The organism is Paenibacillus sp. FSL E2-0178, assembly GCF_038593005.1.
Lineage (GTDB): Bacteria > Bacillota > Bacilli > Paenibacillales > Paenibacillaceae > Paenibacillus_AQ > Paenibacillus_AQ phytohabitans.
The window spans coordinates 6,681,517-6,739,187 of record NZ_CP151953.1 but is presented as its reverse complement, the minus strand read 5'-3'; the positions used below and the strand labels follow the sequence as shown (position 1 = coordinate 6,739,187).

The 57,671-nt window shown below is 50.7% G+C and carries 54 protein-coding genes and 1 other annotated feature (1 of these 55 running past the window's edge); of the genes, 5 read left to right on the top strand and 49 right to left on the bottom strand.

The window, feature by feature from the left end:
- Positions 1–59: 59 nt before the first annotated feature.
- The 3 genes from MHI42_RS29235 to lspA all read right to left on the bottom strand — a co-directional run bounded on the left by MHI42_RS29235 (position 60) and on the right by lspA (position 2,885).
- Positions 60–1,313, bottom strand: coding sequence for an LL-diaminopimelate aminotransferase (locus MHI42_RS29235; RefSeq protein WP_340985788.1), 1,254 nt, complete (start codon positions 1,311–1,313; stop codon positions 60–62).
- A gap of 100 nt (positions 1,314–1,413) precedes the next feature.
- Positions 1,414–2,385 carry an RluA family pseudouridine synthase gene (locus MHI42_RS29230; RefSeq protein ID WP_039304352.1) on the bottom strand — a complete coding sequence of 324 codons (972 nt, stop codon included), beginning with the start codon at positions 2,383–2,385 and terminating at the stop codon, positions 1,414–1,416.
- The gene (lspA, locus tag MHI42_RS29225; protein WP_039304467.1) at positions 2,382–2,885 is read right to left on the bottom strand and encodes a signal peptidase II; all 504 of its coding nucleotides are present in this window, start codon (positions 2,883–2,885) and stop codon (positions 2,382–2,384) included. The genes MHI42_RS29230 and lspA overlap by 4 nt, the downstream gene beginning before the upstream one ends.
- Positions 2,886–3,141: 256 nt before the next feature.
- Between lspA and MHI42_RS29220 the strand changes: the two genes are divergently transcribed.
- A complete protein-coding gene (locus tag MHI42_RS29220; RefSeq protein WP_042238479.1) occupies positions 3,142–3,870 on the top strand; it encodes a TraR/DksA C4-type zinc finger protein in 729 nt (242 codons plus the stop codon).
- Between the two features lie 33 nt (positions 3,871–3,903).
- On the opposite strand, the gene MHI42_RS29215 is transcribed toward MHI42_RS29220, so the two are convergent.
- The 14 genes from MHI42_RS29215 to MHI42_RS29150 all read right to left on the bottom strand — a co-directional run bounded on the left by MHI42_RS29215 (position 3,904) and on the right by MHI42_RS29150 (position 21,576).
- On the bottom strand, positions 3,904–4,206 hold the full coding sequence (locus MHI42_RS29215) for a DUF5665 domain-containing protein (protein ID WP_144026082.1): 303 nt from the start codon (positions 4,204–4,206) through the stop codon (positions 3,904–3,906).
- Between the two features lie 393 nt (positions 4,207–4,599).
- A complete protein-coding gene (gene ileS / locus MHI42_RS29210) occupies positions 4,600–7,692 on the bottom strand; it encodes an isoleucine--tRNA ligase (protein ID WP_342421425.1) in 3,093 nt (1,030 codons plus the stop codon).
- Between the two features lie 691 nt (positions 7,693–8,383).
- Positions 8,384–8,662, bottom strand: a binding site (T-box leader).
- Between the two features lie 86 nt (positions 8,663–8,748).
- On the bottom strand, positions 8,749–9,801 hold the full coding sequence (gene pseI / locus MHI42_RS29205) for a pseudaminic acid synthase (RefSeq protein ID WP_342421424.1): 1,053 nt from the start codon (positions 9,799–9,801) through the stop codon (positions 8,749–8,751).
- On the bottom strand, positions 9,779–10,351 hold the full coding sequence (gene pseH / locus MHI42_RS29200) for a UDP-4-amino-4,6-dideoxy-N-acetyl-beta-L-altrosamine N-acetyltransferase (RefSeq protein WP_342421423.1): 573 nt from the start codon (positions 10,349–10,351) through the stop codon (positions 9,779–9,781). Before pseH ends, pseI begins: the two co-directional genes overlap by 23 nt.
- Positions 10,338–11,441, bottom strand: coding sequence for a UDP-2,4-diacetamido-2,4,6-trideoxy-beta-L-altropyranose hydrolase (gene pseG, locus MHI42_RS29195; protein ID WP_342424823.1), 1,104 nt, complete (start codon positions 11,439–11,441; stop codon positions 10,338–10,340). The genes pseH and pseG overlap by 14 nt, the downstream gene beginning before the upstream one ends.
- Entirely contained in the window at positions 11,435–12,232 is a 798-nt protein-coding gene (locus MHI42_RS29190; protein WP_342421422.1) for an SDR family oxidoreductase, read from the bottom strand. The genes pseG and MHI42_RS29190 overlap by 7 nt, the downstream gene beginning before the upstream one ends.
- 1 nt (position 12,233) lies before the next feature.
- Positions 12,234–13,151: an aldo/keto reductase gene (locus tag MHI42_RS29185; RefSeq protein WP_342421421.1), complete on the bottom strand. Its 918-nt coding sequence runs from the start codon at positions 13,149–13,151 to the stop codon at positions 12,234–12,236.
- Positions 13,152–13,168: 17 nt separating this feature from the next.
- On the bottom strand, positions 13,169–14,935 hold the full coding sequence (locus tag MHI42_RS29180) for an N-acetylneuraminate synthase family protein (protein WP_342421420.1): 1,767 nt from the start codon (positions 14,933–14,935) through the stop codon (positions 13,169–13,171).
- A gap of 17 nt (positions 14,936–14,952) precedes the next feature.
- Positions 14,953–16,152 (bottom strand): UDP-4-amino-4,6-dideoxy-N-acetyl-beta-L-altrosamine transaminase, encoded by a 1,200-nt coding sequence (pseC, locus tag MHI42_RS29175; RefSeq protein WP_342421419.1) that lies wholly within the window; start codon positions 16,150–16,152, stop codon positions 14,953–14,955.
- A complete protein-coding gene (locus MHI42_RS29170; RefSeq protein WP_342421418.1) occupies positions 16,149–17,114 on the bottom strand; it encodes an NAD-dependent epimerase/dehydratase family protein in 966 nt (321 codons plus the stop codon). Before MHI42_RS29170 ends, pseC begins: the two co-directional genes overlap by 4 nt.
- Positions 17,115–17,125: 11 nt before the next feature.
- Positions 17,126–18,130, bottom strand: coding sequence for an SDR family NAD(P)-dependent oxidoreductase (locus MHI42_RS29165; protein WP_342421417.1), 1,005 nt, complete (start codon positions 18,128–18,130; stop codon positions 17,126–17,128).
- A gap of 14 nt (positions 18,131–18,144) precedes the next feature.
- Positions 18,145–19,569, bottom strand: coding sequence for a CDP-glycerol glycerophosphotransferase family protein (locus MHI42_RS29160; RefSeq protein ID WP_342421416.1), 1,425 nt, complete (start codon positions 19,567–19,569; stop codon positions 18,145–18,147).
- A 39-nt stretch (positions 19,570–19,608) separates the two neighbouring features.
- Entirely contained in the window at positions 19,609–20,382 is a 774-nt protein-coding gene (locus MHI42_RS29155; RefSeq protein WP_342421415.1) for a glycosyltransferase family 2 protein, read from the bottom strand.
- Positions 20,383–20,598: 216 nt separating this feature from the next.
- Positions 20,599–21,576, bottom strand: coding sequence for a glycosyltransferase (locus tag MHI42_RS29150; protein WP_342421414.1), 978 nt, complete (start codon positions 21,574–21,576; stop codon positions 20,599–20,601).
- Positions 21,577–21,687: 111 nt separating this feature from the next.
- Between MHI42_RS29150 and MHI42_RS29145 the strand changes: the two genes are divergently transcribed.
- A complete protein-coding gene (locus MHI42_RS29145; protein ID WP_171721026.1) occupies positions 21,688–22,125 on the top strand; it encodes a hypothetical protein in 438 nt (145 codons plus the stop codon).
- A 103-nt stretch (positions 22,126–22,228) separates the two neighbouring features.
- Here MHI42_RS29145 and MHI42_RS29140 read toward each other — a convergent pair whose 3' ends face one another.
- The 11 genes from MHI42_RS29140 to ltrA form a co-directional block, all read right to left on the bottom strand.
- Positions 22,229–22,714: a DivIVA domain-containing protein gene (locus tag MHI42_RS29140; RefSeq protein WP_042139375.1), complete on the bottom strand. Its 486-nt coding sequence runs from the start codon at positions 22,712–22,714 to the stop codon at positions 22,229–22,231.
- Positions 22,715–22,879: 165 nt separating this feature from the next.
- Positions 22,880–23,662 carry a YlmH/Sll1252 family protein gene (locus MHI42_RS29135; protein ID WP_076244023.1) on the bottom strand — a complete coding sequence of 261 codons (783 nt, stop codon included), beginning with the start codon at positions 23,660–23,662 and terminating at the stop codon, positions 22,880–22,882.
- A gap of 4 nt (positions 23,663–23,666) precedes the next feature.
- On the bottom strand, positions 23,667–23,936 hold the full coding sequence (locus tag MHI42_RS29130; RefSeq protein WP_039304304.1) for a YggT family protein: 270 nt from the start codon (positions 23,934–23,936) through the stop codon (positions 23,667–23,669).
- A 7-nt stretch (positions 23,937–23,943) separates the two neighbouring features.
- Positions 23,944–24,387: a cell division protein SepF gene (gene sepF / locus MHI42_RS29125; protein WP_039304302.1), complete on the bottom strand. Its 444-nt coding sequence runs from the start codon at positions 24,385–24,387 to the stop codon at positions 23,944–23,946.
- Between the two features lie 11 nt (positions 24,388–24,398).
- The gene (locus tag MHI42_RS29120; protein WP_342421412.1) at positions 24,399–25,082 is read right to left on the bottom strand and encodes a YggS family pyridoxal phosphate-dependent enzyme; all 684 of its coding nucleotides are present in this window, start codon (positions 25,080–25,082) and stop codon (positions 24,399–24,401) included.
- 3 nt (positions 25,083–25,085) lie between these two features.
- A complete protein-coding gene (pgeF, locus tag MHI42_RS29115) occupies positions 25,086–25,943 on the bottom strand; it encodes a peptidoglycan editing factor PgeF (RefSeq protein WP_342421411.1) in 858 nt (285 codons plus the stop codon).
- A 143-nt stretch (positions 25,944–26,086) separates the two neighbouring features.
- Entirely contained in the window at positions 26,087–26,431 is a 345-nt protein-coding gene (locus tag MHI42_RS29110; protein ID WP_039304293.1) for a YlmC/YmxH family sporulation protein, read from the bottom strand.
- 165 nt (positions 26,432–26,596) lie between these two features.
- Positions 26,597–27,379: an RNA polymerase sporulation sigma factor SigG gene (sigG, locus tag MHI42_RS29105; protein WP_039304289.1), complete on the bottom strand. Its 783-nt coding sequence runs from the start codon at positions 27,377–27,379 to the stop codon at positions 26,597–26,599.
- A gap of 78 nt (positions 27,380–27,457) precedes the next feature.
- On the bottom strand, positions 27,458–28,177 hold the full coding sequence (sigE, locus tag MHI42_RS29100) for an RNA polymerase sporulation sigma factor SigE (protein ID WP_039304286.1): 720 nt from the start codon (positions 28,175–28,177) through the stop codon (positions 27,458–27,460).
- Between the two features lie 23 nt (positions 28,178–28,200).
- On the bottom strand, positions 28,201–29,166 hold the full coding sequence (spoIIGA, locus tag MHI42_RS29095) for a sigma-E processing peptidase SpoIIGA (protein WP_342421410.1): 966 nt from the start codon (positions 29,164–29,166) through the stop codon (positions 28,201–28,203).
- A gap of 246 nt (positions 29,167–29,412) precedes the next feature.
- Complete coding sequence (ltrA, locus tag MHI42_RS29090) at positions 29,413–30,741, bottom strand: group II intron reverse transcriptase/maturase (protein ID WP_342421409.1); 1,329 nt, start codon at positions 30,739–30,741, stop codon at positions 29,413–29,415.
- Between the two features lie 237 nt (positions 30,742–30,978).
- On the opposite strand from ltrA, the gene MHI42_RS29085 reads away from it, so the two are divergent.
- From MHI42_RS29085 to MHI42_RS29075, 3 genes are read left to right on the top strand one after another with little or no spacing between them, the layout of a single operon-like run.
- A complete protein-coding gene (locus tag MHI42_RS29085; RefSeq protein WP_342421408.1) occupies positions 30,979–31,383 on the top strand; it encodes a hypothetical protein in 405 nt (134 codons plus the stop codon).
- Entirely contained in the window at positions 31,359–31,946 is a 588-nt protein-coding gene (locus MHI42_RS29080) for a transposase (RefSeq protein ID WP_342421407.1), read from the top strand. Before MHI42_RS29085 ends, MHI42_RS29080 begins: the two co-directional genes overlap by 25 nt.
- Positions 31,947–32,001: 55 nt before the next feature.
- Positions 32,002–32,577 carry a hypothetical protein gene (locus tag MHI42_RS29075; RefSeq protein ID WP_342421406.1) on the top strand — a complete coding sequence of 192 codons (576 nt, stop codon included), beginning with the start codon at positions 32,002–32,004 and terminating at the stop codon, positions 32,575–32,577.
- Between the two features lie 551 nt (positions 32,578–33,128).
- Here MHI42_RS29075 and MHI42_RS29070 read toward each other — a convergent pair.
- From MHI42_RS29070 to MHI42_RS28970, 21 genes are all read right to left on the bottom strand, one after another.
- Positions 33,129–34,049 carry an Rpn family recombination-promoting nuclease/putative transposase gene (locus MHI42_RS29070; protein WP_342421405.1) on the bottom strand — a complete coding sequence of 307 codons (921 nt, stop codon included), beginning with the start codon at positions 34,047–34,049 and terminating at the stop codon, positions 33,129–33,131.
- Between the two features lie 127 nt (positions 34,050–34,176).
- Positions 34,177–35,292 carry a cell division protein FtsZ gene (gene ftsZ, locus MHI42_RS29065; protein ID WP_042139382.1) on the bottom strand — a complete coding sequence of 372 codons (1,116 nt, stop codon included), beginning with the start codon at positions 35,290–35,292 and terminating at the stop codon, positions 34,177–34,179.
- Between the two features lie 64 nt (positions 35,293–35,356).
- Complete coding sequence (ftsA, locus tag MHI42_RS29060) at positions 35,357–36,619, bottom strand: cell division protein FtsA (RefSeq protein WP_039304274.1); 1,263 nt, start codon at positions 36,617–36,619, stop codon at positions 35,357–35,359.
- Positions 36,606–36,809 (bottom strand): hypothetical protein, encoded by a 204-nt coding sequence (locus MHI42_RS29055; protein ID WP_340943289.1) that lies wholly within the window; start codon positions 36,807–36,809, stop codon positions 36,606–36,608. Before MHI42_RS29055 ends, ftsA begins: the two co-directional genes overlap by 14 nt.
- Positions 36,810–36,959: 150 nt before the next feature.
- The gene (locus tag MHI42_RS29050) at positions 36,960–37,724 is read right to left on the bottom strand and encodes an FtsQ-type POTRA domain-containing protein (RefSeq protein ID WP_340985777.1); all 765 of its coding nucleotides are present in this window, start codon (positions 37,722–37,724) and stop codon (positions 36,960–36,962) included.
- Positions 37,725–37,790: 66 nt separating this feature from the next.
- Positions 37,791–39,074: a UDP-N-acetylglucosamine 1-carboxyvinyltransferase gene (murA, locus tag MHI42_RS29045; protein WP_042139384.1), complete on the bottom strand. Its 1,284-nt coding sequence runs from the start codon at positions 39,072–39,074 to the stop codon at positions 37,791–37,793.
- Between the two features lie 288 nt (positions 39,075–39,362).
- Positions 39,363–40,478, bottom strand: coding sequence for an undecaprenyldiphospho-muramoylpentapeptide beta-N-acetylglucosaminyltransferase (murG, locus tag MHI42_RS29040; protein ID WP_076244035.1), 1,116 nt, complete (start codon positions 40,476–40,478; stop codon positions 39,363–39,365).
- A gap of 5 nt (positions 40,479–40,483) precedes the next feature.
- Positions 40,484–41,581, bottom strand: a complete 1,098-nt coding sequence (gene spoVE, locus MHI42_RS29035; protein WP_039304260.1) for a stage V sporulation protein E — start codon at positions 41,579–41,581, stop codon at positions 40,484–40,486.
- 49 nt (positions 41,582–41,630) lie between these two features.
- Positions 41,631–43,052 (bottom strand): UDP-N-acetylmuramoyl-L-alanine--D-glutamate ligase, encoded by a 1,422-nt coding sequence (gene murD, locus MHI42_RS29030; RefSeq protein WP_342421404.1) that lies wholly within the window; start codon positions 43,050–43,052, stop codon positions 41,631–41,633.
- Positions 43,053–43,055: 3 nt separating this feature from the next.
- Positions 43,056–44,021 (bottom strand): phospho-N-acetylmuramoyl-pentapeptide-transferase, encoded by a 966-nt coding sequence (mraY, locus tag MHI42_RS29025; protein WP_039304257.1) that lies wholly within the window; start codon positions 44,019–44,021, stop codon positions 43,056–43,058.
- Positions 44,022–44,037: 16 nt separating this feature from the next.
- Complete coding sequence (gene murF, locus MHI42_RS29020) at positions 44,038–45,450, bottom strand: UDP-N-acetylmuramoyl-tripeptide--D-alanyl-D-alanine ligase (RefSeq protein WP_342421403.1); 1,413 nt, start codon at positions 45,448–45,450, stop codon at positions 44,038–44,040.
- Positions 45,447–46,934 carry a UDP-N-acetylmuramoyl-L-alanyl-D-glutamate--2,6-diaminopimelate ligase gene (locus MHI42_RS29015; RefSeq protein WP_342421402.1) on the bottom strand — a complete coding sequence of 496 codons (1,488 nt, stop codon included), beginning with the start codon at positions 46,932–46,934 and terminating at the stop codon, positions 45,447–45,449. Before MHI42_RS29015 ends, murF begins: the two co-directional genes overlap by 4 nt.
- Before the next feature lie 36 nt (positions 46,935–46,970).
- Complete coding sequence (locus MHI42_RS29010) at positions 46,971–48,896, bottom strand: stage V sporulation protein D (protein ID WP_342424822.1); 1,926 nt, start codon at positions 48,894–48,896, stop codon at positions 46,971–46,973.
- 92 nt (positions 48,897–48,988) lie between these two features.
- Complete coding sequence (locus MHI42_RS29005) at positions 48,989–51,133, bottom strand: penicillin-binding transpeptidase domain-containing protein (RefSeq protein ID WP_342421401.1); 2,145 nt, start codon at positions 51,131–51,133, stop codon at positions 48,989–48,991.
- 142 nt (positions 51,134–51,275) lie between these two features.
- Positions 51,276–51,671: a hypothetical protein gene (locus tag MHI42_RS29000; RefSeq protein WP_342421400.1), complete on the bottom strand. Its 396-nt coding sequence runs from the start codon at positions 51,669–51,671 to the stop codon at positions 51,276–51,278.
- A 23-nt stretch (positions 51,672–51,694) separates the two neighbouring features.
- Entirely contained in the window at positions 51,695–52,648 is a 954-nt protein-coding gene (rsmH, locus tag MHI42_RS28995) for a 16S rRNA (cytosine(1402)-N(4))-methyltransferase RsmH (protein ID WP_342421399.1), read from the bottom strand.
- Positions 52,649–52,686: 38 nt separating this feature from the next.
- Positions 52,687–53,124 carry a division/cell wall cluster transcriptional repressor MraZ gene (mraZ, locus tag MHI42_RS28990; protein WP_039304237.1) on the bottom strand — a complete coding sequence of 146 codons (438 nt, stop codon included), beginning with the start codon at positions 53,122–53,124 and terminating at the stop codon, positions 52,687–52,689.
- 202 nt (positions 53,125–53,326) lie between these two features.
- Positions 53,327–54,598, bottom strand: a complete 1,272-nt coding sequence (locus MHI42_RS28985) for an adenosylhomocysteinase (RefSeq protein ID WP_171721013.1) — start codon at positions 54,596–54,598, stop codon at positions 53,327–53,329.
- Between the two features lie 24 nt (positions 54,599–54,622).
- Positions 54,623–56,254 carry a bacillithiol biosynthesis cysteine-adding enzyme BshC gene (gene bshC / locus MHI42_RS28980; RefSeq protein ID WP_342421398.1) on the bottom strand — a complete coding sequence of 544 codons (1,632 nt, stop codon included), beginning with the start codon at positions 56,252–56,254 and terminating at the stop codon, positions 54,623–54,625.
- A 188-nt stretch (positions 56,255–56,442) separates the two neighbouring features.
- A complete protein-coding gene (locus MHI42_RS28975; RefSeq protein ID WP_039304228.1) occupies positions 56,443–57,363 on the bottom strand; it encodes an ATP-binding cassette domain-containing protein in 921 nt (306 codons plus the stop codon).
- Positions 57,360–57,671 carry the 3' end of an ABC transporter ATP-binding protein gene (locus MHI42_RS28970; RefSeq protein ID WP_042141541.1) on the bottom strand. The gene runs 684 nt beyond the window's last position, so the window shows 312 of its 996 coding nt (coding positions 685–996); the start codon falls outside the window, past its right edge; its stop codon occupies positions 57,360–57,362. The genes MHI42_RS28975 and MHI42_RS28970 overlap by 4 nt, the downstream gene beginning before the upstream one ends.

Below are 57,671 nucleotides of genomic sequence, written 5' to 3'. Positions count from 1 at the left end.
ATCGGCTGCCATAATAAAAGCCGCCGCAGATTTCTCTGCAGCGGCCCCATCAACCAAACTTAAAATTCGAATTCAACGTCGCTCAGGCGTCTTTGAATTTCAGAAATTACACGCTTCTCATCTTCCTCACCCTTGGCAACGAAGGTAACGGAGAAACGCACGAACGCGCCGGCATCATCCCAAGGCACGGTGGAGATCAGCTTCTCGCGGATCAGGAACTGCGAGAAATCTTCGCCGGATTCGAAGCGGCGTCCGCCCTTAACGCCTTTTGGAGCAGCTACATACAGGAAGAAGGAACCCTTCGGTTTCTCTGCCTTGAAGCCCAGGCTATTCAGTGCATCCACCAGCATGTTGTGACGGCGGGAGTATTTGGCAGCAATCGCTTCGGTAATCTCAGGATGAGACAGGCCGTATGCGGCAGCTTTTTGAATCGCGATGAATTGACCGGAGTCATTATTGTCCTTCACATCACTGAACGCCTTAACGATCAGCGGGTTGCCGGCAACGAAACCGATTCTCCAGCCAGTCATGTTGTAGGACTTGGACAGGGAGTGCAGCTCCACGCCGACATCCTTGGCACCAGGTACGGACAGGAAGCTCAGCGGCTTCACGCCATCATACGTCAGTGCTGCATAAGGAGCGTCATGGATAACGACTACATCATATTTCTTCGCCCAGGCTACTACTTCGCTGAAAAATTCAGGAGTTGCGCTTGCGCCTGTAGGATTGTTCGGATAGTTCAGGTAGAGCAGCTTCGCCTTGTGGGCTACGTCTTCCGGAATAGAGTTCAAGTCAGGCAGGAAGTTGTTCTCCTTCTTAAGCTCAACGGAGTAGACTTGTCCACCCAGATATTTGGTGTGAGTGCCCAGCACCGGATAACCCGGAATGGTCATGATCGTGATGTCACCCGGATTAATGAAGACCGATGGCAGCATAGCCAGTGCAGGCTTCGAACCGATGGAATGTACGATTTCATTTACAGGGTCGATGCCGTCTACCTGGAATACTTCCTTCAGATAAACTGCAGCCGCCGCTTTGAATTCAGGAATCCCGTTGTCGGAATATCCGCGGTTTTCTTCTTTGGCAGCTTCAAGTGCAAGTCTTGCCACAATGCCTTCATCCGCCATTTCGTCCGGCTCGCCGACGCCCATGTCGATCAATTCAATGTTAGGAAAATCCTGCTTCGCCGATGCTTTGGCGCGTTTGATTTTCTCGAATTTGTAGATGGAAGTGTCCTTGCCATATCCGGCGCCGCCGATGCGGTCCGCAAAATTAGTCTGAATGAATGTTTCCTGATAGTGTTCAATACTCATAATCTTCGTCTCATCTCCTGGCTATTGTTGTGAATCCATGATCTAAATATGAAGCAAAGCTGCCTTAGAAGCCATGGACTTATAATCTATTCATTTGTACTTATCTGCTGCGCAGTGTGTACAGCACTTCTTCCATATCTGCCGGAAGCGGCGCACTGAACTCCTTGTACTCCCCTGTAGCAGGATGCACAAATCCCAGTACAGCGGCATGCAGAGCCTGTCCAGTCATCGTCGTGCCTTTGCTGCGTCCATAGATTGGATCGCCGACCAGCGGATGGCCGATGAACTTCATATGCACACGGATCTGATGCGTCCGTCCGGTCTCGAGCTGCAGCTCAAGCAGTGTGCAGTCGCCGAAGCGCTCCAGCACCGTAAAATGCGTCACAGAACGTTTGCTGTTCTTCTCAGTGACCATATACAGCTTGCGGTCATGCGGATCACGGCCGATTGGCGCATCTACTGTGCCCTTATCATGAGACAGATTGCCATGCACTACTGCGATGTAGCGGCGGGTTACACTGTGCTCCTTCAGCTGCGCGGCCAGCGAAGCATGACTGGCGTCATTCTTGGCAGCCATAATCAGACCGGAGGTATCCTTGTCGATGCGGTGCACAATGCCCGGACGAATCTCGCCGTTAATGCCTGACAGGTCCTTGCAATGGTACATCAGCGCATTGACCAGGGTGCCTGAGGGATGTCCTACTGCCGGATGCACCACCATACCGCGCGGCTTATTCACCACGATAACATCGCTGTCTTCATATACAACCTCAAGCGGGATATTCTCCGCAATTAAATCCGTAACTTCGGCTTCCGGAACCGTAACAGCCACCTTGTCGCCTTCATACAGCTTGTAGTTAGCTTTGACCGGAGCGCCGTTCACCGTCACATGACCACCGCTGATCCACAGCTGAACCTGCGAGCGGGAAACCTCTTCTTCCCAAGACTCCGTAATGTACTTATCAATCCGTTCCCGGGCATTCTCCGCGGCAACCATCCATTCGGTGACGTCTCTTTCTTCTTCGAGGGCGCCAGAAACCGCCTGCTCATTGACGTCTTTATTCAAAATCATTCATTCCCTTCTTTGACTTCCTGTGATTCCTTAACTTCGGTGACTTCCTGTTCGCCTTTCACATCCAGCAGCGTATCGAGAATAATCAGGGCTACCCCGACCACGATGCAGGAATCGGCTACGTTGAAGATCGGGAAGGTATAGCTGCCGAAATTGAACATCAGGAAATCCACAACTTCACCGTTCAGAATCCGGTCGAGGAAGTTTCCGACGGCTCCTCCAAGCACCAGCGACAATGCCGTAGGCAGCAATTTGCGGGTCTTCCGGGCCTTGTTCAGATACCAGACGATACCGGCAACAACTATAACCGTAATTACAATGAAGAACCACTGTTGTCCTTCAAGAATTCCGAAAGCGGCTCCACGATTGCGGTGGGACGTGATGATGAAGAAATCCTTTATAACCGGAATCTGCTCTGCGATCTCCAGCCGGGTAGCAATCAGATATTTGGTACCCTGGTCAATCAAAAATACAATTAGCGCAATCAGAAAGTACACCACAGAAGTTGTCACTCCGTTCTTATTTTTCCCGCGGTCCGCGGTACGAATACTGTATAAAGACTTGTATATTGTAGCACAGGCCTCAAGATACCGTCCATTGCAAGGCACTCTAAACCCGCCAAAGTCCGGGCACTATTTTCCATCGCTAAAAAAGGGCCCCTGCGGCCAAGCTATACAAGTGGAAACGGCTTTGCCCTCCTTTATAAAGACGGTACCGTTTCAGCGAGGATTAAGCCACCGAAAGGAGCTCACAGCAATGAGCCATCTGACATCAACCCAGCTCTCCGGGCTGCGCGCATTACTGCTACAGCAGCAGGAGGACATCAAGCACAGGCTGCAAAATAATGAGCATTACGGACTGCAGGAAGCTATGCGCGATACTACCGGAGAGCTGTCCGAGATCGACAACCATCCCGGCGATGCCGCCACCGAGCTGTATAACCGTTCCATGGATATTTCCCTGCTGGAGCGGGACGAGCATGAGCTGGACGATATCGAAGCGGCGCTGCGGGCGATGGATGAAGGCACCTATGGCATTTGTATAGCCAGCGGCGAACCGATTCCTTATGAACGTCTGGCCGCGATTCCCTCCACCCGTTACACCAAAGAGCATGCTCCCCGCCAGAGCGCTCCGTTTACCCGCCCGGTGGAGGAGGAACTGCTGTCTCCGCCTTTTGGACGGACCAGCCTGGATGAGCGGGAGGACCAGAACGGCTTCGACGGGGAGGATGCCTGGCAGATTGTAGAGAGCTGGGGCAATTCCGATTCCCCTGCCATGGCCGAAGGCAACAACATCAGCTCCTATAATGATATGGAGATCGAAGCGGACGAAACCGAAGGCTTCGTGGAGCCGTGGGAGAATTTCGTCGCTACCGACATTACGGGAAATCATCTAACCATCATTAAAGGCAACAGTTACCGCCATTACATGGACGACGGGGAAGGTGACTACCTGCTGGACCCGCTCAAAAAAGAAAGGGAGTAGCCGTGTGCTGCTCTTTTTTAATTTGGACCCGGTTCAGAAGGTCTTCAGCTCCAGCTGATGCTGCACGATCCGCACGATATCCGCAATATAGTCCCCGATAATCGGCAGATTCAATGCCCCAAGCACCTGAAGCACATAAATAATCGTCGCCGCAAAAAAAGTAAACCCGAGAGCAATCCCCAGCCCCCGGGCTACTCCGGATAAAATATTCAGCCAGATCAGCCGGAACGGCGAATGCAGCAGCTCCGTATATTCCGAAATCCGCGATTTCTCCATCTGCTGGGCCAGCTGGGTGGTCATCCGGTACAGCGCGTTCAGCTTTTCCTCCTGCGGCAGCTCTGCCGGATCACCGGCTGCTGCGAGCGCGGCTGCAGGCTTTTGAGAAGAAAGTGGTGTCTGTATACGCTCCCCGGAATGCAGGAATTGCCGCTTCTCCTCCGGTACTTTACCGGTATCCCTGCTGCTGTCTACTCCCGAGGTCTGAATTGAAATTCTGCCCGGCCCTTCCGGCCTCTCCGGCTTCCCGGCCTCCGTATCTCCTTCTTTCCATCCGCCCATGCCTCCGGCACCTCCCTCGAATCTCTATGACCCGCAAAGCAAACGAGCCCGGTTAAAGAGAGTAGTCTCTTTAAGCACGGGGCTCGTCATTTTGCATTCTAACCCATAGAAGCTTTTCCTTTGCGGCTAGTATATGCCATATAGGGACAAGTGATGCAGGGTGTGTGTTACTTAAGCGCCGATATGAATTCCGATGCTCTTGCCGCCGGCATCCACAGTTTCATAGGTATAATCTCCGTCAAAATCAACCGTAGTCACTAGTACATTCTCGCGCAGCACATGCTCGAATGCGGTAACCGCCGCCTTAAGCTCGTCATCGACATGCAGCGTAAGAGCAATCCGTTTGTCGATCGGCAGATCCAGGCGTTTACGGTAATCCTGCACCGCACGTACGACTTCGCGTACCCAGCCTTCCTGCACCAGCTCCGGTGTGATTTCGGTGTTTAGTGCCACCGTCAATCCATAGCCGGAAGCCGAGGCAAAACCCGGTTTGGCCTGCTTCTCGACCAGCAGCTCCTCGGATGTGATCTGCAGCTCTTCCCCGTCCGGCGATACAATGGCGAGTCCGCCGTCCTGTACGGTTTTGCGGGTAGCGTCACTGTCCATGGCCTTGAGGAAGCCCTGCAGGAAGCCGACGTTCTTGCCGTATTTCTTGCCTGCGACCTTCAGGTTCAGCTTCAGGGTGAAGTCTACAAAGCCGCTGTCGCTGTGCTCGATTACAATATGCTTCACGTTGATTTCGTCTTTGATCAGCTCTTCATAATCTGCCACATTGAAGTTATCGTCAATCGAGGCGATCAGCTCAGACAAAGGCTGGCGGGTCTTGATGCCGCTCTCGTTACGCACGTTGCGGGCCAGTTCCACGATCCCTCTGGCGCTCTCCATATCTTTTTCCAGTGCAAGATCGATCAGGCTCTCATCCGCTACCGGGTAATCCGCGAGATGCACGCTTTCGCCGCCGCCCAGGTTCGTAAAGATATCCTCGGACAGCATTGGTGTGAACGGTGCCATCAGCGTAGCTGTGGTCAGCAGGACATGCGTAAGTGTGCGGTATGCGTCCAGCTTCTCTTCGCCCAGCCCGCTGCCCCAGAACCGGTCACGGGAACGGCGGATGTACCAGTTGCTCAGCTCATCTACGAAATTCTCAATCGCTTTGGACGTGTTGACGAAATCGTTAACGGCAAGGCCTTTATCCACCAGCAGGATCAGACTGTTCAAACGGGACAGAATCCAGCGGTCAAGCTTATGCTCTGACAGCTTGAATGGGTGATCCGCAGGATCGTAGCCGTCGATACCGGCATACAGCGTCAGGAACGCATGCGTGTTAACCAGCGTATCCACAACCTTGGACTTCGTCTCACCCACCAGACCGCGCGAGAACCGTTTGTTGTTCCATGGCGCACTGTCGGACAGAATGGCCCAGCGGAACGCGTCGGTGCCGTATTCGTTCATGATTTCCCAAGGGTCGATGACATTGCCTTTGGATTTGGACATCTTCTGGCCGTTCTCATCGAAAATATGACCGTGGGCGATAACCGCCTTGTAAGGTGCTTTACCCGTGAACAGCGTCGATACGGCAAGCAGGCTGTAGAACCAGCCGCGTGTCTGGTCAATTCCTTCACAGATCATATCCGCCGGATACTGGTCTGCGAATCTGTCTTCATTCTCAAACGGATAGTGACTCTGGGCGAATGGCATCGAGCCGCTGTCGAACCATACGTCGATGACTTCCGGTGTGCGCACCATTACGCCGCCTTCGCTGAACGGGCTCCGCAGCTTGATGTTGTCCACATACGGCTTATGCAGCTCGATATCCTCTGCTACCTCGCCGATCGCCATCGATCTCAGTTCAGCGATGCTATGCGGTGCGAATTCCTTGCCGGTGTCCTGGCAGACCCAGACATTCAGCGGTGTGCCCCAGTAGCGGTTACGGCTGATATTCCAGTCCACCAGTTCCTCCAGGAACTTGCCGAAGCGGCCTTCACGCACATGGTCCGGATACCAGTTCACACTGTTATTGTTGGCGATCAGCTGATCCTTGATCGCTGTTGTCTGGATGAACCAGCTGTCTGTTGCATAATAGAGCAGCGGAGTATCGCAGCGCCAGCAGAACGGATAGCTGTGCTCGTATTTCTCTTTACTGTAGAGTAGTCCCCGTTCGGACAATATCTTCACGATATCGAGGTCGACGTCTTTGACGAACCGTCCGGCAAAATCGCTCACTACACTGGTGTATTTACCTGAAGTATCCACCACATTCACGAAGCTGATGCCATTCTCGCGGCAGCTCTTGTAGTCATCTTCACCATGTGCCGGAGCCATATGCACGATCCCGGTACCGCTGGAATCCGTAACAAACGATGCGCCTACGATCACATTATGCTTCTCTGCCTTGATATAATCGAACGGCGGAGTGTAGCTCTGGCCGATAAAGTCCGCACCGGTATGGGTGGACAGGATCGTATACTCGCCTTTGAGCACCTCATCCACTAGATTCTTGGCCAGTACATATACGCCGTCTTCCTGCTGGGCACGCACATATTCCATATTCGGGTTCATTGCCAGCGCCATATGCGCCGGAAGGGTCCAAGGGGTGGTCGTCCAGGCCAGTACATAATCGCCGCTGCCGTCCAGCTTGAACTTCGTTGTAGCACTCAGGTCCTTGACTGTCTTGTAGCCCTGCGCCACTTCATGGGAGCTCAGCGTCGTCTGACAGCTTGGGCAGTACGGGCTGACGCGGTGTCCGCGGTACATTAAGCCTTTGTCATGCACGGTAGCGAGGATATTCCACACGCTCTCGATGTAGGTGTTATCCAGCGTAACGTAAGGATTATCCAGATCCGTCCAGTAGCCGATTGCTTCGGTGAACTCACGCCACTGCTTCTCATAGCCGAATACACTTTCCTTACATTCCTTGATGAACTTCTCCACGCCGTACTCTTCGATGTCCTGCTTGCCGGAGATGCCAAGCTTCTTCTGCACACCGAGTTCAACCGGCAGACCGTGGGTATCCCAGCCCGCTTTGCGGATGACGCGGAAGCCCTTCATCGTCTGGTAGCGGCCGACGAAATCCTTGATGACCCGGCCCAGCACATGCCCGATATGCGGCACGCCGTTCGCCGTCGGAGGTCCTTCATAGAACACATAGTTTGGGCGTCCCTCGCGGTTCTCCATGGATCTGCGGAACGTATTCTCGTCGCTCCATTTCTTCAGGATACGGACATCTCTGGCCCGTGCTTTTTCTTTTACATCTACTTTATGCATGATGGTCAATCCTTCCGTTTAGTCTTTAAACCTTATTCGGATTTCATCCGAGCCTTTTTTAAAAGCTTTCAAACCTATCAAAACCTTTCAAAGCTTTTCGATCCCTCCCAAACCCTCCCTTAGCCAAGGGAGGGCCCCAAGGGCTCCGCCCTCTGGACACCTGGAAAGTTTGTCGATCTCCAGGGGAAAGGTGTTTGGTAAGTTAATTTTGTTGTAATGCCCGCTTACGCCGCAAGCGGCACGCTCTACCTCAGGCATCCGGCCCGCGAACCCGAAGGGCAGCGCTGGGCCGGGGCTTCGCTCTTGCCCTGGCATCCGGCCCGCGAACCCGAAGGGCAGCGCTGGGCCGGGGCCTTGCTCTTGCCCTGGCACCCGGCCCGCGAACCCGTTAGGGCAGCGCTGGGCCGGGGCCTCGCTCTTGCCGGGCACCCGGCCCGCGAACCCGGAGGGCAGCGCTGGGCCGGGCTTCGCCTGGGGTCTTGTCGTTGTAGTTAAGGCCCCGCAGGCGTACCCGTCAGGGCAGCCTAAGAAGGGCCGCGCCATTCGCCGCAGTAATCCTTCCCCTTCCGCCATCGTCACTCACCACTCGGAGCACTTGTTGCGGGTGTCCAGAGGGCGGCCAGCCCTTGGGGTCCCCCTTGGAAAGGGGGATTTAGGGGGATGTAAACACAAACGAGCGCCATCCAGCCCCCAAAGGGGCGAGACAGCGCTCGCGATACCACCCTAATTTGCACCTCATGCACATCCTTAGGGGAGTGTATTCAGTACAATCTCAGTTCCGCATGCAGAAATGCCACACGGGTCCGGGATAACGTCCGGCAGACGGCATAGCTTACACACGTATGCATATACGCTTCAGCTTAGCTTCTAGGGGAGGATCTTCCGGCAAGGCGTGAACGATCGGCTCGCAGCAAACACCGACTCTCTGGAGAACGTTACCTTATCGTACTTGTCCCGTCATCGAATTTCGATTCAATGGATTACAGATATGTTCTAGTTATAGTCTGTTTAGAACCAATTGTCAAGATCCATAGGCCCGGAACCGGGAAGGCAGGGTTATAATAACAGCTCCCAGCTTACCGGAGTGCCGAGGGGAAGATCCTTTTTCATTTGTTTTCCTAACAGCAGGTCGTAGTATTTCGGATCTAGACCATATCCTGGACGAATTACTTTAATATTATCCCCCGTCAGCACTTCACCAGCCTTTATATCCTTAGAAATATATATCGACCGCCTGAATTGAAGTGATTTCTCCTCGTCCTTCGTGGGACCGATGGAAACCCTGCCGAGTGCCCTCCAGGCCGTATCCGTCTCTCTCACGAGGGAAGCAAATTCCCCGGGCTCCAGTGAAAAAGCCGCATCAACCCCGCCATCCTCACGGTTAAGGGTAAAATGCTTTTCAATGACAGTGCTGCCCAGCGCTACACTTGCAACCGCGGCCCCCACGCCCAGGGTATGATCTGATAAGCCTACCTGGCAATGAAATACTTCGCTCAAATACGGAATGGTGTTCAGATTTGAGTTTTCGGGCGAAGCCGGATAACTGCTTGTGCATTTTAATAGAATATACTCACTGCAGCCTGCACCGGTTATTGTGTTTACCGCATGTTCGATCTCGCCGAGCGAGGCCATTCCTGTAGAAATAATCATCGGCTTTCCCTTGGAGGCGACTTTTTTGAGCAACGGGATATCATTATTTTCAAAAGAGGCAATTTTATAGCAGGCAACACCCAGGGTCTCCAAAAACTCAAGCGAGGTTTCATCAAACGGTGTACTGAAGGGAATCATCCCTAATTCCCTGCAGGCGTCGAATATTCTACCGTGCCATTCCCAGGGGGTATACGCCTCCTTATAGAGCTCAAATAGAGACTTTCCTTTCCAAAGCCCGTTGGATTCCGGAATCATGAAATCTCTCTCCCGGATATTAAGCGTCATCGTTTCGGGCGTATACGTTTGAATTTTAAATGCGTGTGCGCCAGCCTTGGCCGCCGCCTTAACCAGCTCAAGCGCCCGGTCAAGTGACTGATTATGATTGCCGGACATTTCCGCGATGATAAAAGGAGGATGCCCGCTTCCTATACGCCGGTTACCGATCGTGATTTCCTTCATTTGCTCCCGCAACCTCCTCTTTCAACACTTCACTGTGCTTCTCCCATTGCTCGCGAAAGATCGCCATTAATACCACATCGGTATATTGTTGATTTCTTAGAATCTGCTTGCACAGCCTGCCTTCCTCCACAAACCCTAATCTGCGGTGATAGGACAAGCTCTTCTGGTTAAAATCCAGGATTTGGGCGCTTACCTTCCTCATCTGTCTTTCTTTGAAAATCAGATCAAGTGCTAAGATCCCCATGATCTTTCCCGAACCCCGGGGAGAAGCCTGATCCCCAATATATAAGCCCCATTCACAGGTTTGGTTGGTGAGATTGATCTGTGAGAATTGAACAAGACCTATAGGCTGTTCTTGATAAAAGCATAATTTCACCAGCTTGCTTGCATCCTTCTCCGCAGAATTCAGCCATCTGTAATGCTCATCTAAGGGAATGGGCTCAGCATGATTCATAAAAGGACGGATATGGCCGGCATTGCGCCACTCCAGGACAAGGCTCTTGTGTTCTTGACCCAGGTTCTCCAGCTTATAGTCGTTAATGTCCGCCATTGTCCCCTCCCATGATCCTGTCTATAACCTCATTCAACCGCCCTTCTCCCATAAGCTGAAGAGCCTTCTCAGACATTTCTTTCACCAGTGAGGGGCTGGCAAGCATTTCGTTTAATCCGTCTTCAATCCTTTGCACGGTTACGTCAGCACTAAGGCCCAGGCAGCGGGCAGCCCCTTTATCATGAACCAGGGCTGTGATCTCCCTTTGGTTATCCGCCGTTACAACGGAGAGCGTAGGCAAGCCTAAATAGCACCGCTCCCAGGTTGTGCTTCCGCCGGCTCCGATGGAAATATCTGCCTTCCGCATTAATTCGGCTATATAATCGATCTGACAATAAAATACGGCATTCGGCATAGCGCTGCATGCTTCTGCAATGGCTTCCTTGTTGTTGTTCATAGCGCCGGTTACTACATCAATGTGAATATCAGCAAAGGCAGGACGGGCTAAGGCCTGTAATGTTTTTAAGGTTTCTCCGGTTGGATCTGTGCCGCCAAAAAACACAAGAATTCTGTTGATTCTTCCGTCACGCTCCGCTAACCGCAGCCTGGCAGAGCGGAATTCAGGCCGCAGCAGGGTATAACGGGTACCTATTAATTTCACGCAGCCGTCCGGGACCAGACCCTGATAACGATCCTTGGCATACGATTCATTGGCATCCAGCAGCATGCTGCATTGATGCGGCCGGTCGGCCAAGTCGTCAATTACAACAATCCTGTCCACCTTCTCCGCAAGGACTGCCTCCCATTTGTGATCAATGCCATAATGGTCAATGATCAGGCAATCCGCCGGTGAAGAGGAGGTCATTCGCTCCGCTGTCTCCGCCGCATCCCGGCGCCAGTCTACCTGGAGCCAGGATGCCGCATAAGCCGGATCACCCGGCGCAGGCAGCAGCAATACCTGATGGCCCTGATCCATAATATAATGTGCCAGATTTCCTGGCAGGTCACGGCAAATGAACGTAACCCCCGCACCTCTTCCGGCAAGCTCATTAGCAAGTGTAAGGCAGCGCATAACATGGCCTGTACCCATTTGACGGGAAGAATCGACCCGGAAGAATATATTCACCTGCTTATGCGCCCCGGTTACCATGCGGTCCACCCGCCGTCTACCGAAATGTTCTCCCCTGTAATGTAGCCTGATGCCGCTGAGGCAAGAAATACCATGACCCCTTTTAAATCTTCAGGCTTACCGATCCGGCCCAACGGATTTTTCTCTTCAAGCTGCCGGATGAAATGGGGATTATCTTGAACCGATGGATTGGGAAAAGGGCCAGGGGATACTGTATTGGCTCTGATTCCGTGTTTCCCGAAGTGGCAGGCAATATAGCGGGTGAATTGATTAATGGCCGCTTTGCCTGCCCCGTAATTTGCCGGGTTATCCATCCCGCTGTCACCATAGATCACGGGGTTTGGAGAGACCAGGCCATACATGGAGGATATATTGATAATAGAGCCGTTTTTTTGTTCGATCATGTAAGGCAGTACGGCTTTAATGCATCTGAACGTTCCGTTAATCGTACCATCCATCCCTGCCAGCCATTGCTCCTCACTCATGGTGACCAGCTTTCCCGGTGCGCTGAAGGCGGCATTATTCACTAGAATATCAATGCTCCCGGCCTCTGCGGAGATGTCCTCAAAACATTTTTTTATAGATTCTTCTTTGCGGATATCCATATATTTACCGAAGCATGCGGCGGCAGTTTGCCAGGCGATCCTCTCCGCAGACTCCCTGCATTTCTGCTCATTGGAGCTTACAAGGTACACGGCAGCACCGGCTTCAGCAAGCCCCTCTGAGATCGCTGTGCCTAAATACCCTGCACCGCCTGTTACTACCGCTGTTTTGCCGTCTAAATTAAATAGTTCATTCAGCGTGCGCACCATGTCATTTCCACCTCCTGGGGTCAATAATCTGTAAAGACAGTTCAGCGAATAAGCCACCCGCCTCTTTCATTATCTTTTGATTCAAAGGAGGCAAGGACATCCATTTAAGATTTTCCTCTAATTGCTCCACCGTCTCACACCCGACTACGATCCCCGTTAACCCCGGAAGATCTCTTACAAATAAAAAGCAAAGCTCCTTTATGGATATCCCTGTATTCTCGCAATACTTCAGCAGCAGGTTCAAGGGTGCCTCAGCTTGTTTCAGCTTATCAGGAAGCTTCTCCGGGTCCATAAGAAGTAGTCCTTGAAGATAGACACTCCGGGCAAAGATCTCTGTTCCTTTTTCAGATAAGCGGTTTAGCATTCCATTCCTTATCAATCTTTGGTCAAACAAGTTAACTGGTATTTGAATACTGTCCACACCCTCCAAGCTCAAAAAAGTCTCAACCTCCTGAGGATCATATACCGAAACACCGATTCTGCGGATCATCTGTTTTTGCTTTAGCTCATTAAGAATTTCAATTATTCCGCCCTTGTAGGCGCTCATATCCAAAGGATCGTGTAAAAGACAGACATCCAGAGCAGCCAGCTTTAATCTGTCCAGCGAAGACATAACGGAGGAAATTACGAAGCTTCTGCGCTCTTCTTCCGTCTTGAGCCCTAATCTCTGTACCGAAGGCAGCTTCGTTACAACTGCAGGCCTGGTCTTCGGATTGAAATCTCCCAAGCAACCGCCAATGATGGTTTCACTGTCCCCGTATCCCGGTGCTGTGTCTAAATAACCGATCCCTGCAGAAACGGCATAGTTAATTAATTGTCTGCTGCTTTGCACAGTCAGATTAGCCTCTGCATTTGCAATCCCATAATTTCCGCCCAGCTGGGCCGTACCCAGCATAAGCCTGATTTTATTATTCATCATCCGAAGCCTCACATAGTTCATAGTCCGTTCAGTTTTGTCGCTTCATTCAGCTCATGAACCAGTAGCGTATCATCCCGCCATTTCACTGTATTCCCTCTGTTTATCGCGGTCACCTTAGGGTTGTTCAGCAAATAGGTCTTTAATTCTTCAAAGTGAAGCGGTCCTTTTCCAATGTCCAAATCACGGTATAATTGCTCAAACAGCTCCAAATCGTTAGCCTCATCCAGTGTCAGTCTCCAGTCCGGATAGACCCATTTCTCGGGAAGGACTAAGGCATTTACATTAAAGATGGTGGGATTATTGATGAAATAAAAGGACAGATATTCTGCATGCGTCAGTTGGTCTGTATGCTGCAACAACCTTCTGAGCGCTTCAACGGTAATGACATCTCCGACTGTGCCCATCGTAGACTCCTTGGCATGGGTGAAATCGGCTCCGCTTTTTACATGCTGCTCTATCATGAAGCCAAGCATCTCCGGTGAAATAGCAGGATTGTCGCCTGTGACACGGACAACAATATCCGAATTTGTTGCTTCAGCAGCAATCAGCAGTCTCTCCGCAACATTCTCCGGATCTCCAGTTACAATCTTCACCCGGTTATCCAGAGTGAACTGCGTAAGGGGCTGATCGTCCGGAAGATCTGAAGTAGCCAGAATTACCTGATAACCATTGGGGACTGCCAGACAATTCATTAGACATCTTTCAATGGAAGGGACACCATGGATCGGAAGCAGCGCCTTCCGCCGGAGCCGTGTTGACTTCAGTCTGCAGAGCACGGCAATACAAATTTTGGGCTCGTGTACCTTATCTGGAGTGATGGGAGTATTGGCTGGAACAGCTACCCTTGAGATAAGGGGAAATCGTTCCGCTGCCTGTTGTGCCATGAAGGCATCGGGTACAGAAGAGCGTTTATAAATAATTTTTTCTTCTGTAATCAGCTCACCCGGACGGAGATCCTTTCTGGAAACTATCTTTAACGTGGAATCCTCAAGATACTTTCTTTCTGATTCTTTTACTTCCAAGCTGCCCTGGACACTCTCTGCGCTGCGCAGCTTATCCACCATGAGCTTGAATTCGCTCGGCTCCAGTGCGGAATAATAATCTATCCCGTTCTCCGAACGGTTCATATTAATATGCTTTTCAATGAGATCTGCCCCCAGTAAATACGCATACACTGGCATATCTACCGCCATTTCATGGCCCCCATCCTCGTGATCGGCAAATCCAACTTTCAATTGATATTTTTGCTTGAAATAGGCAATACGGCTTAGATTGGCATCTTCCGTGCGTGTAGGGTATCCTTGAAAGCCGTGCATCAAAATGAGCGGACCTTTAAAATTATTTTTAATATAATTTACTTGGGTCTCCATTTCTTGTTCATACCAGCCGCCCACCCCGATTAACAATGGCTTGTTAAACTTCTTCAGCGCTTGAATCAGGGGCTTCGACTGTAATACAGTCGTTGGCAGCTTCAAACCGTCCACCTGATCCTCCAGCTCGGTTAACAGCTCCACGCCCCATTCATCATAGATGTCTACCCATACTTCTAATCCGAGACCCTTCGCAAGAGTTACGGCATCGGCCCACAGGGTCTTATCCATGGACAAATCCATATACGTCTGATAGTGGATAAAGTCCGGTGTGGCTATACTGCCGTAATTAAACCATTGAAATTTCACCCCATCCGCGCCGCTGCCGGCGGCAGCAAGAATCAATGCGCTCAGCTGCCCGGGATCACCTGAATGAGCATTGGCAATCTCCGCAATCACCTTTACTTTGGCCATCCTGATCCCTCCCTTCTTCATTGATTAGAATAATGGCTGATTACCTTCTTCACGGCAGCCACCACATCCATTACATCCTCCTGATCCATTCCTGCGAATAAGGGAAGAGTAATAAACTCCTCGTAGCAGCTTTCAGCGACCGGGCAAATTCCTTTTTGAAAGCCTAAGCTTTCGTAATAGGGGTGAAGATACGTCGGGATATAGTGGACATTCACACCGATATTTTCTTTTTGCAGCGCCTGAAAGATCAGTCTTCTGGTGGCATTCAGTTTGGAGAGCTGAAGCTTGACAATAAACAGATGCCAGCTCGACTCCACATAGGGAAGCTGATGCGGGAGAATGATTTCCTGGATTGCGCCCAGCTCCCGGATATACAGTTCCGCCAGCTGCTTGCGTTTTTCGATGAAGCTGCCGATTTTACGTAACTGTGAGGTACCCAGTGAGGTTTGAATATCTGTGATTCTGTAGTTAAACCCGAGAAACTGCATTTCATAATACCAGGGGCCATGATTATCCCTTAAGCGGCTCTGATCCCTTGTGATTCCATGGGTCCGGAATTGCAGCAGCTTCTCATAATACACCGGGTTATTTGTCGTAATCATTCCGCCTTCTCCCGTTGTTATATGCTTTACCGGATGGAAGCTGAACATCGTCATATCACCGATGGCTCCAATGCTTCTGTTTTTATATGTTGCACCCAGCGCATGGGCCGCATCTTCAATCACAATCAGGTTATGTTCACGGGCAATTTGCATGATTTCATCCAGCTCAGCGGGCTGGCCGGTAAAATGAACAGGAATGATTGCTTTGGTGTTTGGTGTAATGCTGGCCTGGATCAGCTTTGGATTCAGATTATACGTCAGCGGATCGATATCGACGAATACCGGCTTCCCTCCCTGGTAGAGCACACAGTTGGATGAGGCGGCAAAGGTCATCGGTGTGGTAATGACCTCATCCCCCCCGCCAATTCCGGCCGCATAGCAGGCACCATGCAGTGCTGCTGTCCCGCTTGAGAAGGCCACTGCATACTTTGCTCCCGTAAACGCTGCGATCTCGGATTCAAATTGCTCAATGGCCGGACCCCCTGTCAAGAAGTCACTTTGCAGCACCTTCACCACCGCTTTAATATCCTCTTCATCGATGATCTGTTGTCCATAAGGCAAATATTGCGCACGTACGGGAGCTCCGCCAAGGATAGCCAATCTGCTTTTACTCATGATTGGAAAGGCTCCTTTCGATGAAGGGCGGATTGAATCCATTGCTCCGTCTGTTTGATTCCCTCTTCAATCGGTACCTTCGGTGTCCAGGACAGCTTCCGTTCAGCCATTTGAAAATTGCATAACAGCTTTTGGATCTCACTTTGCGGATGAATATGGGGAATATGATGAATAGGCACTTGTCCATCTGAAATAAGCTCTGCCAAACGGTTAATAGTAATATCCTTTCCGGTGCCCGCATTGACAATTTCTCCGTTTAACTGATCGCTATAGCCCGCTTCAACCACAAAATCAGCGCAGTCCTCCACGTACAGCAAATCCCTTGATTGTGTGCCGTCCCCATAGATATTAAGGGGCTCGCCCTTTAATTTATTGTGAATAAAGATGGCGACCACTCCGCCTTCACCGCCTGTCTTCTGAAAAGGGCCATACGTATTAAACGGTCTCACGACCACAACAGGCAATCCGTAGGCGAAGAAATAGGATAATACCATATTTTCAGCAGCAATTTTGGCGCCTGCATAGGGGGAAGCCGGCTTGATGGGAGACAACTCGTCTATGCCCTGTTCATCATTAGCTCTGGCATACACCATGCATGTACTCATAAAGACCATTTTCACTTTCTGCTTACGGCACTCTTCCAGTAAATAAAAGGTAGCCATTGTGTCGTTGTTAAACGTCGTTTCAGGATCATCTATGCTGTCTTGAACATTGATGCTTGCGGCAAGATGGTAGCACAGGTCAAATGCGTTCTCCTGGAAAAGCTCCTGTAAGGACGCTCTGTTTTTGAGATCCATTATTTTAACCTTTTGCAGATTTTCATGGCCCGCATACTCGTTCAAATTATCCAGCGATGAATTGGCCAAATTATCGATTACCCATACCTTTTGTCCATCTTTTAACAAACGCCCTACAACCCATCTGCCAATGAAGCCTGTGCCACCGGTTACGAGTATGTTCATAATAACCTCCACTAGATTAGATTTTGTGCAATGGCCAACTTCCTTATTTGTTCCTTCGTCAGCGGAATCTCGCCTTCAGAGCTGTAGGTACCGGGCTTCGGCCTGCTTGCCTTCCGGTATGCTTTTGGTGAAGCAAACGGAGAGGGCACAATATACAGATCCGGCAGCTCATAAGCACTTAAGGATTCCTCATACGTCATCAGCTCTTCATACCTTTTTTCACCAGGCTTTAGGCCAACCTCAACGATATCCACTGCTGACGGATGAAGCCCATACTTCTCCGATGCCAATTCCGCAACAATCTCTGCCAGGTCGTTCAGTTTAATTACAGGCATTTTTAGAATAAACGTTTCTCCGCCTTTCGCCAGTTGCAGGGACTGGACGGTTAGCCTTGTCGCCTGTTCTAAGGTCATCATAAATCTTGTCATCGATAAATCTGTCACGGTGATGGCTTTACCTTCTCTGACCTGCTTATCAAATAAGGGAATGACCGAACCTCTGGAGCCCATCACATTGCCAAAGCGCACCGTACAGAACACGGTTGTGCCGGAACCCCGCGAATATTCAGCAGAGGAGATAAGCTTCTCCGCGGATAGCTTGGTTGCACCATAATTGTTGGTCGGAGCAATAGCTTTATCCGTACTGGTAAACACGACTTTTTGCACGTTTTGCTGATTCGCGGCTTTAATCACGTTGTACGTGCCGACAATATTCGTAAGGACAGCTTCATAAGGGTTATTTTCACAAAATGACACATGCTTCATTGCCGCTGTATGGAACACATAATCCATATCCTGCATCGCATATAACACACGGTCATAATCACGAATATCCCCAATCAGGAAGCTTAGCTTTGGATGTCCGCCCAGTTCATTCTGCAGCTCAAATTGTTTATATTCATCTCTGCTGAATACTCTGATAACTTCAGGCTCATCTTGTAGAATCAGCTTCACAATACTCTTCCCAATGGTGCCTGTTCCGCCGATAATCAGAATTTTTTTATTCCTAAAAAACATTCCCCCTCCTCCCTTCATAAGCCCTGTGTTAGATTAATCAATCGGTTAATCAACTCCGACAGTTCTCTGCCGGAATGCCGGATGCTGTAGGACTGCAGCAAAAACTTATTCTTCGCTGCTCTATAGTGTAACTTCTCTTTGTTACTTGAATAATATAAAGAGACGATTGTTGTTAATTCGCCGGGCTCCTTCTGAATATAATTTTCAAGAGCATTATAGTAATCATATTCACGGTTGGCTTCAATGAAATTATAGACAAACACGGGTTTGTTAAATAAAAGACCTTCCAAAGCAACGGTAGAGAGTGTCGCGACAACAGCGTCTGAGTTCATAATCAGATTACGCGTGTCAGCCTTTCTGTCTGTAACAACTCGGATATTATTATGTTGTGACTCCAAACCGGTATACAGTGAAATCAGTTTTTTGGAGAGCTCCCAGGGATGGGGTTTGATGACGATTTGAAATTTTGGATTCGCAGCGAGCTCAGTAATTAGCGCCTGTATCTTGTTTTCATTTAGAGTAGGACCTGTAGCTATTAATAACGTAGTTTTATGGGGGTCAAGCTCATATAAATCTATAAAGCTGCCCTTGGAGGGTGGTGTTGAGGTGAAGATGTCATCATAGCGGGGGTGGCCGGTGATCACAATCCGCTTGTCCTCAAGCCCTCTTGCCACATACCATTCATGCTCGTATTCTCCATATATTCCGATATGACTTGAGAAGACAGGGATAAACGCTTCTTCCCCCATCAGAATTCCATGCTGCAGGCAAACGCTGGGAATGCCCTTCATCCCTGCAACGACGGCGAGGGTCCGGCTGACCACATCCTCTGTCGTCCCAACCATTAGAGCGGCTACCGGAATATGATCATAAAGATTAAAAACCATTTCAATTGCCTCAACAATGGCGGGAATCCGTTTGATGAAGGTTTGGCTGAAGAAATCGTTGCTAAAAGCAGGATGTCCTTCGTAGTTAGCCAAAATTGAAGTTGCTTTACTAACCAGCTCTTCCGCTGCTTGCTTGGTATCCTCCTTAAAGTCCAGGCTGCATACATTGGGTATCCCGTAAAGCTCAGCAGCTCTGGAACGGGACAATATCATTGCCTGATCTCCGCTGAAGTGCTCGCTTATTGTTTTCTCCGAAATTCTTATATAGTCGAGATTGATTAGGATCTTTCCATTCCGATTGGACCTCAAAGGCTGATTTAGAGGTGCGACCACCGTTTCAAAAAAAGGCTGAATCTGATGTTGCTCCTTAATGCTGGAATGCTTCAATTGCATCGCGAATTCCTTGCTCCCCATATCGCTTCTAAGCTCATCATCAATTTGCTGATAGAAATTCGTCATGAGGGCAATGGGAATGTTTCTATACTTCAGATCCTTTGTTACATGGATGAATTCGCTATAGAGAGACCAGTAATTAGACAGATAGACGGACAATCCGTTTCCCCCTTCTTAAAGCACCGTTTTGCAGATCCATTATTTCTTTTGCTGCATTAATTTCAGTTCTTCTCTCAGCTCCTTGCAGGTTCTCTGGGGGGGCAGCATTTGTATGAATTGACTCTTCTCCTGGTGCGCCAATTGATAATGAATAGATAATTCGGTAATATAGTTGTCATCCAAAACGTCCTCTACCGGGTAGAAATCCCAGAACTGATTGAGCCGCCAAAAAAATCGGCCGTCGCCAATCCGGTAAAACTCCGGATTCTCATCCCAGTAGGAGCCGAACTTCTCTTTGATTACCGGAAGAATGGAGCTTCTGTGCATAACGGAGCAATGATCGATTACGCAAGGCGCTACCGAGACTATTTTTTTTGCCGGCCTCAGCTGGCTCTTGGTAATCTCTTGGTGTTCATTCAGATAATTGACGAGTGATGCAGAGTACGCAATCATGACCTCGGGATGATTCTCCAGATAGTCCACCATTTGCTCCAGTCTAGTATGTCTATAACGGTTATCATCCGTTGCATATGAAATATACTCACCCGACGATTTCTCCAGGGCTTCATTGATTAGAACAGCATATCTGACCTTCTCCACCCGCTCCTTCATGGTTTGAATATTACTCTTAATAAACTTTATTCTTTTATCCTCTAAAAATGGCTCAATGACTTTCCTGGTTTCTTCATTCGAGTTATCATCCATCAGGAAGAGCTCAAAATCTGTAAACGTCTGATTCAACATGGACTCAATGGACTTTGCGATATATCCGGCCTTATTGTAGCTGGTCATGATTACAGTTACCTTTGGCAATACAAAACCTCCCTCGCTGTTTACTTGCTATAATATGTCTCGCTAATCAAAACGTTATAGGTTAGAAGACTAAATTTTCAAATGAATAGCACAAACTTTCACCGGATATACAGCCGCATATGAATAAAACGCCTAACAGATTCCCTGTTAAACGTTTTAAAGGCCAGTAAGTCAGGTAAACCTGGTAATTCCGGTTATTCCGGTAAACCCGGTATTTCAGAATTGGACCTTCATCAATAATTGATGAATCCGGTGTTGAAACGTATGTGACTCCAGAACCCGTTTTCTGGCTGCTTTTGCAATATGGTCGCGTTCTTCACCGTTTGTCATGTAATAATCAATCTTCTTAAGTAAATCCTCCTTATCTCTGAAGGAAATAACCTCTTCGCCATCCTTGAAATTACATTCAAGCTCTTCTTTATAATCTGTAAGCTGGAAGGCTTCACAACTGGCAGCATCAAAGGTACGGTTGTTAATACTTTTAGCGATAATCCCCATACGATTTCTATTGTATTTTTCATCAGAAGGACGATGGACATTCAAAACGATCTTGGAGCCATTGTAATAATTCACTACGGTTTCGGGCTTTACCCAGGCATTCACCAGCTCTATATTCCGGTTTGAGTGTTGTACCCACTCCTTATAATATTTGCCCCACCCTCTCCCCACGATTTGAATATGATAGTCTGTTTTCTCCAGCAGGAATTCAATCAGCTCAATCCGGTTCCTATAAGGTACTCCTACTAAACAAAGATCACTTGCATACTCTTCAGAGATGGGTGCGGGATGAAATAGCTGCGGATCTGTTCCCAGCGGCAGATGATATACACGGGGATGGCCACGCTGTTTATATTGCTCCAATGCGGCTTGATCGATAGTGAAAATGTAGTCAAAATACGGGGTTAGCGGAACGGTCCAGTCCATGTAATAAGGATCCTCCGTCATCCATATGGCTGACTTCACTTGTGTTTGCTTTATGAATTCCAGCACAGGTGTGGAGATTTTCAACCCGGCCATGACCAAAATCAGATCTGGCTGCATAGATTCGCTCTTAAGCTTCAATCCATTTAATAAACTACTATTTAAATTATAGGATTCACAATCGTGACCTGTTTTCTGGAACGCTTCTATTATAGTTTTTTCAAAAAAGTGATAAACGGCCCGAAAACCTGAAGTAATAAATAGAATATTCAACTCTAGTCCTCCTTTGCAAATCACAGATTATTCTTAAGTATAGGATGGTGTCTCAAACATAATATCCACCAAGTCCATATAATGTGATTATGAAAAATTGGAGGTGAAAAAATGGCGTATACCTTAGTTGAATTTGTCAGGAGTCTTCAAACCAATCTGAGCCATGGAGTAGTCGCTCCAGTTCAGGCAACACCAACTTTAATATTAGAATTTGGTGCTGGTGTTCCTACTTCAATAAATTTTTTAGAACTTACTACAACCGTAGGCTGGCAGGTGACCAACGTATTTGCTACCCCGCCTGTTCAGCCGAAGCTTTTACTTCAAGTCCTTGTGGATGGAATCCTTGTAGGCAGTGCTGAACAACAGTCCGTTTCGAACGATGAAGATGAGCCGCTTCAAATGACCACAATGTTCCAGACCATCCTTAGGAATGTATCTGTAGGACATCATGTTTTTCAGGTATTTGCCACAAACCAAGAGGATCTTCAGGGAGACATCACTGTAACCGGCCCTGTTATCATTACTGCAAAGGTTTTTGCGCCGCAATAAAACACAAAAAAACTCCTTTGTAGAAGTCTTGTTTATTAAACAAACAAGATCAATAACTTCTACTAAGGAGTTTTTTATTCAAATGAATGGCCCGGATTCCCGCTCACAATGCGTTCTCAGTAACCTCGCGGCTCTCAAGCGCATTCCAGTCATCCTGCGACAGCAGCTCCAGCTGGGCTTCCAGCAGGGTCCGGAAACGGGTACGGTAGATTGAAGCCTGCTTGCGCAGCTCTTCTGTCTCGATCGCTACCTTGCGGGATTTGGACAACGCTTCGTTGATAATCCGGTCCGCATTTTTTTCCGCTTCCTTGAGGATCAGCTGTGACTCTTTTTTGGAGTTGTTCTTCACATCATCTGCAGCCTCCTGAGCCACGATAATGGTCTTGGACAGGCTTTCTTCAATATTGACAAAATGATCAAGGCGTTCCTGAATGGATAAAAGCTGGTTGTGCAGCTCTTTGTTCTCACGAATAACGCTTTCGTAATCCTTAATGACCTGATCCAGAAATTCGTTGACCTCATCTTCGTCATAACCGCGGATTCTCCGAGAGAATTCCTTGTTATGTATATCGAGCGGTGTTAATGGCATGCTGTGCACCTCCTAGAAATTTCGGACATCCATTGTCCCTGAACGATAGTCTGTCCGGAAGACAAAGATGAAAGACTGCTTGCTTGGATATCCCCAAAAGTGAAGGGGGGTGTTTCCCTTGAGAATATCAATTTCGACAAGCACGCCTGTAATCCTGCAAAGAACTCAGACAAATTTGCCTACCAGAATCCGGTAACGGCCTTTCTTCGTCAAGCTGCCGATCTCCAGCACCTTGAACCGTCCGAAGCCCTGGATAGAAACTACATCACCGTCTTTCAGACTGCAGGACGGATCCTCCTCCACCTTCCAGTTCACCCGCACACGTCCGGCTTTGATGGGAGCCAGAATTTTGCTCCGGCTAAGCCGGGTTACATCCGCTGCAATTCCGTCAAGTCTCAGGGAAGCCACGGTGAAATCCATCGTCTCCAGCTTAACCTGGCTGCTGCGTAAGCCGGATAATGGCAGTATCTCTGTACTAACGTTGATCCGGTGTACACCGGTCAGATTCATGGACAGATAATCGGCGATATCCTCAGCTACCACAACGTGACAGCCGTCCTCCAGCACATGAATATCACCGATCTTGCCTCTTTTGATGCCCAGTCCCAGGATGGCCCCCATATAATCACCATGCTCCAGCGCAAGAAATTTCTGCTCCCCCGAGGTAATGGCCAGCACCTTCAGCTCCATATCCTCACCCGTGAGATCACGGTAATCCGGCGCAACCATAGCCCGCTTCCGCTCGGCATCGTCAGAACCGCCCTCCCAGCGTACAATGACATCGGGGTGGCGGTTCACCAGGCTCTGCAGTATATATCCCTGACGGGGATCGAGAAATTCGGTAAGCTTGGTCTCATGGTACTCTCCTGCATTCGTAACCCATTCCCAGGCCTTGTCCACAAATTGCCGTTCATCCGGGTGGAAGTGGCCGTAAATTTCATTCTTCATGTGATTAGCCGAACACCAGGGCCACAATGGAATGAAGCCCGCCTACCGCAAACCGGAGCACCACGATCGCAATAATCGGGGAGATGTCGATGGTTCCGAACAGAGGCGGGATGATTTTCCGGAATGGCGTAAGATACGGCTCCACAAGCTTGCCAAGCAGCTCGCCGATAAAGTTCTCACGCAGATTAGGCAGCCAGGACATGAGAATGTATACGATAATCATGTAATAGTAAATTGTAAATAGGATGTCTATAATTGAAGATATTTGATCCAAAACCTGCTCACCTCATTCTGTTGTAGTCTTGATCGTCACCAAGAATTTCTGTTATGGAGCCTTGAATTTCCACTGTATCTGGAGTGCACATAAATATATTGCCCCCAATCTTGGATATTCCTCCACCCAGGGCATAAACCGTTCCGCTTAAAAAATCAATAATCCTCATTGCCTGATCGTTACGCACCCGCTGCAAATTAATAACTACCGTGCGGTGCGCACGCAGATGGTCGGCAATCTCCTGGGCCTCGTCATACGAACGCGGCTCGTAGAGCACAACCTTCACATTTTTTTGCGAATGGATACTGACGACGTTGGCCCGCTGATTTTTGCGTGTTTCTACAGGGGCGGGTTCGTATTCATCCTCATCACGGGAAATTTGCTCCCGCTCCACTATTTCCTCTTCCTCCTGCAAACCCAAGAAACTCATAAACCGGTTCATCACGCCCATCAATCTCCCTCCTAATGACCTACTAGTACCGTACCCAGGCGCACCCGGGTGGCTCCTTCCTGTATCGCCACTTCAAAATCATTCGACATTCCCATCGACAGCTCTTGTATAGGCTCAGGTGTCAAAGCAAGCTGATTAAGCGAATCGCGCAGCTCACGCAGCCCCCGGAATACGGGACGGGTAAGCTCCGGATCTTCCTCATGCGGAGCCATGGTCATCAGTCCGATTACCTTCACACGGCTTAGCGGGGCGATGTCCTTCAGGAAACCCTCCACCGCTTCGGGCGGCAAACCGAACTTCGTATCTTCTCCGGAAATATTCACCTGCAGGAACACCTTAACATCCAGTCCGGCGGCGTCCGCCTTCTTGTGCAGCTCCCGTGCCAGCGATAGCCGGTCGAGCGAGTGTATATATTCAAATTTACCTATAACGTCTTTTACCTTATTGGTCTGCAAATGCCCGATAAAGTGCCAGATTCCCTTGTGTCCAAGCGCATTCCATTTAGGCTCTGCATCCTGCCAGCGGCTCTCCGCAATCTCCGTAAGCCCTGCATCCAGTACAGCGGCTACCGTATCCAGTGGTACATATTTCGTCACCGCGATAACCTTGACGTCACTTACATCACGGCCGCTGACCGCGCAGGCCTGTGCGACACGTTCCAGGGTGATGGCGATTCTTTCCTGTAATGAGGCCAAAATTCAACTCTCCTTTATTCCGATCCAGCTCGTCATTCTCCCTGTAACCCCATTTTCCTTGCGGTACGAAAAGAACAGATCACTGTTACAGCTTGTACACCAAGTTGTACATTCGATATGAGTCGGCAATATTCCTGCTTTTATCATAATGCGTTGATTCATTTCTTTCAAGTTAAGCATACTTTTGCTGCTGTCCTTATCCGAGCTTCTATATAAGTCCGGCGCCCCTTCCACCATCATCAGCGGGTTCAGCCCGGCCTCCAGCCGGCGGACGTGGTCCATTACATAATCATCTACCTCGTAGCAGCATTCGCCAATCGAAGGGCCTATGGCAGCCTGGATATCCTCTGGACGGCTTCCATACTCCTGAGTCATTCTGTCCACCATCGCTGCTGCGATCTCTGCCACAGTCCCCTTCCAGCCTGCATGCGCCAGCCCCACAACACTGTGCACGGGGTCATAGAAGTAGAGCGGCACACAATCCGCATAAAAGGAAGTCAGCAGCACACCCGGCACATTAGTCAGGAGCCCGTCGGTAGCCTGAAAAGCTGTAGACCGGTCCAGGCTGCCTTTTCCGCGGTCCTGTTCTGTAATTACTGCTATATCCTTACCATGGGTTTGTTCTCCGCAGGTCCAGGACTGGAGCCCGAAACCAAGACTTTCCGCCAGCAGCTTCCTGTTGCTGAGCACAACAGCCGGATCATCACCGACATGAAATGCACAGTTGAAGCTGTCATACGGCTTCGTACCGCTGCCGCCTTCTCTGCCTGTGAATCCTGCTGTGACTGCATTATACTTCTCTCGCCACGGCTCCAGATGAAGCAGCATAGGCGTTCCGTCACTCCGCATAAACGGTTCCATATCTTCACCTCCGCTTAAGTGTAACATAAATTAATCCCCACAAAGTGATGTTACGCTCCGATGCCTATCCAAGTACTTTGCGGGGACCCGACTGAGCCCACCCTATGCCTTTACCCATATACGCAGAAAAAAGACGCACCCGATTAATAAGTGCGCCGCTCGCTGCGTTCCGGCCGCTCCAGATACATCATCTCCCGCTCTTCCTGGCCCTGAGGCATCCGGGATTCCTCAATCTTCACCAGGACGACATCGGCACCGATCTTGACGATATTCCGCCACGGGATAATCAGATCGGCACCGCCTCCGAACAGTCCCATGAACCTTGTATATCCAGGTACGATGATGGCATCAATAACCCCGCGGCGCAGATCCAGCTCCAGATCACTAATCTGCCCGAGCCGCTTGCCGTCCACAATATTAATAACATCCTTGGTTTGAAAATCAGAAATTTTCATCTTTTTGCCCGACCCTACGGAATCTTCATTCATCCTGCCACCCCTGTACATTCAGACCTATAGCTCCAGTATATGTCCTTAAGGCTTGGCAACATGTCTTAATTCATTTCCGGCCTTCGCCGTAACATACAAAAGGATACCCCGGGCAGCTGCTCACGCGCCTTCCGGAATATCCCCCGCTTATCTATAGCCTGCTGTTTAAGACTTCACATGCTTTTGCATTTGCTGGATAGCCGACTTCTCAAGCCGCGATACCTGCGCCTGTGAGATCCCAATCTCATCCGCTACCTCCATCTGGGTTTTACCTTCAAAGAACCGCATGGACAAAATACGTTTCTCGCGCTGTCCCAGCCGCTGCATGGCTTCACGAAGAGCAATCTCTTCAATCCAGGATACATCTTTGTTCTTATCGTCGCTGATCTGATCCATCACATAGATCGGATCACCGCCGTCATGATAGATCGGCTCGAACAGGGATACCGGGTCCTGAATAGCATCAAGGGCAAAGACGACATCCTCTTTAGGTACACCGAGTGCTTCTGAAATCTCGAGGATCGTCGGTTCCCGCGAATTCTGATTGGTCAGGCTGTCGCGGACCTGAAGGGCCTTATAGGCAATATCCCGCAGCGAGCGCGATACCCGGATCGGGTTGTTGTCACGCAAGTAACGGCGGATCTCTCCGATGATCATCGGCACCGCATAGGTAGAGAACTTGACATTCTGCGATAAATCAAAATTATCGATGGCTTTCATGAGTCCGATGCAGCCTACCTGAAACAGATCATCCACGAACTCCCCACGATTATTGAACCTTTGAATTACGCTAAGAACAAGTCTAAGGTTACCATTTACCAATTTCTCTCTGGCGGATCGCTCGCCCTGCTGCTGCAGCGAAGTGAACAATGCCCGCATTTCCACGTTCGTAAGAACGGGTAGCTTAGCGGTGTCCACACCGCAAATCTCGACTTTATTTCGGGTCATGATGATTTACCTCCCAAGGAGAAACATTACTGTACATTATCTCCCCGGTCCGGCATTTTATTCCTCGGTTCCTTCAGCTTACACCATCTTGTTGAACTCCTTGCGCAGCCGCTTGATAATTCTTTTCTCCAGCCGCGAGATGTAGGATTGGGAAATGCCAAGCAAATCAGCAACATCCTTTTGGGTTTTTTCCTCACCGCCGCGCAGTCCGAACCGCAGCTCCATAATTAATCTTTCCCGTTCACTGAGCTTCTCCAGCGCCTTCTGCAGCAGCTTGCGGTCCACCTGTTCTTCGATATTCCGGTAAATCGTGTCATTCTCCGTTCCCAGCACATCCGATAACAGCAGCTCGTTGCCGTCCCAGTCAATATTCAGAGGTTCATCAAAAGAAACCTCGCTTCTAGTTTTGCTGTTGCGCCGCAGATACATCAGAATTTCATTCTCAATGCAGCGTGAGGCATAGGTGGCCAGTTTTATTTTTTTCTCCGGATCAAAGGTATTGACCGCCTTAATTAGTCCAATCGCCCCGATGGAAACAAGATCCTCGATATTAATCCCTGTGTTCTCGAATTTCCGGGCGATATACACCACCAGCCGCAGGTTGCGTTCAATCAGCATGGCCCGGACTGCCGCATCACCGCTTGAGAGCCGCTGCAGCAGGAATTCTTCCTCTTCCCGTGTAAGCGGAGGAGGCAACGCTTCACTGCCCCCGATATAATAAATTTCCTGGCTCTTCAGTCCCAGCAGAAACAGCATGCGATAATACTGCAGTTGCAGCACAAGTTTGAATTTGACCATTTATTGTTCCTCCTATATGTTCCTTAACTCATAGCCTTGTCTGCCGGCGCCTCTACAGCGCTCTCATTGTGGGTCAGGTCAGGATGTATGACCGCCCGGTACGCTCCGTCTCCCGACAGTGTCCCGCCATCCAGCCCGATGAGAACCCTCTTCCTGTAAAAGGTTTCTCCGCCAAGCTTTATCATCACTGAATCCGGCTTCAACGCGAGCATGAAGGATGCCCCGCGGTTAACGCCTCTGTACGGCACCAGCCGTATTCTGTCCTGCCAGGCAAACGACTGCCCGTCCGCTTCCAGCACAAGTGTATCTGCCCCTGTCTGTGTCAGCCTCCCTTTCCATGAGGCCGGCAGATGGCCTTCCCATAGTGAGGATTCCATAACCATGACCGGAATTCGCGTAAGCGGATCATTGAGCCGGTTTCCGGTGTCCAGCAGCCCTGGACAGGTAACAGATACTCCGTCAATCTCCACGGTCACTTCACCGATATATGTCTCCAGCTGCTCCCTGCGCCTGCGCGAGGATTGAATCAGCTTGAAGAGAAGAAGCACCAGCGGAAGCATCGCAAGCACGAACCAGAATCCAATTTTCAACCGGTAAGCTTGGCCGCCTGAAGAAGTAAAGATAATGCCGTTCCAGATGTCGCCTGAGCTTTGCAGCAAATAATGAATCCCTACTATACCTCCTGCCGCCGCAAAATTAATGATATAAAATGCCCCTAATGCACGAAGATAGCTTTGCAGACTTCTAAATCCGAACGCGATCCACAGCATCACTACCGACAACCCGAATTTGATGAGGAAGGTGTACATGAAGGACAGCTCCGGTACAAACATCATCACGACATAGAGCGCGCCAACCAGCGCAGAGAGAGACAGGCGCCACCAGGACACCTTCAGCTTGACCAGCCAGCTGGTCAGCCACAATAGAATTCCGTCGATCAGCAGATTGGCGGCGAAGATCAAGTCAATATAAACAACCAGTGTATTCACCTGCCTGGTAACGGATATCTAGCCGGAGGCCAGGGTGAAGGCTCTCTTTTTAGACGATAAGATTAGTATAGGAACTCTCGCATTCAAAGTCTGTCTAAACTTGGGGGGCGTACTTACGTTTTTTTTGTCGAGTTATAGGTCAGCAGAGATATTAAGAGGATAAAAGAATCGAGTAGGCCCATGCGCAATTGCATGGGCCTCTCACAGATCCGTACGTGCGGGTCATCGCATACGGCTCCTCCGTGCTTATCCCCTCTGGGGATGAAGTTCTTTGTACAGGTCGAGCAATGAGCAGAGACCTATTTCTTGAAACCAACTGTTCGGCAATGCATAGTGTGCGTGGTAGCCACTGGAATTTCTCCATGCTGTCATTCGAAGCTGTGGGAGCGGCTTCCTGTATCCCCTGCGTCGTAATTCTCGGTGCAGTTTACCGATTTTCCGCCAACTTCTAAGTTGCACCGCTCTCAGCCTTCGCCGAATCCAACCATCCATCGCTCGGAAGAAGTAGAAATCCTGTCCATGCCCGTAATAGTTGCCCCAGCCACGCAGGTATCCATTCAGCTTCTTCTTTACCAGTTCCTCCACACTCACCGTCTGGTTTCGTCGCGTAATCTCTTTCACCCGTTCTTTGAATTTCCGTTTCGCTTTATCGGATGGGAACATCCTTGAACCCCGGATAAACTCATACCCTAGAAAGACAAACGCCTCTTCCATATTGTTCACGATTTTAGTTTTCTCTGGATGTACCTTCAGTCCCAGTTCCTTCTCTAGAAAGCGTGTCACCGAACTCATCACTCTCTCTGCTCCTTTTTGCGACTTACAGCAAATGACGAAATCATCGGCGTACCTTGTTATGCGGTGCCCTCGTTCTGTCATTTTCTTGTCTAGCGGATGCAGATAGATGTTCGCTAACAAGGGGCTTATCACACCGCCTTGCGGGGTACCTTGCTCATTCAGATAGAAGCTGCCGTTTTCCATGACCCCAGCTTGCAGAAAGCGCCGAATCAGTTCAAGCACACTTCCGTCCACCACTTCCTCACGTACCGCTTGAATGAGTTTCTCATGCGGAATCGTATCGAAGTACGCTTTCAGATCCGCATCAATCACGTACACATATCCGTCCGTTAGATCTCTGCGGATGTTCTCTAGCGCCATGTGAGCGCTTCTTTCCGGTCTAAAGCCATAACTGCAGTCCAAAAACGTTTCTTCAAAGATCGGTTCCAGGATACGCTTTACTGCCGCTTGCACGACACGGTCTTCTACGGTAGGAATGCCAAGAGGTCTTAACGTGCCGTCCGCCTTGGGGATATAGACTCTCTTCACCGGCTTAGGCCGGTAGGTCTTACTTCGCAGCGCGTGCTGAAGGGCTTGTACATGGCTCTCCAACCCCGACTCGTATGCCTTTATGGTCACTTGGTCTACGCCTGCGGCTCCCCTATTGCGTTTCACCTCTCCAAAGGCTTCCTCCAAGTTTGGTACTGCCCAGATCTTGTCAATTAGGCTATACCATCTGCGTTTCTTGCCACCTTGTACTCCCTCACGGAAGCGCCTGACGTTTTCCGTCTTTTCCTCCATGCCTCGTCTACTTCCCTTCTAAAACCCAGCGGATTAGCCTTAGCGGCACTATTCCAAGTTCCTTTTTGGTACATCGCCCCAGACGGTCTACCCTTATGTTCGACCCCGGTTCTACGCGCTTCCTGGCTCCCCGGCTTCTGCCTGGTACATGGCAGTTTTTTTTTCTACGGTTGATTATCTCTCTAACTATCCTGAAATCGGGTAATAACAGGTAAGACCTAACTTGGAGGAATCATCATGAAACCACAAAAGAGAGGCTTACCTAAAAATCGAATTGTTCCCGAACGAAAAATGTATTTTCGCCCGGAAGTCACTCATTGCCCAGATTGTGGAACCAAGCTCAAGCGGCATCACAACGCTTCGAATAAAATTGTAGCGACGCTCGAAGGCATTATTGAAGTCTGGAATATGGCTTACCATTGCCCAGATCCGGTCTGTGGTAAGCCCAAACGGTATTTCCGTTCGGTTCAGGCAGATGCCTTGTGTCTCAAACACACCTCGTATGCCTACGATGTACTGGCTCTTGTCGGCGAGATGCGGTTTAAGCAGCATATGACCGTGACCGAAATCTCAAAAGCCCTAAAGAGCGAGGCATCCCCACCTCAGAGCGTCACGCTATGCGTCTCTACGAATGGTATCTGACCTTGCTTCGCGCCTCTCTGACCGCTGACGTTAAAGAACAATTAGAGGACGTGGTTAAGGAATATAATGGCCTTCTTCTCTCCGTGGACGGTGTCCAACCAGAGAAAGGAAATGAAACACTGTATGTGGTTCGCGAAGGGTTTAGCGGTCGGATTTTAGCGGCAAAGAATTTAAAAAGCGGCTCTAAAACCGAGCTCATGGCTCTTTTGAGACCTGTCAAAGACCTTGGATTTCCGGTCATTGGTCTGGTCAGCGATGGTCAACAATCCCTTCGACTCGCGATGGGAGAAACCTGGCCGAATACGCCGTACCAATACTGCCAATACCACTATCTAAAAGATATTGCCAAGCCTGTTGTTGACCTGGACCGCAAACTCAAAACAGGACTCAAAAAAAGCTTGCGAGGTCTGAGGGAAATTGAAAAACAGGTTGAAGATGACGATTCAATTGAAAGCGAAGTGACACGGGATTACTTAGCCGCGACTCGCTCCCTTCTGCTTGAGGATGGTAATCCCCGCTGGATTTGCCAGGGATTCAGATTTACGAGAAAGCCAGTGCCGTGAAGGCTTCACTCGAAAAGAGTGTAGCTAAAAAAGGGGGGCCGTCCTCCTGAAAAAGGTGCTGCTGCTGTTTCGCAAACTACCCGAATTCACTTCGAAGTACCAAGCGGTGAAACGTTGGCAGATTCCGATTCAGGAGACTGCACGGTTACTTTCTCCTGCAAAGATAAGTGCTGACCAGCGCAGTGAGACGGTACGCTTTGAAATGGAGTGCCTGCTGTCCTGGATGCAAAAGACCTATACCCGGAAGGAAGATTCCTTGCTTGTCTCTAACTTCCAAAGCTATACCCGAGGCTTTTGGAAAGGGCTTTTCACCTGCTATGATGCGCCTTGGGTTCCTCGCACGAACAATGACCATGAACGTTTCTTTCGACAAACGAAAACAAAACACCGGCGAACGACGGGACGCCGCAGTTGGAACGAACATATTCTCCGCTGCGGTGAGTTTGTGGTGTTCGTTGATGATGCGTTAAACCAGCAGAATTTGGTTTCACGGCTGCAACAAGTTTCGTATGAGGCTTTTAACCAAGAACGTCGTCGCTGGACAAAACGACTAGACGAAACTACGAAACGCAGACGTTTTCGTCGAGACCCATTGGCCTACCTTAAACAGATTGAAAACAAATTATGTTAGCAAATTAGTCAACCGTAGTTTTTTTTACAGCACTTCTCTTTCACGGTTTCGGGCTTCGCACCAGGTCACTGCCTTTTCAGGTCAGCGCCTGTACCGGCGACACTGCGCCGATTCACTTGCCTTTGCGGCCTTTCCGGCAAGCTTCTTCACTATTATCCCTACGTCTGACTTCTTACCCCCCGTTATTTCGTTCTTGACCTCACGATCTTAAACGAAAGTTACCGCTTTGCGGAGAGGATAAGATCTCCTTGGGTCACGTCATCGCACTTTCTCCCGAATCCAGTCCTCTTAACCTACAAAGCTACGGATGGTATGGGACGTTCCTTTCTTTTGCAAGGTTGTCCTGCTCTGCCGGCCAACTTGGTTTTGCCGCCTGTTCCGGGGTTTGCCTTCTCATCCTCCGCACCCTTCCTCACGGACAGAGCACTATGAGTCAGCTATGTACTTCCGCCATCTCGCGGTGTACTCGGGACTCTCACCCGTTAGTACGATGCGCTGCCAAGCGCACAAAAGCCAGCCTGTAGAGGCTGACTTCAAGTTCGAATATTCATTCAAGTGATAGATTTCAACTCTTCTTCAGTCAGTCCGGTTGCCTTCATTACGGCAGGAAGATCCAGCCCCATAGCCAGGAGATTCTTGGCTATTTCCAATTTTGCCTCGAGCTCACCTTCTGCTCTGCCTACTTCTCTGCCTTCTTCTCTGCCTTCTTCTCTGCCTTCTGCTCTGCCTACTTCTCTACCTTCCGCTATGCCTTTAGCAAACCCTTCTCTTTGTGCACCGTCTCTCTGCGAGGCTTCGTCAAGCAGAAACTTCTGGCGGTCCTCATATTTACGCCGGGCTTCCGAATCCTGACTCAGAAACTCCAGAGTTTCCATCGCCTTCCTCAAAGCAGGCTCGTTCATCAACAGCACCTCCCAATCCGAGTGGTTTATTCCCTTCAAGAACAGCAGCCAGTTCACCAGACCGCCTTGGCCGGGAACCGCTGGCTGATTCAGCTTGGGTAATTCCAGAAAATGAATTTCAATATCATCGGTGAGCGGCGTTCCGGTTGCATCCTCCCGTAAGTGAAACACACTATGCGGATGTTCGTTAGGCAGCACCTTATAATTCAGAATGTTGATTGTTACGCATTTCTTGAGGTCTGTATATTTGCCGCTTACCTGAAGCTGGCCCGCATAACGTTTGCTCCAGTAATATAAGGTCCTTTTCTCAATATCATATTTGTTGAACAGCTGCATTTCAATATTGATCAGCTTGCCGTCTGCAGACTTCGCCCAAATATCAAATATTGATTGCTTATCCAGCGGATCATCCTTATCTGTATAAGGATTGAGCAGCACTACTTCCTCCAGCGGGGAATCTCCCGCATCCATGAATATCCGGTTCAGAAAAGCCAGCAGCACATCCTTGTTACTCTCGCTTGCAAATATCCGTTTAAAAACAAAATCCACCCGGGGGTCCAGCAGTTCCATTCCATCGTCTCCCGTTATCGTTATTATAACAGCCTAAAAACAAAAAAACACCGTATTCGTCCCAGCTCTAGGCGGGTCGAATACGGTGCTTCCGTAAAAAAGCTATGCAGTTCATTTCTCTTCGTTCTTAATCATTGTTGCCGCGTGTCCGGTTGCGCAGGAAGGTTGGAATATCCAGCTGATCAGAGGTTGTCTGATTGCCGAACGGACGCAGATTCGCGTTCTTATCCTTGTCCGCTGCCGGCTCACTGCTGGATGCAGGACGGCGAGCAGGCGCTACAGGGGAAGGCTTATGTTCAAAGCCGGTAGCAATTACCGTAACCTTGATTTCGTCCTTCATGCTCTCTTCGATAATCGCACCGAAGATCATATTCACTTCAGGATCGGAAGCAGAAGTAACAATCTCAGCCGCTTCATTAACCTCATACAAGGAGAGGTTGGAGCCGCCTGTAATGTTCATAATTACGCCGCGTGCACCTTCGATGGAGGTTTCGAGGAGCGGGCTCATAATGGCTTTGCGGGCCGCTTCCGAGGCACGGTTCTCGCCGGTCGCAATACCGATCCCCATAAGCGCTGAACCGCGCTCCGTCATAATTGTCTTCACATCGGCAAAGTCAAGGTTGATCAGGCCGGGAACGGCAATGAGATCAGATATCCCTTGCACAGCCTGGCGGAGTACATTATCCGCTTCACGGAATGCCTCCAGCATTGGTGTTTTCTTATCCACAATTTCCAGCAGGCGGTCATTCGGAATCACGATCAGCGTATCCACTTTTTCTTTCAACGCTTCGATTCCCAGTTCTGCCTGATTGGAACGTTTTCTGCCTTCAAAAGTAAACGGACGGGTCACAACGCCAACCGTCAATGCTCCGCACTCTCTGGCAATCTCGGCAATTACAGGCGCTGCGCCTGTTCCGGTACCCCCGCCCATACCTGCGGTTACGAATACCATATCTGCACCTTTAAGCGTATTTGAAATCAGATCGCGGGATTCTTCAGCCGCTTTCTTCCCCACCTCAGGATTGGCTCCAGCGCCAAGTCCGCGGGTCAGTTTATCCCCGATTTGCAGTTTATGCTCCGATTTGGCCATATGCAGCGCTTGGGCATCTGTATTAACCGTGATGAATTCAACACCCTGAACGCCATTTTCAATCATCCGGTTTACAGCATTGCTTCCGCCGCCGCCTACGCCGATGACCTTTATTTGGGCTAAGCTCTCCATTTCAAAATCAAATTCCAACATATTGTTTCCATCTCCCCCTTGAGTAGTGCTTGGATGGCCAGTCCAAGTATATCTGGACTTACACTTATATGAACTCGCTGAACATATTCTTTAGACGTTCTACCAGCCCCGGCTTCTTGGAAGAATCCTGGCTAGGTGCAGCACTTTGCTTGCTGCGGTTAACCGTCTTCTTATTGGCGCTTCCACCGCTGCTTCGTCCGCGGAATCTGCGCACAACGGTATGGAGTATACCCACACCTCCGGTGAACCCGGGGTCACGTACTCCAATATAATCAGGTACGGCAATACGTACGGAGGCTGCCAGCTCAGTCTGGGCTACCTTCAGGACACCCGGCATCGAAACGGTGCCACCCGTTAGTATATAACCTCCCGGAAGCTCATTGTAACCAAGCCGTTTCACTTCCTGGCGGATCAGATGGAAGATTTCTTGAACTCTGGGCTCAATAATCGCCGCCAGATCCTCCTGGTTGAATTCCTTCTCAACATTGCTGCCGATCCGCAGAACCTTGAACACGACATCCGAGGCAGCGTCATCAATCCAGGCACAGCCATATTTCAACTTGACCTTCTCGGCCTGATCCGTAAGTGTTCGCAGACCGTATGCAATATCATTGGTTATAAATTCTCCGCCGATCGGAATCGTAGAGGTTGCGCACAAGGAACCTTCTTCATATACGGCTATCGTCGCCTGGCCGGCACCGATATCCACCAGTACTGCTCCCATTGATTTCTCATCCTTGGAAAGCGCTAATCCGCCTGCCCCGAGAGACATAAGCACAAGATCTTTAACCTTCAGACCTGATTTCTCCACGCAGCGCAGCAGATTATGTATTGGTGTCTTAGCCCCGGTAATGATCGTCGCTTCAACCTCGAGGCGAACTCCGATCATTCCGCGCGGATCTTGAATTCCTTCAAGCCCGTCGACGATATATTGCTTGGCGACAACATCAATGACTTCGCGCTCAGGAGGCAGTGCTATGACCTCAGCAGCCTTGATTACGCGGTCGATATCATCTTCGCCGATCTCACGGTCTTCATTCTGCACGGCAACTACACCGTGACTGGATTGCAGGCCGATATGATTACCGGATATACCGACATACACCTCGGATATTTGAATACCGACCATTTGCTCCGCATGTTCTACGGCACTCTTGATCGATTGCACAGTCTGATCGATGTCTACAATCGCACCCTTGCGTATTCCTTCCGAATCAGCAGATCCAACGCCAATAATATTAAAGGTTCCATTGGTAACTTCCCCAATAATTGCCCGAACTTTGGATGTACCGATGTCCAAACTAACAATGATGTCATTGTTGCTCAAGCCCTATGGCACCTCCTGTTATAATCATAATGAATTGTGAAGCCAAATAAATAGAAAATACGCTTTGATCCCGGTCCCGGGAAACTTCTCTGTACATATTCAACATCCCTAATCCTTTCCCTCTTTTTTCTACAAATTTTTTGAATGGAATAATATAACAGCCTTTTGGCATGCAAACAACTGCTTTCAATTTTTTCTAAAGCATATAAGTTCTACCTTTTAAGAAATGACAGCTATATCCATGAATGCATTTCAAAAAATCCGCAGAAAAAAGAGGGATATTGCTTATTGCCCGTAAAACCGATTGTAGCATTTTTTCCGCTCTATTAGTAGGGACTATTTACTCTTGTGTGTCTGAATCCTCCCCGGAATCCTCCGCTTCTGTATGAAATGGGACATAAGAATCGGCCTCAAGCATCTTGATCAATCCCGGCTGCTCGTTTTCAATCACTTGATTCAGGTATTCCACCTTATCCTTAAGCAGTGAAATTGCCGTAATGACCTCAAACCGTGAACGTGTATACAGCTTAATACGGTCCGGAAAAGACAAAGTCGGGGAGGGGACGATCTCGGATATATCACTGGTCAGTTCATTCGGAATATCAGCCAGCGCCTGGCACAGCTTCGTCTTGTAAGGATCATCAGCCTTCCAGTTGGTTAATATCGGCTTCTCAACGGCAATCCCAGTATCCTTGACAGATACTGCAGCTCCGCTGGACAGAATCGCCTCAAGCGATCCAGCCTCATCCAGCTCGTATGCCACTGCGGGGAATTCCTTAATGCTGATGTTAATCACACCGGGGAATTTCTTGTCCACAGCCGCTTCCTGAACCGTCTTCAGTCCTGTCAGTGCACTTTCTACGGCATCTCCGGAGACCGCGAAGAACTGTCCGCCGATTGTAAGACCGCTTGCGGCAAGCAATTCCTCCCGGGATGTATATTTATCCCCCTGGAAATTGATTGCCGTAATCTTACTGACGGACGAACGGAAAAATATCACGGCCAGCAGCGCAATAAACAGCAGCAGCAGGATAATAGTGATTTTACGGCTCATTCTCTTACTGGGCTTGTCCTCTTTAAGAAGAGGCATTCGGGTTTTAGGCATTCTCATATCTCCGTAATAAGGCCCTGTCTCCTTCCCGCGCACTCGGGCCGAAGGAGACAGGGAGCTTTAATTGGCCAAATCCAGCGGGTCCGGCACAGGTACCTTGCGGCTAATGCGTGCACCCAGCTTCTGAAACAGTATCTCGATGCCGTCATATCCGCGGTCAATATGATGCGCCTGCTCAACAACGGTAGTTCCTTGAGCGGCAAGTCCGGCGATAACCAGGGCAGCTCCGGCACGCAGGTCGGTGGCTTCTACCGTAGCTCCGTATAATCTCTGCACTCCGCGTATAAACGCCCGGTTCAGGTCAATGGAAATGTCGGCTCCCATCCGGGCCATCTCTTCCACATGCTTAAAGCGTCCTTCAAATACAGTTTCTTTAATCACACTGAATCCGTCAGCCAGGGACAAAAGGACCATCACCTGGGATTGCAGATCTGTAGGGAACGAAGGATACGGGGAGGTTACAATTCTTTCTACTGCACGCGGACGCCCCATACAGCTGATATTAATTATATCATTGCAAACTGTAATTTGAACACCGGCACGCCTCAGAACATGAATCAGAGAAGTCAAGTGTCCTGCGTTGGTGTGGGTCAGCGTCACATTCCCCCTTGTAGCTGCAGCTGCGATCATTACGGTCCCGGCAACTATCCGGTCGGGAATGACCTCATAATTGCAAGGATACAGCTTGGAGACGCCCTGAATGGTGATCGTATCTGTTCCCGCACCGATGATTTGCGCACCCATCGCATTCAGGAAATTCTGCAGATCCTGAATTTCCGGCTCTCTGGCCGCTCCGGACACCGTTGTGGTCCCCTCCGCCATAGCGGCAGCCATCATGATATTCTCCGTGGCTCCGACGCTTGGATAATCCAGATGAATATCACAGCCTGTCAGTTTGGCAGCCCGGCAGCAGATCATCCCGCTGGTCTCCTCAATCTCCGCCCCGAGCAGCTTCAGACCCTGCAGGTGAAGATCAATTTTGCGTTCCCCGATGGCACAGCCGCCCGGCTGATAAATCGTTACTTCACCAAACCTGGACAGAAGCGGTCCCATTAGAAAAATGGAGGATCTCATCTGCCGCATTAAATCCTCCGGAACATGGGAGGTAGCGACGCAGGTTGTATCGACCGTAACCGTTTCATCTTCATGCACGGCCCTGCAGCCCAGCCTTTCCAGAATATCCAGCATAGTTTCGATGTCCAGCAGCTTCGGCACATTATGCAGTGAGTGAACTCCTTCGGCCAGCAGGCTTGCCGCCAGAATCGGCAGGGCCGCATTTTTCGCTCCATGGATACGTATGGTGCCTGACAGGGGATTTCCACCCTCAATCACCAATTTGTCCAATGTATCACCTCCGAGATTACCGCTCACCCACCGTTGGGCACTTCCTGTACACAGATCAACAGAAATAGGCCGGGAAGCTACCCCGCTCCACATTTCATGAACTGGAAGTGCTCTGGGTGATTGTCACGATTATAGGATCATCCTATGTTCGTGACCTCTCGTGTGTGACAAGTGGAAACGGCTATACCGCCCTTTTATAAAGACGGTACCGTTTCAGCGAGAAATAGAAGGATAAGTTATCGTGTGAAACACTGATAACTTCTTATATTTCAATGTAAGCCCGGGATTCTAGCGTTTCCGGCCTGCGGCCAATCTGCGGAGCTCGGCGACAACCAGCGAGGCGGAGTCTCTTTTACCCAGCCGCCTTGAGGCATCAGACATACTGCGGCGTGCAGCATCCGCTCCGATAATCTTATGCACCGCTGCGAATAGTGCCTCGCCGCTTAAATCCTTCTCCAGCAGCACAACGGCTGCCCCTTCACGTTCAAGCTGTCTGGCATTCGCTTCCTGGTGATTATTCGTTACATTGGGAGAAGGGATAAGCACAGAGGGAATGCCTAGCGCAGTAATCTCTGCAAGAAACGATGCCCCCGCCCGGTTCACGATGAGTGAAGTACAGGCCAATACCTCGGGCATATTATGAATATACGGAAGAATATGCAGGGAGTTCGGCAAGCTTCCGAGCTTCTCACGCACAGCTTTACGGGTTTCCTCGAAATAAGCCTCTCCGGTAACGTACACATAGTGAACACCATTACCCTTACCCACAAACGGAGCCATTTCAATCATCGCCCGGTTAATTGCCCTGGCGCCTCCGCTGCCTCCGACTACCAGCACAACCGTACTGCCTTCAGGAATCCCCAGTGAAGCGAATCCCCGCTGCGGGTTGGCAGTCATTACCGTAGTTGCCCGGGGGTTGCCTGTGTAGATTACGTTCTTAGCCCCCGGAAAAGCCGGCTCCGTGCCTTCAAAGCTTACGGCGACCGTATCGGCATACCGGCTGAGGAAGCGGTTGGTCAGGCCGGGGATCGCGTTCTGTTCATGGATAAGCGTCGGGATGCCTAGCCGGGATGCAGCGTACACTACCGGCCCGCAGACATATCCGCCTGTGCCGATGACAACATCCGGCTTGAACTCCCGCAGCATGGCTTTGGAGGCCTTCACCCCCTTCAGGAAACGCATTACCGTCTTCACATTGTCCATTGAGAGCTTACGGCGGAAGCCGGTAATATCAATCGCTTTAAAGGGCAGATTCTCTTGGGGAACAAGCTTGCTCTCCAGACCGCGTTTGCCCCCGATATACAGGAAGACGGATTTCTCTTCTTCGGATTCCAGCTGTCTGGCTACGGCTACGGCCGGATAGATATGTCCGCCCGTACCGCCGCCGCTTAATACAATACGCATGTCTTTCACCTCGCATAACGGGATAAATTAAGTAGAATGCCAAGGGCTGTAAGCATCAGGGTCAGCGATGAGCCTCCATAGCTGATCAGCGGAAGCGTAATGCCGGTAACCGGCATGAGGCCGATAACCACACCAATGTTGATGATCACCTGTATAGCGACCATACAGACGATGCCCACGGCCAGATAGCTGCCGAAACGGTCCGGCAGACTCATCGCTACCTTCATTCCGCGCCAGATCAGAATCAGGAAGAGCAGCAGCACTGCCAGCCCCCCGATAAACCCCAGCTCCTCAGCCAATATGGAAAAAATAAAATCGGTCTGCGGCTCCGGCACATAGCTGTACTTCTGCCGGCTCATGCCGAGACCCAAGCCCCCCAGTCCGCCGGGTCCAATCGCGTACAGCGACTGTATGATCTGATATCCGGCCCCGAGCGGATCAGACCAGGGGTCCAGGAAGGCCGTAATCCGCTGCAGACGGTAGGGTGCGGCGGCAATAAGCCCCACGAACCCGGCAACACCCAGCGCGCCCAGGGAGAGCAGATGCTTCATCCGGGCCCCTGCCGTGAAGACCATCATCAACGCAGCCCCGAACATGACAGTGCCTGTACCGAGATCCGGCTGGAGCATGATCAGCGCAAAAGCGGAACCGATCAGCGCAAGCGGCGGAAGCAGGCCGCGGGTGAAGCTGGAAATATCGTAATCCTCTGTTCCGAGCCATTTTGCGAGAAAGAGGATCATCCCCATCTTCATGAACTCCGAGGGCTGAATGCCGAAGGAGCTGATTCCCAGCCAGCTGCGCGCACCGCCGCGCACGACCCCGATGCCGGGAACCAGCACCAGCACCAGCAGTACGAAGCAGAAAATCAGGGCCGGCCTGGCGAACTTCTTCAGCACCACATAATCCGTATTCGCAGTGATGAACATGGCGATAAGACCCAGGCCTGCGAACAGCATCTGTCTTTTGACAAAATAAAACGAGTCGCCATAATTGCGGAAGCCCAAAACGGACCCGGCGCTGTATACCATTACCATACCGATGGCCAGCAAAGCCAATATCGGAAGCAGCAGCCAGATATCGGGCGCATGACGGGATTTGTTCATCAGGAGCACACCTCTTGCATCCGTAGTAGGGGCTTATCCACCCCCCTACTTAAAGGTTATGCACCGCCTCTTTAAAAATACGCCCGCGCTCCTCATAGGATGTAAACATATCCCAGCTGGCACAGGCAGGAGACAGGAGAACTACATCTCCTGCTTCCGCAAGAGCGGAAGCCTCCCGCACAGCCTCTTGCAGCACGGCGGCGGCGCTCTCCCCATTATCGACGGAGATGATTGTCTTTACTCCTGCCAGCTGCGCAACCGCGGCCAGCTTGTCCTTCGTCTCCCCAAGGGCCACCAGTGCCTTGACGTTCCCGCCGAGGACAGGCAGCAGCTCCATATAATCAGAACCGCGGTCCAGACCTCCGGCAACGAGGATGACCGGCTTCTTGAAGGACCCCAACGCCATGGCTGTAGCTTTGGAATTGGTAGCCTTGGAATTGTTATAGTAGGCGGCCCCCGCCTTGTCTGTCACATATTCCAGCCGGTGCTCCACACCGCGGAAGGAAGCCAGTACTCCGCCAAGCACTGCCGGGTCCGCGCCTGCGGCAATGGCGATGCCGCAGGCGGCCAGCGCATTCTCCACATTGAAGCGGCCCGGAAGGCCGATCGAATCCAAATCGGCTATTTCGGTCTCGCTCTCCGTATAATCCCGGTAAATGATTACCCGCTTCAGATCATCTTCTGTCTCCGGCACAAAGGATGGACGGACAAAAATGCCCTGAACCAGTTCTTCAGTCATGGAGAAGGGCAGGATGCCTGCTTTGATATATGGAACCAGCTCGCGGCAGACCGGATCATCCCAGTTCAGTACAGCGGTGTCGCCCGGCCCCTGATTCGCGAACAGCTTGGATTTGGAGGCCACATAATCCTCCATCCCCCCATGATAATCCAGATGGGTCTCGGCAACATTCAACAGGGCAGCGACCTTGGGCCGGAAGGCTTCCGTCCCTTTGAGCTGGAAGCTGCTGAGCTCGACAACCATCCAGTTGTCCACGTCAGCCTCCTGAGCGGCCTGACAGAGCGGCGTACCGATGTTCCCGGCAACTATAGGCCTCATCCCCGCTGCCTCCAGCATACGGCCAACCCAGGTCGTTGTAGTCGTCTTCCCGTTGGAGCCCGTAATACCGATCATAGGTGCGGCGCAGAGATGGTAAGCCACCTCTACCTCCGTTACGACTTCGATGCCAAGCTCAAGAGCCTGCTGCACCGGAGCCACGGAATAGGGAATCCCCGGATTCTTTACAACAAGCGCAACACCCTCATGAATCAGCCCTTCCGGATGCCCGCCGCATATAACAGAAATTCCCAAAGATTCCAGTTCGGAAGCTTCGGGACTTTGATCTCTTTCCTTTTTATCATTGACCGTCACAACCGCGCCGCGCTCATGCAGCACCTTGGCCACCTGGACGCCGCTTTTGGCGAGCCCCAGGACGACCACTTCTTCATCACGGTACAAATCCGGATGCTTCATATGTTACAACCCCTTGATAAGATATAGTCCAACAGCCGCGAGCACCAGGCTCACCGCCCAGAAGGAGACAACCACACGCCACTCCGACCAGCCGCCCAGCTCAAAGTGATGATGGATCGGGCTCATTCGGAATACCCGTTTGCCGCGTGTTTTGAACGAAGCGACCTGAATAATTACGGACAGCATTTCGACTACGAAGACACCGCCGATCACCACGAAGAGCAGCTCGGTCTTCGTTACAATGGCAATCGCGCCAATGGCGCCGCCAATCCCGAAGGAGCCGAAATCACCCATGAACACTTTGGCCGGATGGGCATTGAATACCAGAAAGCCAAGTACTGCACCAATCATCGCCGCAGCGCAGACACCGGCAGCAATGGAGGTTGCCTGCATGGCAACTACAGCAAAAGCAGCGAGCGCGATCGCACTGACACCGGACAGCAGTCCGTCCACACCATCCGTGAAGTTAACCGCATTGGTTACCGCCATCATCATCAGGACAATAAACGGATAGTAGAACCAGCCGCCCCAGTCAAAGCTCACCGATGTTCCCGGAATGCTGATGTTTGTGTGGTGTCCGCCGGAAATGAGCAGGGCGCAGAGAACGATACCAACCAGCAGCTGGCCGGCAAGCTTCTGGCGTGCCGTCAGCCCTAGGGAACGTTTGAAGGCAATTTTAATATAGTCATCCAGGAAACCGATCAGACCGTAACCCAGCGTAGCTACCAGAAGTACGTAGAAATCCGAATTAATCACCGAAAATTTCAGAAAAGACAACGTGAATGCCACCATGATGATAATTCCGCCCATCGTAGGCGTTCCCGCCTTCTTCAGATGGGTCTGAGGCCCGTCGTCGCGAACCTGTTGTCCGAACTTCATCCGGCGCAGCAGCGGGATAATCAGCGGAGCAGCAATGACCGCAAGGATAAAGGACACAGCAATAGTCAGCAGAAGTAATTGATAATCCATGGGTACACCCCCTCCATTAGTTTAAGTCAGCTTCAGAATATTCTTTCAGGCGGTGAAGCACTTCCTCCAGACGCATCCCCCGGGACGCTTTGAAGAGTACTACATCCCTGGGCCCACATTTGGTATTCAAGGCCGTGATCAATGCTTCTTTGTCTTCAAAAGCAAATACATGTCCGGCCCCGAATCTCTCCGCCGCAGCCGCAGCAATATGAGCAGCGAGCGGTCCGTAAGTGTATACCTCATCCGTCGATGCAGGATCGAGATAGCTGCCGATCTGCTGGTGGAACAGAACTTCATCAGGCCCAAGTTCCAGCATGTCCCCCAGCACTGCGATTCTGCTCCCGCTGCACTTCATGGACTGCAGCACATCTATCGCTGCTCTCATGGACGTAGGGCTGGCATTGTAAGCATCGTTCAGCAGCGTCAGACCGTTCGCCGCCTGCATCACTTCAATCCGCATGCCGGTCAGCTTAAGCCCGGCTAATCCGGTCTCTATATTCTCGTCAGTCACACGGAAATGGCGGGCAACCGCTAGTGCAGCGAGTGCGTTAATGACATTGTGACGCCCCGGCAGAGGCAGCGTGAAGGCACGCTCGGCATGAAGATGCGAAGTGAAGGTCATTCCAGCGCCATGAGTCATGAGACCTGAAGGATAGTCATCATTGTCTCCGGACTGCCCGAAACGGAAGCTGAGCATCCCTTCCGGCGGATTAAACCCGGGCTCTGCCATAACTTCTGCGAGCAGCGGTTCATCCCCGTTATAGATGAGCAGGCCGCCCGGCTTAAGTCCGTCCACAATCTCAAGCTTGGCCCGGGCAATTTCCTTGCGGGACCCGAGCTGCAGCAGATGGGATTCGCCCACATTGGTAATCACAGCCACATCAGGGGCAGCTATCCTGGACAGCAGGGCAATCTCACCGCGCGAGCTCATGCCCATCTCCAGCACAGCAATCTCAACATCACTGTCCATGGAGAGAATCGTAAGCGGCAGACCGATGTGATTATTGAAATTGCCCTGTGTTTTGTGTACCTTGTACTGCACTTCAAGAAGAGCGGTAATCATATCTTTGGTCGTTGTCTTGCCGTTGCTGCCTGTCACGGCGACTACACGCGGCGCGAGCTCGCCCAGATATGCCGAGGACAGTCTCTGCAAAGCGGCCAGTGTATCCTCCACCAGAATGATAGGACCGCCTTCAGGCGCAGGCCCCTTATCCCGCTGCCAGAGCGTAGCGGCCGCTCCTGCTGCCAGAGAGGCAGCAGCGTAATGATGGCCGTCAAAGTTGTCTCCGGCCAGCGGAACGAACAGGCAGGCAGGCGTAATTTTGCGGGAATCGGTTACGACTCCCGCAAGTTCAATATCCTTATCTTCAGCAGAGGACAGCTCTCCCCCGCACATTACCGCGATAGTATACAGCGTTCTTGTAATCAATAGCTTCGGCCCCTTATCACTTCTTTGGCTACGATGCGGTCATCAAAATCATGAACGACCCCGCCGATTAGCTGATAGGTCTCATGACCTTTCCCCGCAATCAATACTACATCGCCGGGGCTTGCCATTTCAATAGCTTTTCTGATCGCTTCCCGCCGGTCGGGAATCATCACATACCGTTCCTGTGACACGCCGTCCTCAAGAAGTCCCGCTTCAATATCGCGCAGAATCAGCAGCGGATCCTCTGTCCGGGGATTGTCGGAGGTAACCATGACATGATCACTGTATTTGGCAGCTATTTTGCCCATCAGCGGCCGTTTGGTCGTATCCCGGTCTCCGCCGCAGCCAAAGACGGTAATTACCTTGCCGGCAGCGAATTCACAGACAGCCTTCAGCACATTCTCCAGACCATCCGGCGTATGCGCGTAGTCTACGATGACTGCGAACTCCTGTCCGGCATCCACAGACTCGACACGTCCGTCCACACCGGCTACTGACTCCAGACTGGCTTTGATATCTTCCAGCGGCACATCCTCCAGCAGAGCAGCAGTAATGGCCGCAAGTGCATTATAGACATTGAACTTGCCGACCATCCGGAGCGAAATATCTGTCTCTCCCTTAAACGTATCCACATGGAAAAAAGTTCCTTTGGACGTGATCGAAATTTGAGAGGCCCGGACATTGGCAGGGTGGTCGATACCATATGTAATCACTTCCGCAGCGGTCTGGTAAGCAAAATAGTTGCTTGCTGCATCATCCGCGTTGAGAACTGCATATTTACGCTCTTCCTTCCACGGAGAGATCACATTGCCAAGCCGCGAGAAGAACAATGCCTTAGCCGCGCGGTACTCCTCCATCGTATGGTGATAATCCAGATGATCCTGAGTCAGGTTAGTGAATATCGCCGTGCGGTAATCCGTTCCCTTCACCCGTCCCTGCTGAAGTGCATGGGAGGATACCTCCATCACACAGCACTGCACGCCTTTGGAGGCCATATCGTTCAAAGTGCGCTGAAGCTCAAGCGATTCCTGCGTAGTACCGGACATCGGATAGCTTTGTCCGTCATAACGCATCTGAATCGTCCCGATCAGCCCCGTCTTCACGCCATGGTCCTGCATGATTTTCTCAATCAGATACGTAGTGGTGGTTTTGCCGTTGGTCCCGGTAATCCCAATCATCTTCATCCGGCTGCTGGGTGAGCCGAAGAACGCATTCGACAGCACGGACATCGCAAACCGGCAGTCATCTACCACGATCTGCGGCAGATCGATTTCCAGCTTCCGCTCACAGACTAGGGCAGCCGCACCGCTTGCGGCTGCCTGCGGTGCGTAATCATGTCCGTCCACTGTATGGCCGGGCAGGCAAATGAACAAATCGCCCGGCTTAACCTTGCGGGAATCCACCTGCAAATCCGTAATCTCGGTCTCACCTTCCCCGTATAGACGCGAAGCGGCAAGACAGGATGACAATTCATTAATTTTCATAGTAATCCCTCACTCTACATTTGTCAGACTACCCTATTATTCACTGGAAGTTCCCATATAAATCCGGATGGTTGAACCCTGCTCCACTCTTGCCCCCGCTTTGGGTGCCTGATTAATCACTGTATTGCCTGATCCGGAGCGGGCCAGCATGAAATTCATGTTCAAATACTCATAAATATCCTGAACGGTAGCTCCTGTTAAATCGGGAACTGTCACAATCGGAGTCTCCCCATATTTATAGGTCTTCGGCAGCTGATCCTTACGCTGCGGAACCTTCAGATAATGAAGCGAATCCTCAAGAATATTCTGGACGATCGGAGCTGCTACCACACCCCCAAACTGAATTCCCTTGGGATTGTCAACTGCGGTGTAGACTACGATCTGCGGATCATCCGCTGGTGCAAATCCGATAAAAGAGACGATATGCTCCGTAGGAGAATACCGGCCGTTAATAACCTTCTGTGCCGTCCCTGTCTTGCCGCCCACACGGTAGCCGTCAATAAACGCCGGCCGGCCTGTGCCTTTGGCAACCACGCTCTCAAGGGCGGCCCGCACCTTCTTCGAAGTCTCCTCCGAGATCACCTGCCGCACTTCCTCCGGCTCTACCTCGGATACGACATTACCCGTATCCGGATTAATCCAGGCTTTGGCAACATGCGGAGTATACAGCCTGCCGCCGTTAATCGCTGCAGACACCGCAGCAATCTGCTGGATCGGTGTTACGGATACCCCTTGACCAAAGGCCGTGGTAGCAAGCTCGACCGGCCCTACCTGCGCCGGCTTGAACAGAATCCCGTTCGCTTCACCGTTGAGGTCGATCCCTGTCTTCGTGCCAAACCCGAAATCACGGATATACTTAAACAGGGTATCCTTCCCGAGACGCTGTCCGAGGGCAACAAACCCGGGGTTGCAGGAGTTCTCCACCACTTCAAGGAACGTCTGGCTTCCGTGGCCGCCTTTTTTCCAGCAGCGCAGCTTGGCACCGCCCACTTCAATATATCCCGGATCGAAAAAATGCTCATGCTGCAGATCAACCTTCCCCTCCTGCAGCGCAGCAGCCAGGGTAATGATCTTGAAGGTGGAGCCCGGTTCATACGTCATCCAGATCGGAAGATTCCGGTTATATACTTCGGCATCGTATTCCTTATAGGAGCCCGGCTCATAACCCGGACGGCTCGCCATAGCCAGAATCTCACCATTGCGGGGGTCCATCGCAATCGACCAGGCACCTTGCGCCTGATACTTCACCATGGCCTGATCCAGCTCGCGTTCCATGATCGACTGAATCTGCTTATCAATCGTCAGCTGTAGGCTCAGCCCGTCCTGCGGCTCGGTATACTTCTCCGAGGATCCAGGCATCAGCCGTCCTCCGGCATCGGACAGATACGATATATTGCCAGCGCTGCCCTGAAGCAGCTTATCGTATATGCTCTCTATCCCGGTGATCCCCTGATTGTCGATTCCCGTGAAGCCGAGAATATGTGCGGCTAAATCGCCAAAGGGATAATACCGTTTGTTATCCTCAGCCACAACGATGCCCGGCAGCTGCAAATCACGGATGCTCGCGGCAAGCTCCATCGTAATTTTGCGGCCGCCGGGCTGCAGTTTCACCGAGGCTTTCTTTTGGGTCAGCAGAGTGACCAGCTTCTCCTCGGTCATACCGAGCAGCGGAGCCAGCTGCTTCGCGGTCTGTTCCTTTTCCTTCACCTGCACAGGAATGGCATAGATCGTTGGCGAGCTGATATTATATGCCAGGGCGACGCCCTCCCTGTCCAGAATCTCGCCGCGTTTGGCGGTGAAGGGAATATTCCGCCGCCAGGATTCCTCAGCCTTGGCGCTCAGCTTCTCCCCTTGTGATAACTGTACATAGGCAAGACGCACGGCCAGCGAACCGAACAACACGGCCAGTCCCAGCAGCGTCCACAGCATTCTCCGCCGAGTTACGACTTTCGAAACCTTCATTCCGTTCTCCCCGCTTTCGCTCGTATAGACATGATCTCTTATCTTCATGACTATTCGGGACAAACAGGGGTTAGAACAAGCCTATATAGGCGCTACTCCGCAGAATCCTCTGCATCGGGGTCAACGTTGACGGCTACAGGGATATTCTCCCCGTATTCATTCAGGGGACTGAGCTTCAGAGAAATATGCGTTTTGTTGTTATTCTTGGTCTGCGTCTGCTCTGTGACATACCCTTCGCCCTCAACCGTTATCCCTACTTTGAGCAGATTGAGAATTTCCAGGGCATCTCGCAAAGATTCTCCCTTCAAATCGGGAATGGTTATTGCTTCATCCTGCTGGGTAAGCAGATAAATCCGCTGTCCGGCGGCAAGCTTCGTGCTCTTATCCGGATATTGGCTGATTACCTTTGCCCCTGTGCCGACAATCTCGAAGTCAAAGCCTTGATTAAGGAGCAGTTGTCTGGATTCCTTAACGGTTTTGTTCACGAGATCAGGTGTACTGCGCAGCTCTGAGGAGTCAGCCGCCAGCTTGACTGACGTTTTGCTTCCCAATGTTTTATCCGATTCAACCGTTTTGGGTACGCCCATATATTGCAGGGACTGCGAGACTATCTCTTTGAAAATAGGTCCGGCTGCGGCTCCGCCGCCGGCAGCATCCGCAGGCTCATCAATTACGACGAATACCGCGATCTTCGGATTATTGGCCGGAGCGTACCCGAGGAAGGAGGCGAGCACCTTATCCCGGTCATACCCGCCCTTGCCGTCAGGCTTAATCGCCGTTCCGGTCTTGCCGGCCACCCGGTATCCTTCGATATAGGCATGCCGTCCGGTTCCGATTACCTGGTCTGCCACGACCTGCTCGAGGTAGCTGCCGGTTTCGCGGGCGCTTTCCTCTGAAATCACCTGCCGTACAACCTCCGGCTGAGTCACCGTAGTCTTGCCTGTATTAGGATCGGTAACTTCCTTCACTACATGCGGCACCATCAGCTTGCCGCCGTTCGCAATCGCAGCCATCGCCGTGAGCTGCTGAATCGGTGTAACCAGCAGCTTGCCATGGCCATAGGCCAAGGTAGCATTCTCTATCGGCCTGTTCGGATTTGGGTTGACAATACCGGTGGTCTCACCCGGAAGGTCAATGCCTGTCTTTTCCGTAAAGCCGAAATCCTTGATATATTTCAGCAGCTTTTCCTGGCCCAGCAGTTCATAACCAATCTTGACAAAGGCTACGTTACTTGAACGTTTGACCCCTTGAAGCAGGGTGATATCTCCATAACCGGCTCTGTTCATATCATAGATCGGTTTGCTGTACCCTTTGATCCGGATAGAGCCCGAATGGACGGTCTCTTCGGGATTAAACAGCTTCTCCTGAACGGCACCTGCCAGCGGTACAATCTTGAATGTGGAGCCCGGCTCAAATCTCGACATGATCGCGTGATTATAGAAGCCAGCCGCATCCTGATTAAGGTCATAATATTCATTTGGATTGAAGGTCGGCATATTCGCCAGTCCCAGAATCTCCATCGTATTCGGATCGGCAGCAATGACGCTTATCGACTTCGGTTTGTACTCGGCATAGGCCTTCTTCATCGCCTCTTCGATATAGTGCTGAATGGTGCTGTCGATGGTCAGCTTGAAATTGCTTCCGTTCACTACAGGCTGGTAGCTATCCTGTGAATCGGGCAGCTTGATTCCCTTGCCGTCACTCTGATAATTCAGCTTGCCATCCGTACCGGAGAGCTGTTTGTCGAAGTACTTTTCCAGACCCATGACCGCATTGCCGTCCCTGTCGGTATAGCCCAGAATATGCGCAGCCAGCGAATCCTTCGGATAATAACGCTTCTGCTCCCTTACGAGACCTACACCCGTTTCCAGGGTATCATGCTCTTTCTTGAGCTTGTCCACAAAAGCCGTTACCTTATCGGCCAGATCCTGATTAATCTTCCAGCCTTCGTTGCGGATCTCCCGGTTCTTGTAGTACTTACCCTTATCGTCTTTGGCCTCTACCAGCTTCTTCAGCTGATCCTCAGGTTTGCCAAGCAGTTCATGCAGTCCCTGGATGACCTCCTGGCCGATCCCCTTCTCGGCAATGACCTCGGGGTCAACCACAACAGTATAGGCAGGAACGTCACTGGCCAGAACACTACCGTTACGGTCTTCAATCACACCGCGGACCGCCTTGATGGTTGAAGTATGTGCCCACTGCGTAGCTGCTTCCTTCTGCCACTTTTCACTCTGCATTACCTGAATCCAGAAAACTCTGCCGACTAAAACAAGAAAAAAGAGGGTAATACACCCTCCTATAAACAGCGTGCGAAGTTTTATTCTTTTTACCATAGCAAACCTCACAGATTCTATTATTGCGATTGAAGTCAATCGCTGATTAGTTGCCGGTTTTGTCAGTGACCTGTTTACTAAGCGGTACATAGATTGTTGAATCTACAGGAGGAGTCTTATATCCCATCTCTTCCGCCCGCTTGACCACCGTCTGTTCAAGGGTCTGCTTCTCCATCTGATAGGTAGCAATTTGCTTCTTGCTCTTCGCGATCTCGCTATCCAGCTTCTGTGCCTGCAAGTTCAAATCATAAATATGGACGTAACGCCAGATCAGGGCGGCAGATACCAGGATAAAGGCTCCCAGCGTCATCATATACAAAAGCTTCTCCTGCAGCGGAAGCACTCTCCGCCTGGTGACGACTTTTGTCTTCTCACGGTAAAGCGGGTTTACCTCTTCTTTTCTCTTGGGTTGAACTGCTAAATTGCCGCGGGTATAGGCCATCTCTGACTCTCCTTTATCGTCATTTACAATTTCTCTGCAATGCGCAGTTTGGCTGAACGGGCACGTGAATTAAGCTCCAGTTCTTCTTCTCCGGGTACGATGGGCTTGCGGTTAATCAGTTTCAGGGTTCCTTTGGCGCCGCACACGCAGTAGGGCAGATCAGGCGGACAGGTGCATCTGCTTAAATAGCTGCTGAAAATCTGTTTGCAGATCCGGTCCTCCAGCGAATGGAAGGTAATTACGGATACTCTTCCCTCAGGTCCAAGGCAGCGTACAGCAGCATGCAGGCCATCCTCAAAAGCTCCCAGCTCATCATTGACAGCAATCCGCAGGCCCTGGAAACTCCGTTTGGCAGGATGTCCTCCTGTCCTCCGCGCAGCCGCTGGAATGCCCTCTTTAATCAGCTCAGCCAATTCTCCGGTGCCCTCCACCGGACGTTCTTCCCGGCGCTCCACAATTTTGCGGGCAATCCGCCGTGAGAACTTCTCTTCTCCATACTGGAAAAGCACACGGGCAATTTCCTGTTCACTCCAGGTATTGACGATATCGGCCGCAGTCAGCTGTGCCGACTGGTCCATCCGCATATCCAGCGGAGCATCGTGATTATAGCTGAATCCCCGCTCTCCTTCGTCAAACTGCGGAGAAGATACCCCCAGATCGAACAGAATCCCGTCCACTTGGGGAACTCCGTCCTTTTGCGGAACAAAAGGCAGTTCCTTCAGTACTTGTTCGAGGTCACGGAAGTTGGTCTTAACCGTAACCACTTTGTCTCCGTACTCGGCTAATCTCTCTTTAGCATTATTCAGCGCCCAGTCATCCTGATCCAGACAGATCAGCCGGCCTTCGCCGCTAAGCTTGGATGCAATAAGCGAACTGTGCCCGGCTCCTCCGAGCGTACAGTCAACATATATACCATCCTTCTTGATGTGCAGCCCTTCTGTCGCTTCTTCCTTAAGCACCGTGATGTGGTGAAACAAGCTGCATCCCTCCAAGGCAGTAATTCGAATTGTATGTTTTATAGATCAAAATTGAAATCAACCAATTTCTCGGCAATCTCGTTGAACGATTCCTCTGACTGTTCGAAGTACTGCTCCCATAGCTCCTTGTTCCAGATCTCCACCCGGTTCGAAACGCCCAGAATAACACAGTCCTTGTCCAGCTTGGCATATTGCCGCAGATTCCCCGGCAGATTCACCCTGCCTTGCTTGTCCCACACACATTCGGTCGCTCCCGAGAAAAAAAAGCGGCTGAAGGCACGGGCATCCGATTTCATCAGTGATAGGCTTTTAAGCTTTTGCTCCATGATTCCCCATTCTTCCATGGGATAAACAAACAAGCAGGAGTCGAGGCCGCGGGTCGCCACGAAGGAGGTTCCGAGCAATTCACGGAATTTAGCCGGGATAATGATCCGGCCTTTGTCGTCAATGCTATGCTGGTATTCCCCCATAAACATGATCTTTCCCCACCCCTAAGTACCGATTCCCCACTTTGCCCCACTTTTCACCACTTAAGCATAATAGATTCGCCATTAAAAATCAAAAACCTTTTTCCGAAGCAAGGTAATTTTTTCTTGTTTGTCAAGTGGCTCTGCAATATTCCGTAAAAAATAAAAACCCGGGCCAGTTGATTGGCTCCGGGTTTTGCAGATCCATTCTTTAGTCGTTCAGATTCCAGCTGTCCAGGTAGTCCACCTGTGCCTGCGTCAGGCTGTCAATGGCGATTCCCAGACTCTCCAGCTTATAACGCGCAACCTGCTCATCAAGCTCATACGGAACATTCTCCACCTTGACGCCGATATCTTTATAATTATCATTCACATATTTGAGGGATAAGGCCTGCAGCGCAAAGGTGGTATCCATAATTTCTGCCGGATGGCCATCGGCTGCGCCCAGGTTCACCAGACGTCCTTCAGCCAGCAGGTACAGCTTGCGTCCATCCTTCAGCAGATACTCTTCAATATTCTTCCGCACCGTCCGCTGGGAAGTGGAGCGTTCAGCCAGCTCCGGCTTGTTCACTTCAACATCGAAGTGTCCGGCATTGCAGAGGATCGCACCATCCTTCATGACATCATAATGCTCGCCGCGGATAACATACCGGTTGCCGGTAACGGTTACGAAGAAGTCGCCGCGCTTTGCTGCTTCCAGCATTGGCATCACATGGAATCCGTCCATGTGGGCTTCTACGGCCTTAATCGCATCCACTTCAGTAACAATCACGTTCGCTCCGAGACCCTTGGCCCGCATCGCTACACCTTTACCGCACCAGCCGTAGCCCACTACAACCACTGTCTTGCCGGCCACAATCAGGTTGGTTGTGCGAACAATGCCGTCCCATGCCGATTGGCCTGTGCCATAGCGGTTATCGAACAAATATTTACAATAGGCGTCATTTACAGCCACCATCGGGAACTTCAGCATACCTTGCTTCTGCAGCGCCTTCAGCCGGATAATTCCTGTAGTTGTTTCTTCAGCGCCGCCGCGGATATTCTCCATCAGGTCAGGACGCTCGGAATGCAGCAGTGTGGCGAAATCTCCGCCGTCATCGATAATCAGATCCGGCTTGCTCTCCAGCGCCTTGATGTTCAGCGCCTTGAATTCTTCGGGCGACGGATTATATTTGGCGAACACGGTGATGCCGTCCTCAACTAATGCGGCACACACATCATCCTGTGTGGACAGCGGGTTCGAGCCGGTTATCGTAACTTCGGCCCCGCCAGCCTGTACCACCTTGGCCAGATAAGCGGTCTTGGCTTCCAGGTGAAGCGTGATCGATACCTTAAGGCCCTTGAACGGCTGCTCCGCTTCGAACTGCTCACGGATACGGTTCAGTACCGGCATATGCTGGCGAACCCAGTCGATTTTGAGATGCCCCTCGGGCGCGAGCGACATATCGGTTACGATACTATTTTCCTTGGACAAAGAACTCATGTTATAACCTCCTAAAATATATTCCTACATATAAATGATGCGGTGTGTTCCGCTGTAATCGGCGGGTACGGCCATTAGTTCCTCCAGCCAGCCCGGACCGTAACGGTTCAGATAATACATCATATTATATACTCTCTCCTGCAGTTTACCCAGTGGCATAACGGACAGCTCAATCCGTTCCCACTGCCGCAGCGCCGCCTCATTCTGCTTCTCCATCGCATCCAGTGCTTTGCCCTGCAGGAAGGAGATCTGATCCAAAATCTTGTCCTTGTTGCTGTTCCCCAGCTTCAGCAGACCTGCCTGAATTCCGCCAAGCTGCTCAATCAGCGGCTCGTACATCGCGGAGAATGCTGCCTTGGTCTGTTCAAACCGTTCTTCAATCTTCAGCTCATCCTGCGCCGTTAACCACTCTTTGCGTTTATCATCCAGACCAAGACGTACATCCGTGAAGGAGAGTCCGTATTTATCCATATGCTTGTGAAGCGTTCCCTCTATGACTGTAAAAGACATGCGCGGAATAATCAGCGGCATTTGTCCGCCCATCACCTTAAAGGCCTGATGAGGAATCGCCCAGTAAGCCATTTCTCCTTGTCCCAGCACCGTAGCCAGCACAGGCAGTACGTAGTCCTGCATCAAGGGACGCGTCAGCACGTTGTTGCTGAACCGCTCAGGATGGCTCTCCAGCAGCTCCAGCAGCTCTGTACGGGAAAAAGATACCACGGATTTCCGGTCTGCGAATCTGTCCCCCTCCTTATGCAGCAGAAGCCGTGCGCCTTCATGTATATAAAAGAGGTTGGCATTCCCGGGTGTCACATCCGCCTGCAGCACGTATCCGCCCGCAGCAATACGATCAGCCGCTGCGGTGTAGGCAGCCTCGAGCTCGTCATTGCGCTCGATCATTGCAGCAAACATTGGCATTTCAAGTCTGCGCAGCGCGGAATCGGCAGAATCCAGCAGAATCAGCCCGTATTGCCCGAACAGAGAACCCATCAGCTTGGCAAAAGCTGCAGTCATATTGTCCGCACCCAGCGAAGCTGCTGTGACAAACTCCATAACCTGCGGCTTGAATTCGCTATCCTGCAGCAGTCCGTCCAGCTGCCCTATAGCCTGAAGCCAGCTCTCTGCTTCCACCTTGATTTCACTGACAGAAGAACGCGGACCTTCGCCTTTATCCAGCTTAATCCGCGTAATTTCGCCCGTCCGGTTCAGTACATACGTATGATTGACTTCATCCCAATCATGATCTTCACCGGCAATCCAGAACAGCGGAACAACGGGGCGCCCCAGCTGGGCTGCTGCTTCCCGCGCAGCCTGAATTGCAGTAATAGCCTTATATACTACAAAGAGCGGACCTGTGAACATACCGCTCTGCTGGCCGCCTGTGACCACCAGCGTATCCGGCTGCTCCAATAAGTCAAGGGAGCGCATTACCGCTTCATGGGCATTATGCTCTCCGTTATAACTGCGTAAGTATGAAACAACCGCGGTACGGTCTGCACGGAGGTCTGCGGTTCCATCAAGCCATTCTGCGCGCTTAACCCGGCTCTCCCGGTTGCGGAAATCCCCGCCGTACAAATGTCCTACAGTTTCATATTGATGTATATAGTCACTGGCGAGCGCAGATCCGCCAGGAAGTGGTTCCGGTACAACATTCATATGCAATTGCCTCCTGTTCTACTATAACCTGCTGTATGTAATCATAAATCGGTAAACCCTTTATGATTGTATCCAAAGTTAGGTGCGGCGTCAAAGAAAGAAGCGCCGACATGCAGCTTTACAAGCTTATATTGAAAGAATAGGCGAGAGCTGAACGCTCCCGCCTACGGTAATGCTGCTGTTAAATTTTAAGCGAACTGTTTAGCAACAAAGTGTCCCTTGGACACCTCTACCAATTCAAATTCGCTGTCATTTGTTTTTTCGCCGGCAGCATAGATCGGACTGCCCAGCTCATCATGCAGATGAATGCGTTTTTTGTTCGCTTCGATTTCCGGATCCGGAACCGGAATCGCCGAGAGCAGCGACTTGGTGTACGGGTGGATCGGGTTAGCGTACAATTCTTCGCTTTCTGCGAGTTCAACCATTTTACCCAGGTACATAACAGCTACACGGTCACTGATATGCTTAACCATGGACAGGTCATGCGCAATGAAGAGATAAGTAAGTCCAAGACGATCCTGAAGTTCTTTGAGCAGATTGACTACCTGTGCCTGAATGGACACGTCCAGCGCGGAGATCGGCTCATCGCAGACGATGAACTTAGGGTTAACCGCAAGGGAACGGGCAATACCGATACGCTGGCGTTGGCCGCCTGAGAATTCATGCGGATAGCGGGTTGCATGATCATGATTAAGTCCAACCATGTCAAGCAGCTCTTCAATCCGTTTCTTGCGTTCCTGACGGCTTCCTGCAAGATTGTGAATGTCCAGTGCTTCACCAATGATATCCGAAACCGTTAACCGCGGATTAAGCGAGGCATACGGATCCTGGAAGATCATTTGCATATCACGGCGCATAGCCTTCATTTTGCTGCCGGACAATTTGTAGATATCTACACCATTGTATTTCACGCTTCCTGCAGTCGGCTCGTACAAGCGGAGAACCGTACGGCCTGCAGTAGTCTTACCGCAACCGGACTCCCCTACCATACCCAGGGTTTCGCCTTCGCGAATCGAGAAATTAATATTATCAACAGCCTTAAGAACTCTTCCTTTGCCTACATTGAAATACTTCTTAAGACCTTCTACTTCAATCAGATTCTTACTCAAACGAACTGCACCTCCTTGGCCATCGAATGCAGATTCCAGCAGCGCGCCATATGCGTTTCGCTGAACTCTGTGGCGCCGGGATCGATCTGTTCGCAGACATGCATTGCTTCGCTGCAACGCGCTGTGAACGGGCAACCGACCGGCGGCTTAATTAGATCCGGGGGAGTACCGATGATCGGAATCAGCGGCTCACCCTTCTTTTGGTCAAGACGCGGCATCGACCGCAAAAGACCTTTGGTGTAAGGATGCTGGGGATTCTTGAAAATCTCCCAGCGTGTCCCTGTTTCGACCACTTCACCAGCATACAT

Excerpts from the sequence above, each read along its gene's own strand:
- MHI42_RS29180 (WP_342421420.1), bottom strand. The coding sequence starts at position 14,935 with ATGGCCAAAGTAAAGGTGATTGCGGAGATTGCCAATGCTCATTCAGGT.
- mraY (WP_039304257.1), bottom strand. The coding sequence starts at position 44,021 with ATGGATTATCAATTACTTCTGCTGACTATTGCTGTGTCCTTTATCCTT.
- pseI (WP_342421424.1), bottom strand. The coding sequence starts at position 9,801 with ATGAAGGAAATCACGATCGGTAACCGGCGTATAGGAAGCGGGCATCCT.
- pseH (WP_342421423.1), bottom strand. The coding sequence starts at position 10,351 with ATGGCGGACATTAACGACTATAAGCTGGAGAACCTGGGTCAAGAACAC.
- MHI42_RS29005 (WP_342421401.1), bottom strand. The coding sequence starts at position 51,133 with ATGCAGAGTGAAAAGTGGCAGAAGGAAGCAGCTACGCAGTGGGCACAT.
- sigE (WP_039304286.1), bottom strand. The coding sequence starts at position 28,177 with ATGGTCAAATTCAAACTTGTGCTGCAACTGCAGTATTATCGCATGCTG.
- MHI42_RS29070 (WP_342421405.1), bottom strand. The coding sequence starts at position 34,049 with ATGGAACTGCTGGACCCCCGGGTGGATTTTGTTTTTAAACGGATATTT.
- MHI42_RS29110 (WP_039304293.1), bottom strand. The coding sequence starts at position 26,431 with ATGAATGAAGATTCCGTAGGGTCGGGCAAAAAGATGAAAATTTCTGAT.
- MHI42_RS29010 (WP_342424822.1), bottom strand. The coding sequence starts at position 48,896 with ATGAAGGTTTCGAAAGTCGTAACTCGGCGGAGAATGCTGTGGACGCTG.
- ileS (WP_342421425.1), bottom strand. The coding sequence starts at position 7,692 with ATGCATAAAGTAGATGTAAAAGAAAAAGCACGGGCCAGAGATGTCCGT.
- MHI42_RS29190 (WP_342421422.1), bottom strand. The coding sequence starts at position 12,232 with ATGGTGCGCACGCTGAATGAACTATTTAATTTAGACGGCAAAACAGCG.
- MHI42_RS29165 (WP_342421417.1), bottom strand. The coding sequence starts at position 18,130 with ATGTTTTTTAGGAATAAAAAAATTCTGATTATCGGCGGAACAGGCACC.
- pseC (WP_342421419.1), bottom strand. The coding sequence starts at position 16,152 with ATGAGTAAAAGCAGATTGGCTATCCTTGGCGGAGCTCCCGTACGTGCG.
- bshC (WP_342421398.1), bottom strand. The coding sequence starts at position 56,254 with ATGAATGTTGTACCGGAACCACTTCCTGGCGGATCTGCGCTCGCCAGT.
- MHI42_RS29015 (WP_342421402.1), bottom strand. The coding sequence starts at position 46,934 with ATGAAAATTAATGAATTGTCATCCTGTCTTGCCGCTTCGCGTCTATAC.
- MHI42_RS29220 (WP_042238479.1), top strand. The coding sequence starts at position 3,142 with ATGAGCCATCTGACATCAACCCAGCTCTCCGGGCTGCGCGCATTACTG.
- MHI42_RS29145 (WP_171721026.1), top strand. The coding sequence starts at position 21,688 with ATGGCGTATACCTTAGTTGAATTTGTCAGGAGTCTTCAAACCAATCTG.
- MHI42_RS29085 (WP_342421408.1), top strand. The coding sequence starts at position 30,979 with ATGAAACCACAAAAGAGAGGCTTACCTAAAAATCGAATTGTTCCCGAA.
- sigG (WP_039304289.1), bottom strand. The coding sequence starts at position 27,379 with ATGACCCGAAATAAAGTCGAGATTTGCGGTGTGGACACCGCTAAGCTA.
- mraZ (WP_039304237.1), bottom strand. The coding sequence starts at position 53,124 with ATGTTTATGGGGGAATACCAGCATAGCATTGACGACAAAGGCCGGATC.
- MHI42_RS28985 (WP_171721013.1), bottom strand. The coding sequence starts at position 54,598 with ATGAGTTCTTTGTCCAAGGAAAATAGTATCGTAACCGATATGTCGCTC.
- murG (WP_076244035.1), bottom strand. The coding sequence starts at position 40,478 with ATGCGTATTGTATTAAGCGGCGGCGGTACGGGCGGACATATCTATCCG.
- pseG (WP_342424823.1), bottom strand. The coding sequence starts at position 11,441 with ATGGTAACCGGGGCGCATAAGCAGGTGAATATATTCTTCCGGGTCGAT.
- MHI42_RS29170 (WP_342421418.1), bottom strand. The coding sequence starts at position 17,114 with ATGAACATACTCGTAACCGGTGGCACAGGCTTCATTGGCAGATGGGTT.
- murD (WP_342421404.1), bottom strand. The coding sequence starts at position 43,052 with ATGAAGCATCCGGATTTGTACCGTGATGAAGAAGTGGTCGTCCTGGGG.
- MHI42_RS29135 (WP_076244023.1), bottom strand. The coding sequence starts at position 23,662 with ATGAAGAATGAAATTTACGGCCACTTCCACCCGGATGAACGGCAATTT.
- MHI42_RS29235 (WP_340985788.1), bottom strand. The coding sequence starts at position 1,313 with ATGAGTATTGAACACTATCAGGAAACATTCATTCAGACTAATTTTGCG.
- ltrA (WP_342421409.1), bottom strand. The coding sequence starts at position 30,741 with ATGGAGGAAAAGACGGAAAACGTCAGGCGCTTCCGTGAGGGAGTACAA.
- MHI42_RS29000 (WP_342421400.1), bottom strand. The coding sequence starts at position 51,671 with ATGGCCTATACCCGCGGCAATTTAGCAGTTCAACCCAAGAGAAAAGAA.
- spoVE (WP_039304260.1), bottom strand. The coding sequence starts at position 41,581 with ATGAACAAATCCCGTCATGCGCCCGATATCTGGCTGCTGCTTCCGATA.
- ftsZ (WP_042139382.1), bottom strand. The coding sequence starts at position 35,292 with ATGTTGGAATTTGATTTTGAAATGGAGAGCTTAGCCCAAATAAAGGTC.
- sepF (WP_039304302.1), bottom strand. The coding sequence starts at position 24,387 with ATGGGCGTGATGAACCGGTTTATGAGTTTCTTGGGTTTGCAGGAGGAA.
- MHI42_RS29080 (WP_342421407.1), top strand. The coding sequence starts at position 31,359 with ATGCGTCTCTACGAATGGTATCTGACCTTGCTTCGCGCCTCTCTGACC.
- MHI42_RS29140 (WP_042139375.1), bottom strand. The coding sequence starts at position 22,714 with ATGCCATTAACACCGCTCGATATACATAACAAGGAATTCTCTCGGAGA.
- MHI42_RS29230 (WP_039304352.1), bottom strand. The coding sequence starts at position 2,385 with ATGATTTTGAATAAAGACGTCAATGAGCAGGCGGTTTCTGGCGCCCTC.
- MHI42_RS29185 (WP_342421421.1), bottom strand. The coding sequence starts at position 13,151 with ATGATGAATAATAAAATCAGGCTTATGCTGGGTACGGCCCAGCTGGGC.
- pgeF (WP_342421411.1), bottom strand. The coding sequence starts at position 25,943 with ATGGAACCGTTTATGCGGAGTGACGGAACGCCTATGCTGCTTCATCTG.
- MHI42_RS29050 (WP_340985777.1), bottom strand. The coding sequence starts at position 37,724 with ATGCCTAAAACCCGAATGCCTCTTCTTAAAGAGGACAAGCCCAGTAAG.